We start from the raw sequence: 52,750 nt of genomic DNA, 5'->3' as shown, positions 1-52,750 counted from the left end.
GGGGCGCGACGGCCGTGGACCGGCGGGACTTCGGGATGGGCGAGACCTACCCCGACGAGTCGTCCGTCGGCTTCTCGGTCGCCATCGACGTGGCGCTGACGGCGGTGCGGGCGGAGTAGCTCAGCCCGCCGCCGCGCGGGCGAGGCCCTCGATCTCCGCCCAGTCCCCGGAGGCCATCGCCGCCTTCGGCGCGACCCACGAGCCGCCGACGCAGACGACGTTCGACAGGCCGAGATAGGCATCCTTGTTGGCGGGGCTCACGCCGCCTGTGGGGCACCACGCGACCTGCGGGATGGGGGCGCCGATGCCCTTGAGGGCGGGGGCGCCGCCGGACGCCTCGGCGGGGAAGAACTTGAGCATGTCCCACCCCTTCTCGAGCAGCGCCATCGCCTCGGTCGCGGTGGCCGCGCCGGGGAGGAGCGGGAGGTCCTCGTCCACGCAGGCCTGCAGCAGCGTGTCGGTGGCGCCGGGGGAGACGCCGAACTTGGCGCCCGCCGCCTTGGCGGCCTTGACGTCCGACGGCGTCAGCAGGGTGCCCGCGCCGACGATCCCGCCCTCCACCTGCGCCATGGCGCGGATGCAGTCGAGCGCGGCGGGGGTGCGGAGCGTCACCTCCAGCGCGGGGAGGCCGCCGGCGACCAGCGCCTCGGCCAAGGGGCGCGCATGTGCCACGTCGTCGAGGACGAGGACGGGGATGACGGGCGCGCGTCCGGCGAGGTCGCGGGCGGCGGCGGACTGGTCTTGGGGGGTCATGGGGTGCTGCCTCGGGATGGGTCGGGCTTGGATGTTCGGTATTCGAGGCGGGGGCGCCTCGTCCAGCGCGGCCCCCGCGCGAGGCGGGGGCGTGGTGGGCTAGACCACCACCGCCGCGCCGTCCGCCGCGGAGCCCGCGTTGGCGCGGAAGACCGCGAAAAGCTCGCGGCCCAGCCCCGTGGCATTGGCGGCGGGGTCGAAGGGCGCGGGGTCGCGGGCCTCGACGCCCTCGGCCAGCACCTCCAGCCGCCCGGCTGCGGCGTCGACGCGGATCAGGTCGCCGTCGCGCAGCTTGCCGATCAGTCCGCCCGCCGCCGCCTCGGGGGCGACGTGGATGGCGGCGGGCACCTTGCCGGACGCGCCGGACATGCGCCCGTCGGTCACGAGGGCCACGCGGTGGCCGCGCTGGAGCAGGACCGACAGCGTGGGCGTGAGCGAGTGCAGTTCGGGCATCCCGTTGGCGCGGGGACCTTGGTGGCGGACGACGACGACCACGTCGCGGTCCAGCTCGCCCGCCTTGAAGGCCTCCTTCACGGCGTCCTGGCTCTCGAACACGGCCGCCGGGGCCTCGACCACGTGGAGGTCGGGGGCCACGGCGGAGACCTTCATGACGCCGATGCCCAAGGGGCCGCGCAGTTCCTTCAGGCCGCCGGTCGCGGCGAAGGGGTCGGCGGGGGTCTTGAGGATCTTGTCGTTGAGGCTCTCGCGCGGACCGGGGTGCCAGTGGAGGGTCCCGTCCTCGAGCTTGGGCTCCTCGGCGTAGCGGGACAGGCCATGGCCCGCGGCGGTGGCCACGTCCTCGTGGAGCAGCCCCGCCTCCAGCAGGCGCCCGATCATGAAGGGCAGGCCGCCGGCCGCGTGGAAGTGGTTCACGTCCGCCAGCCCGTTGGGATAGACGCGCGCCATGAGCGGCGTGGCCTCGGACACGGCGTCGAAATCCTCGCAGGACAGGATCACGCCCGCCGCGCGGGCCATCGCGATGAGGTGGATCACGAGGTTGGTGGACCCGCCCGTGGCCATCAGGCCCACGAGGCCGTTCACCCACGCGCGCTCGTCCAGCACGTCGCAGACGGGGGTGTATTCGTTGCCCAAGCCGGTGATCGCGGCGGCGCGGTGGGCGGCGGCGTCGGTCAGCGCGTCGCGGAGCGGCGTGCCCGGGTTGACGAAGGAGGCGCCGGGCAGGTGCAGGCCCATGAACTCCATCAGCATCTGGTTGGAATTGGCGGTGCCGTAGAAGGTGCAGGTGCCGGGGCCGTGGTAGGAGGCCATCTCGGCCTGCATCAGGCGGTCGCGCCCGACCTTGCCCTCGGCGAAGTCGCGGCGGACCTGCGCCTTCTCCTCGTTGGGCAGGCCGGAGACCATCGGCCCGGCGGGGACGAAGATGCCCGGCAGGTAGCCGTAGGTCGCGGCGGCGATCACGAGGCCGGGGACGATCTTGTCGCAGATGCCGAGGTAGAGGGCCGCGTCGAACGTGTCGTGCGACAGCGCCACGCCCGCGGCCAGCGCGATCACGTCGCGGGAGAAGAGCGACAGCTCCATCCCGGTCTGGCCTTGGGTCACGCCGTCGCACATGGCCGGGACGCCGCCCGCCACTTGGCAGGTCGCGCCGGTGGCGGCGGCGGCGGCCTTCAGCCGCTCGGGGTAGCGGTAGTAGGGAGCGTGGGCCGACAGCATGTCGTTGTAGGCGGTGACGATGCCGAGGTTGGGCTGGCGCTCGGCCACGAGGTCGCCCTTCTGCGCCTCCATCGCGGCGTAGGCGTGGGCTTGGTTGCCGCATTGCAGGTGGGCGCGGCGCGGTCCCTTGGCGGCCTGCGCGCGCATCCGGTCGAGATAGGGCTCGCGGGTCGGGCGGGAGCGTTCGCGGATGCGGTCGGTGATGCGGTCGATGCGGGCGTCGAGGGGCATGATGGTCCTCCGGGCTTCCGGGGGCCTATGCGATGTTAGCGATAACAGTTCAACCCCGTTTCACGTAATCGGCTCGCTGAGGACCACCTCCGCCCCGTCGCGGTCCGCCGTGTAGAAGCACGACCGCCGTCCCGTGTGGCAGGCGGGGCCGGTCTGCTCCACGCGGGCGAGCAGGCAGTCGCGGTCGCAGTCCACGCGCATCTCGACGAGGCGCTGCACGTGCCCCGACGTGGCGCCCTTTGGCCAGAGCTCGGAGCGCGAGCGCGACCAGTAGGTGACGATCCCGGTCTCGGCGGTGGCGGCGAGGGAGTCGGCGTTCATCCACGCCATCATCAGCACCTCGCCGGTGGCGTGGTCTTGGGCCACGCAGGGGATCAGGCCGTTCGCGTCGAGACGGAGGGTCGCAGGGTCGAACATCGCGCGTACCTTTCCTCGCTGGGGCGCGGGGCCTACCTAGGGGCGAGCACGCGGAGGCACCATGTCCGACGACCTCATCAAGCTGTATTCCGGCCGCATCCTCGAGCTGGCGGCCTCGCTGCCCGCGCCCGCGCCGCTGGACGCGCCGGACGGGACGGCGAAGGTGCGCTCGCCGCTCTGCGGCTCGACGGTGACCGTGGAGGTCGGGCTCGACGCCGTGGGGCGGATCGCGCGCTACTCGCAGGACGTGAAGGCTTGCGCGCTCGGCCAAGCGAGCGCGGCGGTGTCCGGGGCCGCGATGATCGGCCGGACGCGGGACGAGGTGGCCAGCGCGCGGGACGAGCTGCGCGCGATGCTCAAGTCGGGCGGGCCGGTGCCCGCGGCGCCGTTCGACGGGCTGGAGGTGCTGCGGCCCGCGGTGGACTTCCGCAACCGGCACGCGTCGATCCTGCTGGCGCTGGACGCCACCGTGCAGGCGATGGACGCGGCGATGGCCGACGCCTAGCGGGCCGCGTCGACGGCGGCGCGGATCGCGGCCTCCGTCAGGATCTCGGGCAGCAGCACGCCCTCCGGCGCGCCAGGGCCGTGGACGGCGTTGAACGGGATGCCGTGCCTGCCTTGGGCGGCGAGGTAGCTGGAGATGGCCGGGTCCGGCCGGGTCCAGTCCGCCCGCATTGTCCCGACGCCCTCCAAGGGGAGGAGCGGGTCGAGGACGAGGCGCTTGTTGGCTTGGCAGGTCAGGCACCAGTCGGCGGTGACGTCGACGAGGACGGTCTCGCCCCGCGCGACGGCCTCGGCGAGGGCGTCCTCGGAGAACACGGCCCAGTCGTCGGACGGCGCCGCGCGGGGCGCGGACGGTCCGAGGGCGGCGGTCGCGACCAGCGCCGCGAGGCCCGCCACGGCGACGGGCAGCGCGCGGCGGCGGAGCGCGAGGGCGGCGAGCAGGACCACGGCCGCGCCCCCGGTGAGCGCGGCGGTGGCGGGCGTGGTGGAGCCCGCGAGGACCACGAGGAACCATGCGCCCGCGAGCAGCATCAGCCCGCCCAGCACGCGGCGGAGCGTGACCATCCACGCGCCCGGTCGCGGCAGGAGGCGGATCGTGCCGGGGGCCGCGGCGACGAGGAAGTAGGGCGCGGCGAGGCCCAGCCCCATCGCCCCGAAGACGGCGATCGTGGCCGCGGGGCCTGCGGTGAGGGCGTAGGTGACGGCGCCGCCGAGGAAGGGGGCCGAGCAGGGCGTGGCCATCAGGGCGGCGAAGGCGCCGGTGGCGACGTCGCCCGGTGCCCCGCCGCCGCCTGCGGCGCGCGACATCGCGGTCGTGGGCCCCTGCCCCAGCCCCATCTCGAACCAGCCGAAGAGGTTGGCGGCGAACAGGGTCACGAGGCCGATCACGAGGCCGAGGAAGGCGGGGGACTGGAACTGGATGCCCCAGCCCACGGCCACGCCCGCTGCCCGGGCCGCGACGGCGGCGAGGGCGAGGAGGAGGAAGAAGCCGAGGATGCCCGCGGAAGTGAGCAGGAAGCCGGAGCGGACGCGCGCGGGCGCGGCGTCGCGGAGGGCGAGCGCGGAGGCGAGCTTGATCGACAGGACCGGCAGGACGCAGGGCATGAGGTTGAGGATCAGCCCGCCGAGCGCGGCGAGCGCGAGCGCGAGCCATAGCCCCTGCCCCGCGGCGGGCGGCGCGGGCGGCAGCGGCGCGGGCTCGGCGCGCAGCGTGGCCGCGCGGTCCCCGTCCACGAGCGTCAGGTCGAGCGGCCCCTCCCCCGGCGCGAGCACGTCGAGCCGCGCCCAGACGCGCCGCCCGTCCGGCGACAGCCGGACGTCCGGCGGGCCGAACGCGCCGCCCCCGTGCTCGGGGAAGACGGCGGGCGCGGCGACGCCCGCGGGCGCGGTGGCCGTCAGCGTGAGCGCGTCCGCGTCGAGATGGACCCGCTCCAACGCCCAGCCCGACGCGGTTCCGTCGTCGGGGACGCGCGCGACCCATTCGGCGAGATGAGCCGCCGTCCCGCCGTCCACGCCTCCGCCGAGGGGCAGGTCGAGGGACAGCTCCACCCGGTCGGGCACGCAAATCTCGGCGCAGACGAGGAGGTCGGCGGCCAAGTCGAGGCGCGCGGGTGCGCCCGGCCGCTCCAGGACCACCGTGAGCGGGTAGGTCACGGCCCCGGCATAGCCGTAGTTCTCGATGTCGAAGGCGGTGAAGCGGGTGGGCGCCGGATAGGCGATCTGGACGTCGGCCACGTTCGCGCTGCCCGACCAGTCCAGCGCGGGCGGCAGGCCGACCTCGCCCGGCGAGCGCCAGTAGGTCTTCCACCCCGGCTGCATCTCCAGCGCGAGGCCCGCGGACAGGCGCGCGACGCCTTCGCCCACGCCGTCCTCCGCGGTCATCAGGCGTGCGGTCACGGCATGGCCCGCGACCGGCGCGGTCACGGCGGCGGGGGCCGCGAGGGGCAGCCAGAGGAACAGCAGGGCGAGGAGCGCGCGCATGGGGAGGGGATAGGCCCCCCCGCCGCGCTCCGACAGGGGGGCGGCCCCGCGCCGCACGGCAACGTGACCGCGCGCGCCCGGCCGCGGGCGCGGCGGATCGCCCATCGCGGCCCCCGCCCCGTTGCGCCCCCCGCCCGCCGCTGCCATCACCGGGGCCGACCTTTCCGGGAGACACAGATGCGCCGCCTCGTTGCCGCCCCCCTCGCCGCCCTGCTCCTCGCCGCGCCCGCCGCCGCGCAGGACTTCTCGGAGGAGGAGATCAAGCAGCTCGCGCTGCAGGCGATCCTCGAGAACCCCGAGATCGTGATGGAGGCCGTCGCCATCCTGCAGGCCCGCGACGAGGCCGAAGCGGCCGCCGCGGCGCAGGCGAGCCTGTCGGACAACCGCGACCTGCTGGAGCGCGACCCCAACGCGCCGGTGGGCGGCAACCCGGACGGATCGGTGACGGTGGTCGAGTTCTTCGACTACAACTGCCCCTACTGCCGCCGCGCGGGCGACGAGGTGACGGCCCTGCTGGACCGCGACGACGACGTGCGGATCGTCTACCGCGAGTGGCCAATCCTCGGCGAAGGCTCCGTCGTCGCCGCGCAGGCCGCGCTCGCCGCGCGCGAGCAGGGCCTCTACCAAGAGATGCACGACGCGCTCATGGGCCAGAGCGGGCGCGTCGACGAGGCGTCGGTGATGCGCGTCGCGGGCGAGGTCGGGCTCGACCTCGACCGGCTGCGCGCGGACATGGCGGCGCCGGAGGTGCAGGCGCATATCGACGGGTCGATGGCGCTGGCCCGCCAGCTCGGCTTCTCCGGGACGCCCTCCTTCGTGATCGGCGACCGGACGGCCCCCGGCCTCGTGGACGCGGACGCGATGGCCGAGATGGTGGAGGCGGCGCGGCAGGACGGCTAGGGTCCGCGCGACGTCCCGCCGCCGGAGCGCACGATGCAGGTCATCCTCCATGTCGGGATGGGCAAGAACGGCTCGACCGCGATCCAGGACGCGCTCGCGCGCTCGACGGACGCCTTGGCCGCGCACGGCGCGGTCTACGCCGGGATGCGCCCCGTCGCGCCGGGCGAGGCGCCGACCACGCCGGTGGGCTACCTGCGGTCCGACGCCGCCACGTGGACCGCGCGGGCCGACCACCTCCTGGGCCTCGACGCGGCCAAGGTCGTCGTCTCGAACGAGTCGCTCTCGGCGGCCCCCGACGCGATCGACCCCTTCGTCGCCCGGCTGCGCGCGCGCGCCGACCTTCGGGTGGTCATCTACGCCCGCGATCCGCGCGACTGGCTGGCCTCGGCCCATGTCCAGTGGGCCGTGCGCCACAAGACACGCAAGGGCCCCGTCCCTGCCTTCCCCGAGAGCGCGCGGCGCCTGGTGGTCGCCTACAACGGCCCGATCCGGTGGCGCGCGCGGGTGGGGGCGGCCTGCGAGGTGGCGTCCTACGAGGCGGCGGGCGACGTGGTCGCCGACTTCGCCGCGCGCATCGGCGTGCCGCTGGAGCCGCGGACGGCCCCCGTCTACGCGAGCCCCGGCCGGGCGGAGACCGTGCTGCGCGCGCTGTTCGCGGACCGCCACGCGGGCCCGGTGCTGCCCGAGGCGTTCGACCGCGCGGTGCGCGCCGACCTCCGCGACGACGGCCCGCGCGACGTGGCCGAGATGGCGGCGCGCGCGCTGGACACGCGCGCGGCGCAGGCGGTGGTGGACGAGAGCGCGGACCTGTTCGACCGCTTCGCCGAGGCGACGGGGCTGGAGGTGCGCGGCGGCGGGGCCGGGACCGGCCGGTCCGTCGCGCCCGAGGCGGTCCGGGCCGAGGTGCTGGATCACCTCGCGGATCTCGCGCTCGGGCAGGCCCTGCGGCTGGAGCGGCTGGAGGCGGAGGTGGCGGCGCTGCGCGCGGCGCGCGACGCGGACCCGCGCCCTCCCGCGCCCGAGGCGCCGCGCGCGCGGGCGCCCCGCCGTCCGTGGTGGCGCCGCTAGGGCCGCACCGGCACCATGGTGCCGAGCGCGGTGGCCACGTGCACCGTGCCGTCCGCCCCGCCCCACACGTCCGCCGCCACCGCGACGAGCCGTCGGCCGGGCCGGACCACCCGGCCCGTCGCCCGCAGGACCGGACCGGCCCCGGGGGCGAGCAGCGAGATGCGGAACTCGGAGGTGACGACCTCGGAGCCCTCGGGCATCGTGGTGAGCGCCGCGTAGCCGGCCGCCGAGTCGGCGAGCGCGAAGGTCAGCCCGGCATGGGCGACGCCATGCTGCTGCGTGACGTGCCCCGCCACGGGGGCGGACAGCGCGACCTCGCCGGATGCCACCGTCTCCATCGCGGCCCCGAGCGTCGTCATCATCGCCTGCCGCGCGAAGGAGGCGCGGATCGCGGCCTCCGCCATGCGGGGGCTCATCCCTGCATGATCAGGCATGTCGTCGATCCCGTCGCGTAGAGCGTCCCGTCGTCCCGGCCCCGGAGCTCGCCGGACGCGACGCCGGTGGTCCGGCCCGCGTGGGACACGGCCCCCTCGCAGCGGATCGGCGTGCCGACGGGCAGGTTGCGCGTCACGTTCACCTTGTACTCGAGCGTGGTGTAGAAGCTGCCCCGCGGCACCTTGGTCATCACCGCGCAGGCCATCGCGCTGTCGAGCAGCGTGCCGTACCAGCCCCCGTGCACCGTCCCCATCGGGTTGGTGTGGTCGAAGCCGGGCGTCCCCTCGAACACCACGCGCCCGTCCTCCACCTCCGTCAGCCGGTAGCCCAGGACGCGGGCGATGGGCGGCTGCGGCAGGGTGCCGTCGCGCGTGGCCTGCATGAAGGCGAGGCCGGACATCGACAGGAGCCGGTCGCGCGTGGCGAGGTCGGCGGGCGACTCGGCGAAGAAGGTCATGGGGCGGAGGCTAGACCCCCACCCGGCCTCACGCCACCGCCGCGAGCGATCGGCCCACGCCGAGGGCGCGGCAGACGGCCCGGACGGGCTCGGCGCGGTTCAACGTGTAGAAGTGGAGCCGCCCAACGCCCTCGCGGACGAGCGCGTCGGCCATCTCGCAGGTCGTGGCCAGCGCGAAGTCGTCGGCGCGGCCGTGGCGGTGGGCGCGATCGAACGCCTCGGCGAGATCCGGAGGGATGGCGGCCCCGCAGGACGCGGCGAAGCGCTGCGCCTTGGGCCAGTCGCGGACCGGGAGCAGGCCGGGGACGATGACGCCGCCGATCCCCGCCGCGGCGGCGCGGTCCCGGAAGCGCAGGAACGTGGCCGGGTCGAAGAAGAACTGGCCGATCGCCTCGGTCGCGCCCGCGTCGACCTTGCGCCGCAGCCAGTCGAGGCAGGCGTCGGGCGAGCGCGCGTCGGGATGCGCCTCCGGGTAGCAGGCCACCCGGAGGGTGAAGCCGGGCAGCGCGGCCATCATCTCGGGCACGTCGCGGAAGCCGTCCGGGTGCGGCGCGAACGCGGCGCCCTCCTCCGCAGGGTCGCCGCGCAGGCAGAGCAGGTCGCGGACCCCCGCCGCGCGCAGCGCCTCGGCGGCCTCCAGCACCTCGTCGCGGGACTGGCCGCCCAAGGTGAGGTGGGCCATCACGCGCGCGCCGGTGCGGGCCCTGATCCGGCGGGCCGCGTCCGCGGTGCCGTCGCGGGTCGAGCCGCCCGCGCCGTAGGTGACGCTCATCCACGCGGGCCCGAGCGGCGCCAGCGCGTCGACGCCGCGGTCCATCCGGTCGCGGGCGGCGTCCGAGCGGGGCGGGAAGAACTCGAAGGAGACGGACGGGGTCGGCATCGGGGCACCTCTCGGGACTGCAACGCCGTTGTGCCGGGGGGACGTTCCGTGAGACAGGCTCATAACGCTCACCCCGATGTTGAGGCGCGCCGCATGAAGCTGCATCTCGAGTTCCGCCACCTCCGCACCATCCGCGCCATCCACGAGGCGGGCAGCTTCGCCCGCGCCGCCGAGCGGATGGCGGTGACGCAGTCGGCGCTCAGCCATCAGGTGAAGAACCTAGAGGGGCTGGTGGGGATGGAGCTGTTCGTGCGCCGCACCAAGCCGATGCGCCTGTCCCCGGCGGGCGAGCGGCTGCTGCGTCTGGCCGAGCAGGTGCTGCCGCAGGTCGAGGCGGTGGAGGAGGAGTTCGCGGGCCTCCACGCGGGCCGGGCGGGCCGCCTGCACATCGCGATCGAGTGCCACGCCTGCTACGAGTGGCTGTTCCCGGTGCTGGAGCGGTTCCGCCGCGCGTGGCCGGACGTGGACGTCGACATCCGCCCCGGCCTGCAGTTCAAGGCCCTGCCCGCCTTGCAGCGCGAGGAGGTGGACCTCGTGGTGTCGTCCGACCCCGAGGATCTGCCCGGCGTGACCTTCCGCCCGCTCTTCGACTACGAGCCGGTCTTCGTCGCCGCGGCGTCCCATCCGCTCGCGGCGAGGCCCCACGTCGAGGCCGAGGACTTCCGCGGCGAGACGCTGATCACCTACCCCGTGGACCGGCCCCGGCTGGACGTGTTCTCGCAACTGCTGATCCCCGCCGGGGTGGAGCCCGCGGCGGTCCGGCAGGTGGAGCTGACGGCCGTGATCCTGCTTCTCGTGGCGTCGCAGCGCGGGGTGGCGGTGCTGCCCGACTGGGTGCTGCGGGAGGTGCGGGGGTCGTCGGACTACGTGACCCGCCCGCTGACGGCGCGGGGCGTGACCCGGCGGCTCTACGCGGCGGTGCGCGAGGCGGACGCGGCGCGGCCCTACATGGCGCACGTGCTGGGCCTGATGCGGACGGAGCCGATCAAGATGCGGGGGATGGCGGACGCTTCGTAAGCGTCCGTAAGCGAAGTCTTCGAAAGACTTCGCCTACCGTCCGGCGGCGTAGGCCTGCCCCAGCCGAGGCGTCGCCGCCGCGCGCATCACCCCGTCGGGGCGGCGCGAGACGGCCGTGAGCCGCCCGACCGACCACGGCTCGGCCACCTCCACCTCGTGGCCGCGCGCCCGCAGGTCCGCGATGGCGGCCTCGCCCGCATGCGGCTCGATCATCAGGTGCCGGAGCCGCAGGCCGCGCGGGTGGAACGACGCCGTCAGTTGGGCGGTGTGGAAGAGCGGGGCCTCGATGGCCGCCTGCATCCCCTGCCCCCGGTGGATCATCCCCAGCAGGAACGCCGCCTGCCACTGGTCCTGCTGGTCGCCGCCGGGCGTGCCGAAGGCCATCCGGGTGCCGTCCGGCGCCTGCGCCATCGACGGGGAGAGGGTCGTGCGCGGGCGCCGCCCCGGCGCGAGGGTCGTCGGGCGCCCCTCCTCCAGCCAGAACATCTGGGCGCGGGAGTTCAGGGGCACGCCGAGGCCGGGGACGACCGGGTTCGACTTCAGCCAGCCGCCCGAGGGGGTGGCCGAGACCATGTTGCCCCAGCGGTCCACCACGTCGACGTGGACGGTGTCGCCCCGGGCGTTGGCGAGATGCGCCATCGTCGGCTCGCCCCCGCCGAGGCCCGCCGCGCCGGGCGTCATGCGGGCGCGGCGCGTGGCGGCGGCGGCCCACGCCTCCCGCCCGGGGATCGGGCCGGGCGCGACCTCCCCGGCGGCGGCGTCGCCGATGGTGGCGCGGCGCGCGGCGGCGAAGTCACGGGACAGGAGCGTGCCCGTCGGGATGTCCGAATGGTCCGGGTCGCCGTAGTAGGCCTCCCGGTCCGCGAAGGCGCGCTTGAGCGCCTCGACGGCGAGATGGGTCGAGTCGGGTGCCGAGAGGTCGTCGCCCTCCAGCATGAGCAGCGTCTGGAGCAGGACGGGGCCTTGGGTCCACGGCCCGCATTTCCACACGGTCCAGCCGTGGTGGTCGACGGCGAGGGCCGGCTCGACCGTCGCCCGCCACCCCGCCATGTCCCCCGCCGACAGGGCGCCCGCCCGCCGCGCGCCCGTGCCGTCCATGACCGGCCCGGCGTCGATCTGGGCCTGCACCGCCTCCGCGACGAAGCCCTCGGCGTGGACCGTGCGGGCGCGCTCGATCTGCACCGCGCGGCCCTCGGCGGCCTCCGCCTCCGCCAGCAGGCGCTCCCAGAAGGCGGCGAGGGCGGGATTGGCGAAGACCTCGCCCGGCGCGGGGACGGCGCCGCCGGGCAGCCACGTCGCGGCGGAGGAGGGCCACTCGGCGCGGAACAGGTCGGCCATTTCGGCGATGCCCGCCGCCGCGCGCGGCAGCAGGGGGTGGCCGTGGGCGGCGGCGATCGCGGGCTCCATCACCGTCCGCAGGGGCAGCGACCCGCCCCGCAGGAGCATCAGCATCCACGCGTCCCACGCGCCGGGGATCACGGTGGCGAGCAGGCCCGCGCCGGGTATGAGGTCGAGCCCCTCGGCGACGTAGTGGTCGCGGGTCGCCCCGGCGGGCGCGGGGCCCTGCCCGCAGATCACGTGGGGGACGTCGTCGCCCGCAGGCCAGACGAGGGCGGGCATGTCGCCCAAGGGTCCGCAGAGATGCGGCTCGACCACGCCCAGCGTGATCCCGGCGGCGGCGGCGGCGTCGGCGGCGGTGCCGCCCAGCTCCAGCATCCGCATCCCGGCGGCGGAGGCGAGCCAGTGGGTGGTGGCGACCATGCCGAAGGTGCCGGCGAGTTCGGGGCGCTGGAGGTGCATGAAGTCTTCTACGATGGTGCTCCACACGAACACTAGCGCATCGCAGGGCCGTGGCGCGGCGACCCGCCCCCTCCGCGAAGCGCTTTATCCCTCACCCCCGCACGCCGCCCGACCGTCGCGCCGGCGGCGCAGGATCGCAGGGCCGTGGGACGGCCCGGTGATGCGCGGCTCGCCTGCCCTCGCGTTCCGCGCGGATGCCCCGCTCACTTCGTCCCCCGCCCCGCGAAGAGCGGCGCGCAGGTGATCACGACCGCCAGCCGCACGAGGTGGTGCACCACGACGAAGCCCAGATCCGCCCCGACGAGGATCGCGATGATCGTCATCTCCGCCTGCCCGCCGGGGGCGAAGGCGAGGAACGCCTCGAGATGCGGTGCGCCGGTCAGCCAGACGACCGCCTCGGCGAAGGCCACCGTGAGAACGGCCAGCACGAGGACGAAGCCGACCCCGGCGGCCACGTCGCGGCGGACCTCGGCCGGGGTCACGCCGAGATAGCCGACGCCGATGCCGATCCCGATGAGGAACTGCGCGGCGAGGATCGCCTCGGCGGGCGGTCGGTGCTCCAGCACGCCCGCCAGCGATAGCGCCCCCGCGGCGATCAGCGGCCCGAGGATCGAGGCCCCGAACAGGCCGACCTTCGCCGCGATCCACCACCCCACGGCCCCGGCGGCGGCCATCAGCGCCATCTGCGCCACCGGCAGCGCGGCGGCGGGCGCGCCGATGGGCGCGTCGAGCGAGGCCCCGAAGCCCACGGACAGGATCAGCGGCGCCAGCGTGACGATCAGCAGCACGCGCGTCGCTTGGATCAGCGAGAGCGCGCGGGGGTCGCCGCCCGCCTCGGAGCCGAAGATCACCATGTCCTGCAGCCCGCCGGGCATCGCGGCGTAGTAGGACGTCACGGGGTCGAACCGCAGGCGGCGGAAGAACCACGTCCCCACGGCGGCGATGACCGCCACGTAGAGCGGCACCAGCAGCAGCGACAGCGCCATCGTCGGCAGCACGGCGACCACGGCGGGGGTGAGGGACGCGCCGACGGCGATGCCGAGCACGGTGCGCGCGGCGATCGACACCTTTCCCAGCCCCGCCAGCGGCAGGCGCAGCAGCGCGGCGGCGAGGCAGGCGAACATCGGGCCGAAGAGGAACGGCAGCGGCAGGTCCAGCGCCCAGAACGCGAGCGTCCCCAGCGCGGCGACGGCGAGGGTGCCGAGCCGCGGCGCGAGGCCGGTCAGAGCCCCCCCGCCTCGCGCAGCCACGCGACGACCTCCTCCACCCCGGTGCCGTGGCGCAGCGCCGCCATCACGTAGGGCCGCGCGCCCCGTGCCGCGTCGAGGTCGCGCCGCGCCTCGCCGAGGTCGACCCCCACGTGCGGGGCGAGGTCCGTCTTGTTGAGGACCAGCAGGTCAGAGCGCGTCACCCCCGGCCCCTTCTTGCGTGGGATGTCCTGCCCGGCCGCCGTGTCGATCACGTAGATCGAGAGGTCCGCCAGCTCCGGCGAGAAGGTCGCGGCGAGGTTGTCGCCCCCGCTCTCGATGAGGACGAGGTCGAGGTCGGGGATGGCCGCCCGCAGGTCCGCGATGGCGGCGAGGTTGATGCTCGCGTCCTCGCGGATCGCCGTGTGGGGGCAGCCCCCGGTCTCCACGCCGCGGATGCGCTCCGACGGCAGGGCTTGGGCGCGGGTCAGGTACTCGGCGTCCTCGCGGGTGTAGATGTCGTTGGTGACGACCGCGAGGGAGAGGTCGGGCGACAGCGCGCGGGCCAGCCGCTCGGTCAGCGTCGTCTTGCCCGCGCCGACGGGTCCGCCGATTCCGACGCGGAGGGGGCCGTGTTCGCTCTTGGGAGGAGAGGTCATGTGCGGAAGATCCTCGGTTGCAGCCCCTCGTGCGCCAGCGCGTCCATCTCGGCCAGCCACGCGCCCTGCCCGGGCGGCTCGTCGTGGCGACGGGCGGCCTCGGCGGCGATGGCGTCGTGGAGCGCGGCGAGGATCGCCTGCGCCTCGGACTGGCCCAAAGGCAGGAAGCGGGCGGCGGCCTGCACGATCTGGGCGGCGAGCGACTGGAGGTGGAGGGCCACGACCGTCTCCGGGTCCATCCCGCGCGCCGCGAGGCCGAGGGCCACGGGCAGCGGGTGGGCCTCGGCGCCGAGCGTGGCGGCGAAGGCCGTGCCCATGTCGCGCGCCTCGGCCCAGCGCTCCGGCGCGCCCGCGCGGGCCTGCAGGAACGCGCCCGTCGTGCTGGGGTCGGCCCCTCCCATCACCCCGCGGATCGCCCACGCGTCGAGCGGCCCCGTCCCGCGGGTCAACACGTCGCGCGTCCATGCCTCGACCCCGGCAGCGTCGGTGACGCGCCCCTCGGCCATCGCCGTCTCAAGCCCGTGGGAGTAGGCGTAGGCCGAGGTCGGGAAGCCCGCCCCCGTCCACTGCGCGAGGCGCAGGAGGTCAGTCGTCGTGGTCATGCGGGTGGTCGTGCGAATGCCCCATCGTGCGCCCGTGGCCATAGGCGCCGCCCTCTGGCTCGAAGGGGCGGGCGTCGTCGGTGACCTCGGCGCCGAGCTTCACAAGCATGTCGCGCAGCACGGGATCGTGCCGGATCACGAGGTGGTCCCCCCCGATCTGGCAGGGCGCGTGCCGGTTGCCGACATGCCATGCGAGGCGCGGCAGGTCCCCCCGGACGACGAGCACCGGCTCCTCGGCGGCCACCACCGCGACCTCGGTCCCGTCCTCCAGCCGCAGCCCGGCGTGGCGTCCGAGGTCCGTGAGGCGCGGCAGGTCGAGCATCACGGCCCGCCCGCCTTCGGTCACGAGGCGCTTCCGGCGGACGAGGCGCGCGTCGTAGTCGAGGACGATCCGGTCGGCGGGGGCATGGAGATGGTCGAGGAAGGTGGTCATGGGGTCCGCTCCGAGGGCGGCGGGCATCTGGACGATCGCGCGACGTGCGGAGGGCAGCGGCCGTCCGCGGGCTGTCGCGAAGCGACCGCCCGGGGGGGCGGACGGTCGCTGCCCGGCGGTGCCCGCCGGGCGGACGGCCTCCACGGCGCTACGCATTTCGGCAGACGCCGCCTCACCCCCGCCCCGCGATCTGCGTCAGGAACAGCCCCGCCGCCATCAGCGACAGGCCCGCGCCGCGCACCCACGTCATCTCGACCACGCGCGCGCCGAAGAGCCCGAACTGGTCGATCAGCGCCGCCGAGGCCAGCTGCCCCATCAGCACGAAGAACACCGCGTTGCCGATCCCGAAGCGCGGCGCGATCCATGTGATCGACAGCACGTAGAAGGCGATCAGCGCGCCGGCGAGGAACAGGTGCGGCGGTGCGCCCGCGGCGGCGCGCAGGTCGAGGCCGGTGGCGGCGGCGACGAGGAGCGAGGAGGCCAAGGCCACGGCGAACAGGATCACGGCGGCGGATGCGGGCGCGCCCATCACCCCGCCGAGGCGGGCGTTCAGCGCCGCGAGCACCGGGATGCCGATCCCGGCGAGCAGCATGATCGCGGCGGAGGCGGGGGCGGTCATTCGACGGGTTCGAAGGCAGTGTAGCCGAAGGGCTCCGGCGCGCCGGGATTACCGCTCGAAAGAGGGATCACGAGGTCCAGCTCGCGCAGGTGGACCAAGCGTATCTCCACGGCGTCGTCCGGCCCCCAGTCCAGACGGAACGTCCCCGTCAGGCCGGTGTAGGAACAGCCGGCGACGTCCACCTCGCCCACCGTCTCGCTCCACGCGAGCTTGGCGCGGATGCGCTCTTCCCCGCCGCCGCCCGCGCCTTCCGTCCCCGTGGAGGAAAGGCCCAGCCCGGGCATCGGGCGCGCGGTGGCGATGCGCGGCTCGTCGAAGCGCCGGAACGTGACCTCGTCGGCGGCGAGGAAGGGGGCGTCCCCCTTCCAGTAGGCGATCACGACGCCGCCCGGGCCCAGCAGGTCGGACCAAGTGTCGCCCCCCTCGGTCCAGACGTTCAGCACCCGCCCGTCGGGGAGGCGGCGGAAGGTCTCGGTACCGATCGAATGGGTGGCGGCCACGCCCGCGCCGTCCACGTCCGACCGGGTCGGGCAGGCCCCGGCGGGCGGTGCGGCGGCGAGGAAGGCGCAGGGGATCAGGACGGCGCAGCGCATCAGAACAGGAAGTACCGCTGCGCCATCGGCAGCACCTCGGCCGGCTCGCAGGTCAGCAGCTCGCCGTCCGCGCGGACCTCGTAGGTCTCGGGGTCCACCTCCACCTCGGGGGTCAGGTCGTTCATCACCATGTCCGCCTTGCCGATCCCGCGCGTGCCCTCCACCGCCACGCAGTCCTTGGCGAGGCCCAGCCCCTCCACCTCCGCGTCCCGCGACACGAACAGCACCGCCGCCCGCTCCACCGCCCGGCCCATCGTCCCCCACATGGGCCGCGAATGCACGGGCTGGGGCGTCGGGATGGAGGCGTTGGGGTCGCCCATCTGCGCCACCGCGATGGACCCGCCGACCAGCACCATCTCGGGCTTCACGCCGAAGAACGCTGGGGACCAGAGGCAGAGGTCGGCGCGCTTGCCGGTCTCCACCGACCCGATCTCGCGCGACATGCCATGCGCCACCGCGGGGTTGATCGTATACTTCGCCACGTAGCGGCGGACGCGGCGGTTGTCGTTCTCGCCCGTCTCCTCGGGCAGGCGCCCGCGCTGCTTCTTCATCTTGTCGGCGGTCTGCCACGTGCGGATGACGACCTCGCCCACCCGGCCCATCGCCTGTGAGTCGGACGCGATGATCGAGAAGGCCCCCATGTCGTGCAGGATGTCCTCGGCCGCGATGGTCTCGCGGCGGATGCGGCTCTCGGCGAAGGCCACGTCCTCGGGGATCGCGCGGTCGAGGTGGTGGCACACCATGAGCATGTCGAGATGCTCCTCCAGCGTGTTCACCGTGTAGGGCCGCGTCGGGTTCGTGCTCGACGGGATGACGTGCGGCAGGCCGCAGACCTTGATGATGTCGGGCGCGTGGCCGCCCCCCGCCCCCTCGGTGTGGAAGGCGTGGATGGTGCGCCCGGCGATGGCCGCGACCGTGTCCTCGACGAAGCCGGATTCGTTGAGCGTGTCGGTGTGGATCATCACCTGAACGTCCATCCGGTCCGCGACCGACAGGCAGGTGTCGATCGCCTGCGGCGTCGTCCCCCAGTCCTCGTGCAGCTTCAGCGCGCAGGCGCCCGCGCGCACCATCTCCTCGATCGGCGCCGGGTCCGAGGCATTGCCCTTCCCCGCCACGGCGAGGTTCACGGGGCAGCCGTCCATCGCCTGCAGCATCCGCCCGATATGCCACGGGCCGGGCGTGCAGGTGGTGGCGAGCGTCCCGTGCGCGGGGCCGGTGCCGCCGCCCAGCATCGTCGTCAGGCCAGAATGCAGCGCGTCGTCGATCTGCTGCGGGCAGATGAAGTGGATGTGGGCGTCGAACCCGCCCGCCGTCAGGATGCGCCCCTCGCCCGCGATGATCTCCGTCGCGGGGCCGATCACGAGGTCCACGCCCGGCTGCACGTCCGGGTTGCCCGCCTTGCCGATGCCGGCGATGCGCCCGTCGCGCAGGCCGACGTCGGCCTTCACGATCCCCCAATGGTCCACGATCACCGCGTTGGTGATGACCGTGTCCATCGTGCCCTCGGCGCGCGTCCGCTGCGACTGGCCCATGCCGTCGCGGATGACCTTGCCGCCGCCGAACTTCACCTCCTCGCCATAGGTGGTGCGGTCCTCCTCGACCTCGATCCAGAGGTCCGTGTCGGCGAGGCGCACGCGGTCGCCCACGGTGGGGCCGTACATGTCCGCATAGGCGCGGCGGGGGATGGGGGCCATGCGGGTGCCTCTAGGGAACTGTTGCTACGGGGGCGGGACGGAAGCGTATCGCAGGGCCGTGGCGCGGCGACGCGACCGCGCCGCGAGGCGATTTATCCCTCACCCCCGCACGACGCCTCGACGTCGCGCCGATGGCGACGGATCGCCGTGCCGTGGGGACGGCCCGGCGATGCGCGGCTCGCTGGCGCTCGCGTACCGCGCAAGGCATTACAGCTCCCCCATCACGTCGCCCCGGAACCCGACGACGCGCCGGTCCCCGCCGAACGGCACCAGTCGCACGGTGCGCGTCTGCCCCGGCTCGAACCGCACGGCGGTCCCCGCCGCCACGTCCAGCCGCCTCCCCCGCGCGGCGGCGCGGTCGAACGCCAGCGCGGGGTTCGTCTCGGCGAAGTGGTAGTGGCTGCCGACCTGCACCGGCCGGTCGCCCGTGTTGCTCACGTCCAGCGCGACCACGTCGGCGCTCGCGTTGAGCTCGATCTCGCCATCGGCGCAGACCACCTCGCCGGGGATCACGACGCGCCCCGGATCGGATGGTGGACCGTGACCAGCTTGGTCCCGTCGGGGAAGGTCGCCTCGACCTGCACGTCGTGGATCATCTCGGGCACGCCTTCCATGCATTGCTCGGCGGTGACCACGTGCGCGCCCGCCCGCATGAGGTCGCTGACCGAGCGCCCGTCGCGCGCCCCCTCGACCACGAAGTCGGTGATCAGCGCGATGGCCTCCGGGTGGTTCAGCTTGACCCCCCGGTCCAGCCGCCCGCGCGCGACCATCGCCGCCACGCTGACCAAGAGCTTGTCCTTCTCGCGGGGCGTGAGGTTCATGCGTCGTCCTGCCAGACGCGCGGCACCGGTCGTCCGCGCAGCGTCACGATGGCCGACACCAAGGCACGGCGCAACGGCTGGGCGGCGGAGGCCGCGAGGCGGAGGACGAGACGTCCGTCCCACGCCCCGCACGCCGCCCGGACCGCCTGCGAATCGAGCAGACGGCGGAGCGGGCCGACCGCGTCGGCGGCGTTCGGCGCGGCGAGGACCAGCGAGGCGAGCGCCGCCGAATCCCCCAGCGCCGCCGGATCGGCCAGCGTGGCGGCATCGAGCGCCAGGTGGTCGTCGTGCAGCGGCGGCCCGCCCCGCGCGACGCGGCGGCGGTCGTCCAGACGGGCGCGCGCCACCGCCTCGCCCATCGCGGCGCGGCCCAGCACGACCGACTCGACCATCAGCAGGTCCGCGTCCGCCGCGAGGTCCACCTCCGTCCGCCGCCGCAGGTCGGCGCCCTCGAAGAGGATCGTCTCCTGCGGCAGCCAGTCGAGCCGTGCCCCTGCCCCGACCGACAGCCTCACGTCCAGCCGCCCCGGTCCATCCGTCGCGCGATACCCCCGCTCCGCCGTCTGGGTCGCGGCCACCACCTCCGCCCCCGCGCCGACCTCGAGGGCGTAGGACAGCCGGTCCCCGCTGGTGATGCCCCCGGCGGTGTTCAGGAACACCACCTCCGGCACCCCGTGGGTCCGGGGCAGCATCGCCTTGGCCGAGCCGCTCTGCGACAGGTCGCGCAGGCCGCCCGCGCCGAGCACGACCGACGCCGCGCCCCGGGCGCGTTGCATCGCCCCCGACGGCGCCCCGTTAGGCATCGGTCACCACCAACTCGTCGTAGCCGGACAGCGGGCACGGCGCGCGGGCGAAGCGGACGTCGTCCAGCGCCGCGAGGACGACCTCCGCCGTCGTCCGCACGGGCGCGTCCGGCATCAGGTGCCCGCCCCGGACGCGCCCGTCCGCGTCCGAGACCACGCAGTGCAGGTGATGCCGCTCCGGATCGAGCGTGCCCACCAGCCCGACGATCTCCAGCGGGCCGCCGTGCCGCGTCGCCTCCTCCGCCCCCGCATGGCGCAGGTGGACGCGGGACAGGCTCCCCACGCAGGTGACGACGACCGCGGGCGCGCCGAGCCCGTCGCGCATCGCGCGCAGCCCTTCGATCAGGTCTTCGCCGGGGCGCAGGCGGTGGACGGCATGGCGGGCGGCGGAGACGTGCATCGCCCCCTCCTAGCGCCCCCCGCGCGTCCATGCGAGCCGCCGAAGGGTTAAGAAGGCATCAACGCGCGTATGAACGTACGTATGCACGATGTATGTACGGGATATGCACGGGGGGTGTACGGGGGATGCACGCCCTTTCGCGCGGTCCGGCCGGGTACGCGGTGCCGACGGAGGGACTCGAACCCCCGACCCCCTGATTACAAATCAGACGCTCTACCAGCTGAGCTACGTCGGCCCGGCCCAGCCCCTAGCGCGCTGGGCGCCACCCGTCCATCCTGCCCCATCCGCGCCCCAAAGCGGCCCCGACGCGGCCCCTTCGCGCGACGATACCGGCCCGCGACCGACAACCGTCCCCCCGGAGAGACCCCGCATGGAGATCGCGATCCATCTCGGCGCGCATTGCACCGACGGCGACCGCCTTCTGCGGACCTTGGGCGACAACCGCCCCGCGCTGCTCGAACGCGGGGTGGCCGTCCCCCTGCCCGGCCGCGCGCGCCCGGCGATCCGCAAGGGCATCCAGGCGATGGAGGGCGGCGACCTCGAGGCGGTGCAGGCGGACCTGTTCGACACGTTGCTCGGCGACGCGGACGCGGACCGCATCGTGCTGTCCTACGAGGGCTTCCTCGGGGCCTACGCCCGGGTGCTCCACGGCGGGCGCCTCTATGCCGAGGCCGGGATGCGGGCGGGCCTGCTGCAGCGGCTCTTCGCAGGCCACGAGGTGACGTTCCACATGGGCATCCGCAACCCGGCGACATGGGTCCCAGCGGTCTACGAGGCCTCCACGATGGAGGACTTCGCCGCCTTCGCCGCCGAGGCCGCGCCCGACGCGATGCGCTGGATCCCGCCGCTCTCGGACATCGCGGCCACCGGCGCGCCGCTCACCGTGTGGTGCAACGAGGACCTGCCCCTCGTCTGGCCCGAGGTGCTGCACGGCGTGGCGGGCAGCGAGGCGGCCCTGCGCGGCGAGGACGCCATCCTGCGCGAGATCATGGACGCGGCCGGCTTCGCCCGGCTGCAGGGATACATGCGCGACAACCCGCCCCCGTCGGCGGCGCACTGGCGGCGCGTGGCGACGGCCTTCCTCGCGAAGTACGCCCGCGAGGAGGAGACGATCGAGGAGATCGACCAGCCCGGCTGGACCGAGGAGATCGTGGCGCGCCTCACGGCCGCCTACGAGGCGGAACTGCCCGAGGTCGAGGCGATCCAAGGGGTGCGGTTCCTGCAGCCCTGACGCGCGCCCTCCCCGGCCGGCGGCGGGGGGCCCGTCCCCCTCAGGCGAGCGGCGCGTCGTCCCACGTGGTGATCCGCTCGACGACCGCGCCGGTGGCGTCGTGGATCAGCACGCGCTCGGCCCAGTCGCGCTCGTCGGCGTGGTCGATCCGCACCGTCCGCGCGAGGAGGCCGTCCTCGTAGAACCGCTGCACCTCGTAGCCGCTGTCGGTCACGCGCGACGTCTCGACCAAGCGGTCCGCCGCGTCGCGCAGCGTCACCACCTCCGCGAAGGCGAACTCGTCCGCGGCGTCGGTCCGCGCGACCCGCTCGAGGACGCGACCGCCCGCGTCGACCTCGCGCGACCGCTCCTCCACGATCCCGTTGTCGCGCACGATCCGGCGCAGGACCTCCTCACCATCGGCGTAGTCGATCTCGATCCGGTCCCACGAGCGGATGTCGTCGCCGTCATGGACCAGCCGCTGGGTCAGCCCGCCCTCGTCGTGGATCCAGGTCCTCTCGATCCCGTCGTCGCCCTCGCGCGCGCGTATCCGGAGCGAGCCGTCGCCCGCACGCTCGACGTAGACGCTCGCCCACGGCATCAGGTCGCCGTAGTCGTTAGTGAACTCGGCGAACGCCCCGTCCGACCTCGTCTGCCGCCCGGTGTAGAAGAGATCGTCCGAGAGCTCGTAGCGGAGCCGCTCGGACCCGTCCGCCCCGTATTCCACGCTGCGCTCGATCCAGTCCTCGGCTCCGGTGACGTCGGCCTCGCGGTACGTGCCGAGGACGCCGTTCCAATCGTAGCCCTCGACGTACACCCGGCCGTCGTCGGCATGGACCTCGACGCGGTGGAGGGTCCCGTCGGCGAGGAAGTGCTCGATCCGACGATCCCAGTCCTCCGTCCCCGCGGCATCGAGGACCTCTACGCTCGACGCGACGGGGTCGAGCGGCGTCCGGGTGACGGTCGTCCCGTCGGGCCAAGCGGTGAGCGTCGACAGTTCGATCCCGGTCGTCCCGTCGTAGGTCGTCGTAGACGTGCCCTCGAGCCAGCTCGGACCGTCCGCCGTCCCGGCACCCAGCCCGACCTGCGTCGTCGATGCGGGGACGAGGAAGGTGCTCGTCCGTTCGACGACGATGCCGCCCTCCAGCGTCAGCAGCGTGGTGAATTTCCCCGTCCGCCACGTGATCTCGATCCGCTCCATTTCCGCTCCGCCTTCCAAGCCCGGACGGGACCGTCGCCGCGGATCGGGGCGCGAATGCGGCGGGCGCGGCGAAACGGTCCGTCCACGACGCATGTCATGTCGCGTCCGCGCGCGACCGCGCGGACGCGGCCCCTACGCTCTCGGGGACGTTGCGGAGGGGAGGACGCGATGAAGGACCTGCACCCGCTGGCCGGGGTTCGCCGACCGCTGGGCGAGGCGACGGGCCTGCCCAACGCCCACTACGTCGATCCCGAGGTCCACGCCGACGAGGCGCGCGCCGTGCTCCTCGGGACGTGGGCGGGCCTCGCCGTCGCCGCGCAGGTGCCCGAGCCGGGCGACGCCGTGCCGGTGACGCTCGCCGGCGTCCCGCTGCTGCTCCTGCGCGACCGCGACGGGCAGGTCCGCGTCTTCCAGAACGTCTGCCGCCACCGGGGCATGATCCTCGTGGCCGCCCCGCGCCGCATCGAGGGCGCGATCCGCTGCCCCTACCACTCGTGGTGCTACTCGACGAAGGGCCGCCTCGTGGCCACGCCCCACGTGGGCGGTCCGGGCCGCAACGTGGACGAGCGCCTCGACCGCTCGGACCTGAACCTCGCCGAGGTCCGGTCCCACGTCTGGCGCGACGTGGTCTTCGTCAACGTCGACGGCACCGCCCCCCCGTTCGCGCAGGCGCAGGCCGCCCTGATCGAGCGGTGGGCCGAGTTCGAGGAGGACCGCGCGGGCGCGCTGCACCACGACGGACGCAGCTTCACGCTGGAGGTGGCGGGCAACTGGAAGCTCGCGGTCGAGAACTACTGCGAATCCTATCACCTGCCTTGGGTCCATCCGGGGCTCAACAGCTACTCCCGGCTCGAGGACCACTACCACATCGAGCATGGCGACCATTCGGGCCAAGGCACGCGCGTCTACCGGCAGCTGGAGGTGGACGGCGCGCGCTTCCCCGACTTCGCGGGCCTATCGGACAAGTGGGACACCGCCGCCGAGTACGTGGCCGTCTATCCCAACGTCCTGATGGGGGTGCACCGCGACCACGCCTACGCGATCCTGCTGATGCCGGACGGGCACGACCGCACCCTGGAGCACGTGCACGTCTACTACCCCGCCCCCGTCGCCGACGCCACCCTCGCAGACCGCAACGCCGCGCTGTGGAAGGGCGTGTTCGAGGAGGACGTGTTCGTGGTCGAGGGCATGCAGGCGGGGCGTCACGCGCCGGGCTTCGACGGGGGCCGGTTCTCGCCCGCGATGGACGGGCCGACCCATGCCTTCCACGACTGGATCGCGCGCCGGATGGGGGCGTGAGCCTCCACGACGACCTGCGCGCCGCCCACGCGGCGGGGCGCGGGCTGGTGCCGCTCTATCTGCGCGCCGCCGAGCGGGCCGACGGCGACGCGGCGGCGTTCTTCCTCACCCATGCATGGGTGCATGCGCTGGAGGCGGGGGACGCGGCGGCCCCGGCCTTGGAGGCGCGGTTGCGCGCGCTGGGCCGGGCCTAGCCGCCCGCGCCCGAACGCCGCGCGGGCCGGATCACCGGCGCGCCGCGGCGGGGCCGCGCTTGCCGCGCCCGTCGAGGCTCGCGCGGTTGAGCGCGTGCAGGTCCGCCTCCCCCGCGAGCGCCGCCTCTCCCGCCGCGATGGCCGCCCGCAGGACGCCATCGGGCGCGTGGCGGTAGGCGGGGCGCCGCGGGATCGCGTCGTACCACGGGCCGCCAGTCGCATGGTCCAGCAGGATGCGCTGGAAGCAGTGGTCGAAGCGGACGGGCCAGCCGCGCGCGCCCGCCGCGGCGGGCATCTCGCGGCGGGTCAGGTCCAGCCAGCGGGCCTCGAGGTCGGCGCGGTCCATGCCGCGCCACCTAGGCGGTCAGTGCCCGGCGACCATGGCCGTGAGCGCGTCCTTCTCCATCGACACCTCCGACAGCCGCGCCTTGACCATGTCCCCCAGCGACACGAGGCCCACCAGCGCGCCGCCCTCGACCACGGGCATGTGCCGGAACCGCCCTTCCGTCATGCGGCCCAGCACGCTCTCGGCGGTGTCGTCGCAGGCGGTCACCTCCACCTTCGCGGTCATCAGGTCGCCGACCCGGCTGGCCAGCGCGCCCGGCCCCTCGGCCCCCAAGGCGCGCACCACGTCGCGCTCCGACAGGATGCCCGCGACGGACCGCCCGTCGGGGCTGGCCACCAGCGCGCCGATCCCCCGCGCCGCGAGTTCCGCGACCGCGTCGGATACGGACGCCTCCGGCGAGATGGTGAGCACGCCCTGCACGGGCTTGGAGTTAAGGATATCGCGTACGAACATGGGGCCTCCGCTTCCGTTGTCGCCCGCCCTCCCCGGCAGTCGACGCCTTCCGGGACCTCCAAGTCAACCTCCGCGCGCCGGAACCCGCTTTCCCCCTGTCCGCGCCTCGGCTAGCCGGTGGGCAAAGGGAGGACACGCCATGGACCGCATCGGACACCACATCGACGGGGCCGCCACCGCCGGATCGGGGCGCGAGGCGGACGTCTTCAACCCCGCCACGGGCGAGGTGCAGGCCACGGTCGCGCTGGCCTCCAAGGCGGAGGTGGACCGCGCGGTGGAGATCGCCGCCGCCGCCCAGCCCGCATGGGCCGCCACCAACCCCCAGCGCCGCGCCCGCGTCCTGATGCGGTTCGTGGACCTCCTGAACCGCGACATGGACAAGCTGGCCGAGGCGCTGTCGCGCGAGCACGGCAAGACCCTGCCCGACGCGGCGGGCGACGTGCAGCGGGGCCTCGAGGTGGTCGAGTTCTGCATCGGCGCGCCCCACCACCTGAAGGGCGAGTTCACCGACAGCGCGGGTCCGGGAATCGACATGTACTCCATGCGCCAGCCCCTCGGCGTGACCTGCGGGATCACCCCGTTCAACTTCCCCGCGATGATCCCGATGTGGATGTTCGCCCCCGCCGTCGCCTGCGGCAACGCCTTCATCCTCAAGCCCTCCGAGCGCGACCCCTCGGTCCCGATGATGCTCGCCGCGCTGATGGAGGAGGCCGGGCTGCCCAAGGGCATCCTGCAGGTCGTCAACGGCGACAAGGAGGCGGTGGACGCGCTGCTCGACAACCCGACCGTGCAGTCCGTGGGCTTCGTCGGCTCGACCCCGATCGCGGCCTACATCTACGAGCGGGCGGCGGCGACGGGCAAGCGGGCGCAATGCTTCGGCGGCGCCAAGAACCACATGATCGTGATGCCCGACGCCGACATGGACCAAGCCGCCGACGCGCTGGTGGGCGCGGGCTACGGCGCCGCCGGCGAGCGGTGCATGGCGATCTCGGTCGCGGTGCCGGTGGGCGACGAGACGGCGGACCGGCTGATCGCGAAGCTGGCGCCGCGCGTCGAGGCGCTGAAGGTCGGTCCCTACTCGTCGGGCGACGACGTGGACTTCGGCCCCGTCGTGACGAAGGCGGCGAAGGAGAACATCCTCGCGCTGATCCAGTCCGGCAAGGACGCGGGCGCGGAGGCCGTCGTGGACGGATCGCGGATGTCCGTGCAGGGCTACGAGGACGGCTTCTTCGTCGGCCCCGTCCTGTTCGACCGGGTGACGCCGGACATGGACATCTACCGCAAGGAGATCTTCGGCCCCGTGCTCTCGACGGTGCGGGCGCAGTCCTACGAGGAGGCGCTCGCGCTGGCCACGGACCACGAGTACGGCAACGGCACCGCGATCTTCACCCGCGACGGGGACGCGGCGCGCGACTTCGCCAAGCGCGTGGACGTGGGCATGGTGGGGGTGAACGTGCCGATTCCGGTGCCGCTCGCCTACCACACGTTCGGCGGCTGGAAGAAGTCGATGTTCGGCGACCTCAACCAGCACGGGCCCGACGCCTTCCGCTTCTACACGCGCACCAAGACCGTCACGGCGCGCTGGCCCTCGGGCATCAAGGAGGGCGGCGAGTTCTCCATCCCCGTGATGGAGTGACCTAGGCCCGCGACATGCGGGCGTGGCGGAGGGCCCTGAGATCCTCCGCCGACGGTCCCGTGCGCGGGGCGAGGCCAGGCGACGGCGCCTCGGCGGTCCGCGCGCGCGCGTCGGCGGACGGCGGGCGCGCGCTCGGGAGCATGCAGATGACGGCGAGGGCCATGGAGCCGACGAGCGGCGGGAAGAACCAGAGCGCGATCCACCCACGGCTGAACCCCGCGTCGCTCAGCCGCCGGAACGTCGCCATGAAGGCCGCCAGCGTGACCCAGCCGAAGCCGAGGAACGCCCCGGCCACCGCCGCGTCCTCCGGGCCGTAGGGCGCCGCCACCTCCCCCAGCTTCACGACGGACGCCAAGGCCACGCAGGCGGCGATCCAGTGATGGAGGACGAGCCACCAGAACTCCGACCGGGTCGCCGTGCCCTCCATCGTCAAGGAGTGGCGCAAGCCCTGCGTAAGGGCGCGGATCGGTCCGGCCATCGGTCCCTCCATGGTGTTCTCGCGGGCCACCCCACCTGGTGATTGCGACCTGCAAGGGGTTCCGCGGGGGCAAATTCCCGGCAGCGGGGCGGCGCGGATACGCCGATGTGATCGGCGGCCCCCTCCCCCTCGGCGAACGGCTTTGCTACGCGTCGCCCGTCGTAGCGAAGAGCAGGTCCATGACGAAGATCAACCGACGCACCCTCACCACCGGCCTCGCCGTCGCGCTGGCCGCGCCCGCCGTGGCCCGCGCGCAGACCACCGAGGGCGTGCCCCCGGCGGGCTACGTGCCCCAAGGCGGCGAGACGCGGCGCAACACCTCCTCGTTCCAGACGATGGACTGGCGCGACCACTTCTCGACGCTGGGCGTGGCGACCATCGTCGCGGACACGACCTCGCGCGCGCTGCACTTCTGGTCCGGGGACGGCGCGACCTACCGTCTCTACCCGACCTCCGTTCCCATGACGGACGAACTGACGCGCCGCGGCTACTCCGAGATCGTCCGCAAGGCCGTCGCCCCCTCGTGGACGCCGACGGCCTCCATGCGCGAGCGCGACCCCTCGCTGCCGCAGCGCGTCGAGGGCGGCGATCCCGGCAACCCGCTGGGCACGCACGCCATGTATCTCGACTGGCCCGCCTACCTGATCCACGGCACGCACGACACGCGCAAGATCGGGCGGCGCTCGTCCTCGGGCTGCATCGGCCTCTACAACGAGAAGATCGCGGAGCTCTTCGCCCTGACCCCCGTGGGGACGCAGGTCCGGCTCATCTGAGCGGGCCGAACAGGAGCGCGGCGGCCCGCCGCTCCAGCGCGGGCAGCGTCGTGCCGCGCCCGACCCTCAGCCGCGGGAGGCGCAGCGCCGCCGTCTCGGCGGCGATCCTGTCCGTGAAGAGCGCGTCGCGCGCCAAGAGGCCGCGCAGCGCGCGCACCGGATCGGAGGTGCGGGCCGGGATGTCCCACGTGGTCCCGCGCGCGTCGAACGCCCGGCGCCGCGCCGCCGGGGTCGGCAGCAGCCACACCTCGCGCCCGCCCGCCCCGAGCAGGGGCGCCACGCGGTCCGGCAGCAGGCGGAAGCCCTCGGCCACGATCGGGCGGTCCCGCGGCATCGCGCGCAGGTCCTCGACGATCAGGTCGAAGCCCTCGCCGACGAACCAGTGGAACGTGGCGGCCATCTCCTCCGGCGTCGATCCGAGCCACCGCGCGTCCATGTCCGCGCGCCGGAAGGCCGCGAGGCGCGGGCAGCGGTCGGTCGGACACCGCCTCGCGTGGTCCGCCATCGCGGCGTCCGTGTCGTAGAGGCGGGCGCCGAACCGCTCGGCCAGCCGCCGCGCCACAGTCGTCTTGCCCGCGCCGCTGCCCCCGCCGATCCAGCGGACGTGCGACAGGAGGGCGGCGTCGGTCATGCCCGACCGTGCCCCCGCCCGCCGCGGCGGTCCATGCCCCGCGGTTCGCGACCGCTGGACAGCGGTCCGCCGCGCACGGATAACCGCGCCGGGAGGAGCCGCCGATGGACTTCGCGCTGTTCGAGGAGAGCCAAGCCGTGTTCGACATGGCCCATGCCGTGGGCCAAGCCGAGATCGCGCCCCACGCCCGGACGTGGGAGGCGGAGGGGACCATCCCCCGCGATCTCTGGCCCAAGCTGGCCGAGCTGGGCTTCGCCGGCCTCTACGTCTCGGAGGAGAGCGGCGGCACGGGGCTCACGCGGCTCGACGCGACGCTGGTGTTTGAGGCGCTGTCGATGGCCTGCCCCTCGGTCGCGGCCTTCCTGTCGATCCACAACATGGTCGCGCGGATGATCGACGCCTACGGCTCGGACGAGCTGAAGGACCGCCTGCTGCCCGGCGCGATGACGATGGAGACGGTGCTCGCCTACTGCCTGACCGAGCCGGGGTCGGGCTCGGACGCGGCCGCGCTGAAGACGAGGGCCGAGCGGACGAACGAGGGCTGGAGCCTCACGGGGACCAAGGCGTTCATCTCCGGCGGCGGCTATGCGGACGCCTACGTCGTGATGTGCCGCACCGGGGACGCGGGGCCGAAGGGCATCAGCGCGATCGTGCTGGAGGACGGGACCGAGGGCCTGTCCTACGGGGGGCTGGAGGACAAGATGGGCTGGCGCTCGCAGCCGACGCGGCAGGTCCAGATGGACGCCGCCCGCGCCCCCGCCGCCAACCTGCTGGGCGAGGAGGGCCGCGGCTTCGCCTACGCGATGGCGGGGCTCGACGGCGGGCGCCTCAACATCGCGGCCTGCTCCTTGGGCGGCGCGCAGGCCGCGCTCGACGCGACGCTGGCCTACGTCCGCGAGCGGCAGGCCTTCGGCAAGCCCTTGGCCGACTTCCAGAACACCCAGTTCCGCCTCGCCGAATGCGAGATGAAGCTCCAGTCCGCCCGCACCTTCCTGCGGCAGGCGGCATGGAAGCTGGACCACGGCGCGCCCGACGCGGGCCGCTTCTGCGCGATGGCCAAGGCCGTCGTGACCGAGGCCGGGGGCGAGGTCGTGGACCAGTGCCTGCAGCTCCACGGCGGCTACGGCTACCTCGCCGACTACGGCATCGAGAAGCTGAGCCGCGACCTGCGCGTCCACCGCATCCTCGAGGGGACGAACGAGATCATGCGGATGATCGTGGCGCGGGGGCTGCTCGGGTGATCCCGCCGTTCGAGCCGCCGCTCGCGCTTCGGAAGATAGCCTTGCGTCAGGAGGTGGCCGCCTTGCGCCCGCCGAACGGGATGACCTCGATTGGTAGGACATCGAGGCTTCTCATGATCTTTCTCCTACCCGCGGTTGGTTTGGTCCTTGGCGTGATCCTTACATCCCTCCTCGTCTCCCCGACGTCCGGGACGATCTTGGGAGTGGCACTCGCCGCACCAGTTGGATGGTACTGGATCATCGTATCGGGGTGGCTGCGAGAAACGATGAATGCCAACGACGCCATCACGCAGTATGCTCTACTGGAGCGCCGCGAGGCGGAGCTTTCGTCCTACGATGCCTGACATCCACATCCGCACCGAGGGCCGCGCCGGGCGCATCACGCTGGACCGCCCGGACACGCTCAACGCGCTGACGTGGGAGATGTGCCTCGCCGTCGAGCGTGCGCTCGACGCATGGCGCGACGACGACGCGGTGGCGCTAGTCCTCGTCGACGGGGCGCCGGGCCGGGCGTTCTGCGCGGGGGGCGACATCGTCGACATGCATGCTGCGGCGCAGCGAGGCGACTGGGAGTACGGCGCGCGGTTCTGGGCGGACGAGTACCGCATGAACGCCAAGATGTTCCGCTTCCCCAAGCCCGTCGTCACCTTCCTCCACGGCTTCACGATGGGCGGGGGCGTCGGCGTGGGCTGCCACGCCTCGCACCGGATCGTGCGCGACGACAGCCGCGTGGCGATGCCGGAATGCGCGATCGGGCTGGTGCCGGACGTGGGCGGGTCGCTGATCCTCGCGCGGGCGCCGGGGCGGCTGGGGGAGTTCCTCGGGACGACGGGCCACCGCATGGGGCCGGGCGACGCGATCCATGCCGGGTTCGCGGACTACTACGTGCCGGAGGGGTGGGACGACCTGACCGCGCGCCTCTGCGAGACGGGGGATCCCGGCGAGGTGGACCGGGTGGCGAGCGCGCCCCCCGGCGGCGACCTGGCGGGCTGGCAGGACGAGATCGACGCGCTCTTCGGGGGCGAGACCTTGGGCGACATCGCCCGGCTCCTGAAGGACGCGGACGGCCCGGCGGCGGAGGCGGCCAAGGCCGCGTTCGCTCGCAACGCGCCGCTCAGCATGGCCTGCGCGGTGGAGATCCTCCACCGATTGGGCGACGACCCGACGATCGAGGCCGCGCTCGGATACGAGGCGCGGTTCACCTTCCGGGCGCTGGAGCACTCGGACTTCGTGGAGGGCATCCGCGCGCAGGTGATCGACAAGGACCGCTCGCCGAACTGGCGGCATCCGGGGGCGGACGCCGTGCCGATGGCGGACGTCGCGCGGATGCTGCAGCCGCTCGGGGCGCAGGCCCCCAAACTGGAGGAGATGGTATGAAGGTCGGGTTCGTCGGGACGGGCAACATGGGCGGGCCGATGGCGCGCAACCTCGCGCGGGCGGGGCACGAGGTGACCGCCTTCGACACGGCGGCGGCGATGCCCGAGGGCGTGGCGGGGGCGGCGTCGGTCGCGGAGGCGGTCGCGGGGGCGGAGGTGGTCGTCACCATGCTGCCCGACGGCGCGATCCTGCGCGCCGTGGCGGCGGAGGCGATCCCCGCGATGGCGGCGGGCGCGGTGCTGCTCGACTGCTCGACGGTGGACGTGGAGAGCGCGCGCGCCGTGGCGGCGGATGCGCGGGCGGCAGGCCTCGGCGCCGTCGACGCGCCCGTGTCCGGCGGCATCGGCGGGGCGGACGCCGGCACGCTGACCTTCATGGCGGGCGGGTCGGAGGCGGACCTCGCGCGGGTCGCGCCGCTGCTGGACGTGATGGGCGGGCGCACCGTGCACTGCGGCGGGAGCGGCGCCGGGCAGGCGGCCAAGATCTGCAACAACATGGTGCTGGGCGCGACGATGGCCGTGACCTGCGAGGCCTTCGCGCTGGCCGACCGTCTGGGGCTGTCGCGGCAGGCGCTCTTCGACGTGATGTCCACCTCGTCCGGCCAGTCGTGGTCGGTGACGACCTACTGCCCCGCCCCGGGCGTGGGACCGACGGCCCCGTCGGACAACGGCTTCGCGCCGGGATTCGCCGCGGAACTGATGGCCAAGGACCTCGGCCTCGCCAAGCAGGCGGCGGAGGCGGTGGGCGCGCTGACGCCGCTGGGGCTGGCCGCGCTGGCCGAATACGAGGCCTTCGTCGCGGGCGGCGGGCGCGGGCGCGACTTCTCGGCCCTGCTGCCGCGGCTGGCGGGCGAGGACTAGCCGCCGTCCTCCATCTTGGCCTTGAGCGCGGCGAGGCCCGCGAAGGGCTTGACCGCCTCGTCGTCGAGCGGCGCGGCCCCCGGCGGGGCGGCGCGCATCTCGACGGCGTCGGCGCCCGCGGCGCGCGGGAAGGCCGGGACGGCCAGCGCCAGCGCCTCCTCCAGCACGGCCCCGAGGTCGATCACGTCCGCCAGCGGCTCGATGTCCTCCTCGGGCACCTCGACCCCCTCCTCGCCCTCGCCCTCCCCGCGGGACTCCTCGGGCAGGTCGCGGAGGTAGCGGATGGCCACGGGCTCCTCGACGCGGGTCGTCACGGGCTCCAAGGTCACGCCGCAGGGCTGCACCACGGTGGCGCCGAGCCGCGCCGAGAGGGTCCACCCCCCCTCGGACGGCCCCAAGCGCCCCTCCAGCCGGACCTTGCGCAGCGCGTCCACCCCGAGGCGGTCGGCCAAGGCGGCGGCCTGCGGGGCGTCGAGGATCAGCGACACGTCGGTCGCGTCGCCGCGAAGGTCTGCGAGGCGGATCGGATGGCGCAGGGCGTCGGGCATGGCGGGGCTCCGGTGTCGGCGGGTCACAGGCGAACGCGCGGGCCTGCGGCCCGGTTGCCGGGCGGACGGCGCGGCGCTAGTCCATAGGCGGTCCGCGCGCCGGGCCGCAAGACGGCGACCACGCCGCCACGGGAGAGGGACGACATGGGGATCACGACCGGACGCGCGGCCAAGGCGCTCCTCATCGTCGCGGCGCTCGCGGTGGCGGGCTGCGCGGCGCAGTTCCGCAACCACGGCTACATCCCCGAGGAAACGGACCTCCAAGCCCTGATCGTCGGCGTGGACACGCGCGACACGGTCGAGGCGACCGTGGGCAAGCCGACCACGGGCGGGGTGCTGGGCGACGAGTCGTGGTACTACGTCCGGTCCCGCGTCAGGGACTTCGCGTGGCGCGCCCCCGAGACGATCGAGCGGCAGGTGCTCGCCATCTCCTTCTCGGAGGACGGGACCGTCCGGAACATCGAGCGGTTCGGCCTTGAGGAGGGCCGGGTCGTCGCGCTGTCGCGCCGGGTGACGGAGACCTCCATCCGCGACGCGGGCCTCCTCGCGCAGCTGCTGCGGAACTTCGGGCGCATCAACGTCGGCGACGCGCTGGCGGGCGGGGACGGCTGAGCCCCGCGCCTCGCGCCGGATCGAGTCTCGTCACGGGGGCGTGACAACGGCGTCCCGGACGTTGCGCGGGTTTCCGCGCGCTCCCACTAGGGAAGGGAAAGGACGCATCATGCCCACCGAGCGCTTCACCTTCCCCGGCCATGGCGGCCACGACCTCGCCGCCCGGCTCGACCTCCCGACGGGGGAGCGGCGCGCGACCGCGCTGTTCGCGCACTGCTTCACCTGCGGCAAGGACATCGCCGCCGCGCGCCGCATCTCGGCCCGGCTGGCCTCTGAGGGGATCGCGGTGCTGCGCTTCGACTTCACGGGGCTGGGCCACTCCGGGGGCGAGTTCGCGAACACGACCTTCTCGTCCAACGTCGACGACCTCGTGGCCGCCGCGGAACATCTCGCCGCGTCGGGCCATGCCCCGACGCTCCTGATCGGGCACTCGCTCGGAGGCGCCGCCGTGCTGCGGGCGCGGGCGCGGATCCCCTCCGTGAAGGCGGTGGCCACCATCGGGGCCCCGTTCGATCCCGGACACGTCACCCACAACTTCGGCGACGCGCTGGAGGCGATCCGCCGCGACGGGGCGGGCGACGTGATGCTGGGCGGGCGCAAGCTGAAGATCGGGCGCGGCTTCGTGGAGGACGTGGCCGAGTCGAAGCTGGAGGCCGCGATCCGCGACCTCGACGCCGCCCTCCTCGTCCTGCACGCCCCGCGCGACGAGACGGTGGGGCTGGAGAACGCGACGAACATCTTCCTCGCCGCCAAGCACCCGAAATCCTTCGTCACGCTCGACTCGGCGGACCACCTCGTCAGCCGGGCGGACGACGCGGACTACGCGGCGGAGGTGATCGGCGCGTGGGCGGGCCGCTACCTCGACCTTAAGCGCCCCGCGCCCCCGATCGGCGCGCCCGAGGGGGTGACCCGGGTGGCGGAGGCCGATGCCACCGGCTTCGCGCAGGACGTGACCACGGGGGCCAAGCACCATCTCAAGGCCGACGAGCCGGCCGCCTATGGCGGGACGGACACGGGACCGTCGCCCTACCAGCTCCTCGCCGCGGGCCTCGGCGCTTGCACGTCGATGACGATCCGCATGTACGCGCGCCGCAAGAAATGGCCGCTGGAGCATGTCTCCGTCGACGTCACCCACGACCGGATGCACGCGCAGGACGCCGAGAGCGCGTCCGAGCGGATCGACCGCTTCCGCCGTGAGGTGACGCTGGAGGGGCCCTTGGACGAGGCACAGCTCGCGCGGCTGATGGAGATCGCGGACCGCTGCCCGGTGCACCGGACCCTCGAGTCGGGCGCGGTGGTGGAGACGGTGCTCCGCGAGCGCGCGGCCGTCGCGGCGGCGTGAGCTAGAGCCGCAGGTGGCGCGTGAGCGCCGCGTAGTCCTTGCGCGGCCCCGTCACCCGCCAGCGCATCGCGAAGCGGTCCGCGCCCCACTCGTAGGCGATGCGGTAGAGGTCGGGGGGGCAGTCGTGGCGCGCCCAGCCCTCCGCCACCGCATGGAACGGGCGCCCGTCGGCGAAGCGCACGGTCAGCGTCCCGTCCTCGACGGCCCAGACGGTCTCGCGCCGCGCGGGCATCCGCGCCCCGCCCAGCACCATCGTCCCGTCCTCGACGCAGCGGAGCCCCCGGCCCTCCGGCGCCCAGGTCGCGTGCCCCTCGAACCGCGCCCGTGTCCCGTCCGCGTGGCGCACCGCGCGCAGGACGCGCCACCGCCCCGACAGCCACGCGAGACGCGCCGCGGGCGTCACTCGCGGAAGGTCCCCTCGGTGAACCCGCCGCGGTCGTCGACGAAGCGGACGCGGTCCTCCTCGATCTCGACGCGGTAGCAGACCCATCCGTCGGCGGGCGGCCATTCGGAGCAGTACGCGCCGCCCCGCGCGGCCCAGCGGCCCCATGACGGCGCGCCCGCGTGGTAGAGGGTCGCGCCGGACGGGTCGAACCGCTGCCATGCGCCCGCGTCGTAGTCGACCGTCCGGCCGGCCAGCGCCGCCTCGACCTCCGCCACGGGCGTCCACGCGGCGGCGGGCGCGGCGAGCAGGAGGAGGAGGAGCGCGCGCATCGGGGCTTCCTTGCGGATCGGGGACCCCCAGCCTAGGGGGTCCCCGCGCTCCGCGCCAGACGGGGCACCAGACGGAGCCGACCCGCATGATCCCCCGCTACTCCCGCCCCGAGATGGCCGCCCTTTGGACGCCCGAGGCCAAGTTCCGAATCTGGTTCGAGATCGAGGCCCACGCGGGCGACGCGATGGCCGACCTCGGCACGATCCCGCGCGAGAACGCGGACGCCGTGTGGAAGGCGAAGGACGTCGAGTTCGACGTGGCGCGCATCGACGCCATCGAGCGCGAGACCAAGCACGACGTGATCGCCTTCCTGACCCACCTTGCCGAGATCGTGGGCCACGACGAGGCGCGGTTCGTCCACCAGGGGATGACCTCGTCGGACGTGCTCGACACGACGCTCGCGGTGCAGCTGACGCGGGCGGCGGACATCCTGATCGCGGACGTGGAGGCGCTGCTGGAGGCGCTGGAGCGGCGCGCGCGCGAGCACAAGACGACGCCGCGGATCGGCCGCTCCCACGGCATCCACGCCGAGCCGGTGACGATGGGCCTGACCTTCGCGCGCTTCCACGCCGAGTTCCAGCGCGCCCGCCGCCGCCTGACGACCGCCAAGGCCGAGATCGCCACGGGCGCCATCTCCGGCGCGGTCGGCACGTTCGCCAACGTCGATCCGCGCGTCGAGGCGCATGTCTGCGAGAAGATGGGCCTGATGCCCGAGCCGGTCTCGACGCAGGTGATCCCGCGCGACCGCCACGCGGCGTTCTTCGCCGCGCTGGGCCTCGTGGCCAGCAGCATCGAGAACGTCGCCACCGAGATCCGCCACATGCAGCGGACCGAGGTGCTGGAGGCCGAGGAGGCGTTCGGCAAGGGGCAGAAAGGCTCCTCGGCCATGCCCCACAAGCGCAACCCGGTGCTGACCGAGAACCTCACGGGCCTCGCCCGGCTCGTCCGGATGACGGTGATCCCGGCGATGGAGAACGTGGCGCTCTGGCACGAGCGCGACATCTCGCACTCCTCGGTCGAGCGGGCCATCGGGCCGGACGCGACGATCACGCTCGACTTCGCGCTGGCCCGGCTGACCGGCGTGATCGAGGGGCTGGTGATCCACGAGCAGGGGCTGGAGGCGAACCTGAACCGCCTCGGCGGGCTGACCATGTCGCAGCGCGTGCTGCTCGCGCTGACGCAGGCGGGCGTGACGCGCGAGGACGCCTACCGCCTCGTGCAGCGCAACGCGATGAAGGTCTGGGACCACGGCGCCGACTTCCAAGCCGAGCTGAAGGCCGACCCGGAGGTGCGCTCCGCGCTCTCGGAGGAGGAGATCTCGGAGAAGTTCGACCTTGGCTACCACCTCAAGCACGTGGACACGATCTTCGAGCGGGTATTCGGCGCCGCATGATGCGGGGCCTGCTGCGGCTGCTCGGCTGGGGATCTGCGGCGCTGCTGCTGCTGGGATTCGTCGGCCGTTGGTCGCCGGCCGCCGATAGCCTTTCCATCCTGCGCCCCTATGCGGCGCTCGGCTGTGCCGCAGCGTCCGTCCTGATGGCGGGCCGGTCCCGGATCGTGCTGGCGGCCCTCGCGGCGGCGGGCGCGGCGACGATCGTTCTGCCCTTCCTCGGACAGGCCCCCGTGCCGGGACCGACGCTGTACTCCAAGAACCTGCTCGCCGGGAACACGGCGATGGAGGGCGTGGCCGCCGACATCCTCGCCGCCGATCCCGACTTCGTCCTCCTGCAGGAGGTGGGCGACGCGAACCTGCAGATCATCGACCTGCTCGCCGAGCGCTGGTCTCACGCGCATCTCTGCCGCAACTCGGCTTGGTCGGGCGTGGCGGTGCTCTCCAAAGCCCCCTTCGCAGGCGAGACGGCCTGCACCGAGCGGCGCGCCGTCGCCGCCGCCCCGGTGTCGTGGAAGGGGGAGACCGTGTGGATCGCCGCGCTGCATATCCCGTGGCCGTGGCCCAACGATTACGGCGTCCGGACCGAGCCGGAGGCCATAGCCTTCCTCGCCGCCCTGCCCGGCCCCGTGATCGCCGCGGGGGACGTCAACCAGATGCCTTGGTCGCATCGCGCCCGCGCCCTCGCTCGCGCGGCGGACGGCCGCGTCCGCACGACATGGCGCCCGACCTTCTGGCTGAAGCGCACCGTGCCCCTGCCCATCGACATGGTGATGGCCCCGCACGGGGCGGAAGTCCTGCGGCGTCCCAAGCTCGGCTCCGACCATCATGGGCTGCTGGCCCGCGTGGCGTGGCCCGGCTGACACCACCCGCGTCGCGGACGGGATGGACGCGCCCATCGTCGCGGTCCACCCCTGCCCCATGCGCCTCCTGATCTCCTTCGCCGCGCTCTTCGCCTCGGTCGCGCTGCTGCAGCTGGGATCCGGCGGCCTCGGCCCGTTCGACGCGCTCTCGGGCGTGGTGCTGGGGTTCACCACGACCGAGATCGGCCTGCTCGGATCGGCGCACTTCCTCGGGTTCTTCCTCGGCTGCTGGGCCGCGCCGCGCCTCTTGGGGGCCATCGGCCACTCGCGCGCCTTCGCCGTGTTCACCGCCGCCGGGACCATCAGCCTGATTGCCCACATGGTCGTGCCGCACCCGTGGGCATGGGCCGGGATGCGCGTCGCGTCGGGCCTGTGCGTGGCGGGCTGCTACACGGTGATCGAGGCGTGGCTGCAGGCGAAGGTCACCAACGAGACGCGGGGCCGCGCGATGGGCACCTACCGCGTCGTGGATCAAGGCGCGTCGCTCCTCGCGCAGCTGGCCGTCTCGGTGCTCGAGCCCGCGACCTACGCGGGCTACAACCTGCTCGCCATCCTCGCCTGCGCCGCGCTGCTGCCGCTCGCGCTCACCCGCGCGGGCCAGCCCGAGGTGCCGTCCGCCCCCCGCCTGCGCCCGATGCTGGCCGTCGCCAAGTCGCCGCTCGCCGCCGCCGCGGTGGTGGTGGCGGGGCTGACCTCCTCGGCCTTCCGCACCGTTGGCCCCCTGCACGGCACCGAGGTCGGTCTCCGGCCCGACCAGATCGGCCCCTACCTCGCCGCCTTCGTCGCGGGCGGCGCGCTGGCGCAGCTTCCGGCCGGGTGGATCGCGGACCGGATGGACCGGCGGAGGCTGCTGATCTGGCTTTCCGCGCTCGCGGTCGCCTCCTGCGCGGCCTCGGCCACGCTCGCGGGGGCGTCGGTGGCGTGGGCCTACGCCACGGCAGCGCTGTTCGGGCTGATCACCTTCCCGATCTACTCGGTCGCCGCCGCCCACGCCCACGACCAAGCCACGAGCGCCGAGCGGGTCGAGCTGTCGGCGGCGCTGATGTTCCTGTTCGCCCTCGGCGCCATCGGATCGCCGCTCGCGGCCTCCACGCTGATCGAGGCGTTCGGCCCGCAGGCGATGTTCTGGCTGATCGGCGGCGGGCACCTGCTCCTCGCGCTCGTGGCCGTCGCGCGCGCGATGCTGCGGCCCCGCGTCGAGGCGCGCACGCCCTATGTCTGGACCCCGCGCACCACCTTCGTCAGCGGCCGCCTCTTCGGGCGCCTGCGGGAGCGGGACGATCCGCCGCGGGAGGAGTGATTTGGCGGATCGGGCCGGGCGCGCTACCGTCGAGGGCGTCAACTCACGAGGAGACGACCATGACCACGCTCAAGACCCTGCTCGTCGCGGGCCTGTTGCTGGCTCCCGGCATGGCCGCCGCTCAAGGCTGCAACTACGAGAAGACGACCACGGCGCAATCCTGCGCCCCGGGCAACGTGTTGGACGCCGAGACCGGCACCTGTGTCCCCGAGGCGACCGGCTGACCGTCCCTGAACCCGACGACCCGAAGCCCCGGCCCCCGCGTCGGGGCTTCGTCTTTGACGGCACCCGCCCCGCCCGCTAGGTCCGCGCCGTCACCAACGAAAGGACGGGACCATGACGCGGGTCTTCATCGACGGCGAGGCGGGAACCACGGGGCTGCGCATCCGCGAGCGCCTCGACCGCCGCGACGACGTGGAGGTCGTGTCCGTGGACCACGCCCTGCGGAAGGACCCCGACGCCCGGCGCGACGCCTTCGCGCGGGCCGACGTGGGCATCCTCTGCTTGCCCGACGACGCGGCCCGCGAGGCGGTGACGCTGGCGGGCGACTGCCGCCTGATAGATGCCTCCACCGCGCATCGGACGAACCCCGACTGGACCTACGGGATGCCCGAGCTGCCGGGCCAGCGGGAGCGCATCCGGACCGCGAAGAAAGTGGCGAACGTCGGCTGCTACGCGACCGGGGCCATCTCCATCCTGCGGCCCCTGACCGACGCGGGCATCCTGCCGCCCGACCATCCCGCCGTGCTGACGGGGGTGTCGGGCTACACCGGCGGCGGCAACGCCCTGATCACTGCGTTCGAGTCCGGGGAGGCGCCCGCGTTCTATGCCTACGCGCCGGGCCAGACGCACAAGCACCTGCCGGAGATGATGACGTATGGCGGCCTCACGCGGAAGCCGTGCTTCCAGCCGATGCTGTCGGCCTACGCGCAGGGGATGCTGGTGCAGCTCCACCTGCACGCCGACCTGCTGCCGGGCGAGATCGCGGGACAGGCGCGGATCGAGGCATGCCTGCGCGACTTCTACGCGGGCGACCCGTTCGTCTCCGTGGTGCTCCCCAGCGACAAGATCGACCCGCAGCGCCTGAACGGGACCAACCGGATGGAGCTGTCGGTGCAGGGCGACGGCGAGGGGCGCGTCACGGTGGTCGCGGTGCTCGACAACCTCGGCAAGGGCGCGTCGGGCACGGCGGTGCAGTGCCTGAACCTGATGACCGGGGCCGAGGAGACGGCCGGCCTCTGACACGGGCGTGATGCGCCGCGATGTCGCGTCCGCCGCCGGGGGCTTGTCCCGCGCGGCGGGCGACGCATCGTCCCGGTCGACGCCCATCTCCGGAGACGACCATGCGCATCCTGCTCGCCGCCCTCTGCCTCGCCCCCGCAGCCGCCTTCGCGGCCGGCACCTCCTCGACGCCGCCGACGCAGACCGAGACCACGGTCACCTGCCCCGAAGGCAGCGTCTGGGACGCCACCCGGGGGGCGTGCATCGTCGGCCAGTCCGGGGCGCTGGACGACCGGCAGCTCTACGAGGGCGCGCGCGAGCTGGCCTATTTCGACCGCCCGGCCGAGGCTCTGGCGCTGCTCGATCTCGTGGCCGAGGTGGATGCCGACGTCCTCACCCTGCGCGGCTTCGCCACGCGCAAGGCGGGCGACTGGGAAGGCGGCGCGGCCCTCTACCGGGCGGCGCTGGCGCTCGATCCCGACCACTGGCAGGCGCTGTCCTACTACGGGCAGGGCCTCGTCGAGCGCGGCGACCTCGTCGGGGCCGAGGAGAAGCTCGAACTGATCCGCGCCACCGGCGGGCGCGGGACGTGGGCCGAGACGGCGCTGGCCGAGGCCGTCGAGACGGGGACGACCCACGCCTACTGAATCGCGGGGGTGGGGGAACGATCCCCCCGCCCCTATCTTCTCCCCTCATGGTGCTCGAATTCCGCGACGAGGGGCTCTACTGCCCGGCCGGCGACTTCTGGGTCGATCCGTGGCGTCCCGTCGACCGGGCGCTCGTCACCCACGGCCATGCCGACCACTCCTACGCGGGCCATAGGTCCTACATGGCGACGCATGCCGCGCTGCCGGTCATGCGCCACCGCTTGGGCGACATCCGCACCGACGGCGTCGCGTTCGGCGAAACGCGGGTCATCGGCGGCGCCACGGTCAGCTTCCACCCCGCGGGCCACGTGCCCGGCAGCGCGCAGATCCGCATCGAGGTGGGCGGCGAGGTCTGGGTCGTCTCGGGCGACTACAAGACCGGGCCGGACAAGCTGTCCGAGCCGTGGGAGCCGGTTCGCTGCCACGCCTTCATCACCGAATGCACCTTCGGCCTGCCGGTCTTCGCGTGGGAGAGCGAGGCCGAACTGGAGCGGCAGGTGAACGAATGGTGGGCCTCCTGCGCCGCCGACGGGCGCTTCGCCGTGGTCGGCGCCTACAGCTTGGGCAAGGCGCAGCGGCTGATGACGATGGTGGACCCCTCCATCGGCCCGATCCTGACCCACGGCGCGGTCGAGAACACCAACGCCGTGCTGCGGGCGCAGGGCGTGGCGCTGCCCGATACGGTGCGGGTGACGCGGGAGACGGACCTGAAGGCCAACGCGGGCGGCCTCGTGATCGCGCCGCCCTCGGCGCTGGCGGGCGGCTGGATCAAGAAGTTCGGCAACTGCTCGACGGGCATCGCGTCGGGCTGGATGGCCTTGCGCGGCGTGCGGCGGCGGCGTGCGGCGGACCGGGGCTTCGTGATCTCGGACCACGCGGACTGGCTGGGCCTGAACGACGCCATCGCGGCGACGGGGGCCGAACGCATCTTCGCCACGCACGGCTACACCTCCACCTTCCACCGCTGGCTGCGCGACAAGGGCTACGACGCCCACGTCGTCAGCACCGAGTACGGCGACGACCAGCTCGAGACCGAGGACGCCGAGGCCGAGGATGCCTGAGATTGCCCTCACGTGGCGCGACCGCATGGTCGCCGGGCTGGCCGACCGCGTGGCCGAGCCGCTGCTGCGGCGGCCCCTCCCCGTCGCCGCGATGCGCGCGGCCTTCGCGCTGGCCACGCCCCTGCGCGCGCCGAAGGGCGCGGCCGTCGAATGGCAAGATGTCGGCGGCGTCCAAGCCCGCGTGCTGACGCCGCCCGACGCGCGGGGCGACCTGCTCTGGTGCCACGGCGGCGCCTTCGTGGCCGGATCGCCGCGCTCCCACGCGCGCCTGACCGACCTGGTCGCGATGGCCTCCGGCCTGCGCGTGACGACGCCCGCCTACCGCCTCGCGCCCGAGCATCCGTTCCCCGCCGCCTACGAGGACTGCCTCGCCGCCGCCCACGCGATGGCCGCGCGGGGGCCGTTCGCCCTCGCCGGGGACAGCGCGGGCGCGACGCTCGCCGCCTCGGTCTGCGCCCAGCTCTGCGCAGACGGCACGCCGCCCGCGCGCATGGCCCTGATCTGCCCCGCCGGCCGGCTCGACGCCGCCCGCCCCGACCCGGCGGATGCCGACCCGATGTTCCTGAGCCGCCCGCTCCTCGAGCGGCTGCTCGCGCTCTACGCGCCGGGCGCGGACCCGACCGACCCGCGCCTGTCGCCCGTCCATGCCGACTTCCCCGGCGCGCCGCCCACCCTGATCCACGTGGCCGACGGGGAGCTGCTGGAGGAGGACTCCGACGCCCTCGCGGCCCAGCTGCGCGCGGGCGGCGCGGACGTCCGGATCCGGCGCGTGCGCGGACTGCCCCACGCGTGGCACCTCGCCGCTGGCATCGCCCCCGCCGCGGACCGGGCGCTCGACGGCATCGCCGCCTTCCTGAGGGGCGCCGCATGAGGCGGAGCCTGCGCGACCGGACCCTCGCGATGGGGGTGCGCCTGACGGTGCGCCCGCTCCTGTCCCTTCCCCTGCCGTGGACCGCCCACCGGAGGCTGATGCAGGTCGGCGCGCTGTTCCGCCCCCGCGTGCCGGGCCTGCACGTCACCCGCGAGGCCATCGGCGGCGTCCCCTGCCGCGTGTCCGAGCCGAAGGAGGGCGCGGCGGGCGAGCTGATCTGGTTCCACGGCGGCGGCTTCGTAATGGGCAGCCCCGACACGTATCACCGCCTCCTCGACGAGCTCGCGCGGCGCTCCGGCCGCCGGGTCATCGCGCCCGACTACCGCCTCGCCCCGGAGCACCCCTTCCCGGCCGCGCACGACGACTGCCTCGCCGTAGCCCGGGCCCGGCCCGGCGCCGCGCTCGGCGGCGACAGCGCGGGCGGATGCCTCGCGCTCGGGGTCGCGGCCCGGCTCTGCCGCGAGGCCCCGCCCGAGCGGCTGGTCCTCGCCTCGCCCGCCGCCGACCTCGACCCCACCCGCCCGGCACCGGAGGGGCACGACGAGATCGTCCTCGCGGTGCCCATGCTTAAGCGCGCCGTGACGGACTACGTAGGCGACGCCGACCCGCGGGACCCCCGCGTCTCCCCGATCCACGCCGACTGGCCCTGCCCCATCCCCGCGCTGATCTTCGTCGCCGAGGGCGAGATCCTGCAGCGCGACGCCGAGGCCGTGGCCGAACGGCTCCGCGGGGCGGGCGCGGAGGTGCGCCTGCGGATCTTCCGCGACGTGTTCCATGCATGGCTCCTCGCCGTCGGCTCCGGCGCGCCGGGGGCGGAGCGGGCGGTGGACGAGGCGGCGGAGTTTCTGCGGGTGCATCCATGAAGCACTTCGCCGAACTCTTCACCGCGCTCGACCGTACGACCAAGACGAACGCCAAGACGGCGGCCCTGGCCGCCTACTTCCGCGAGGCGGCGGAGGACGACCGCCTTTGGACGATCGCGCTGCTGTCGGGCCGGCGCCCGAAGCGCACCGTCACCGCGACGCGGATGGCGGAATGGGCGGCCGAGCGGGCGGGCCTGCCGATGTGGCTCTTCAAGGAGAGCTACCACGTGGTCGGCGACCTCGCCGAGACCATCGCGCTGATCCTGCCGGAGCCGACGCGGACGTCCGAGCGCAGCCTGTCGGAGTGGATCGCCGACATCCGCGCCCTGCAGACCGCCGAGGAGCCGGAGAAGCGGCGGCTGGTCGAGGCGGGGTGGGACGCGCTCGGGGGCGCGGAGCGGTTCGTTTTCAACAAGCTCATCACCGGCGGCTTCCGCGTGGGCGTGAGCCAGAAGCTGATGACCCGGGCCTTGGCGCAGGCCACCGAGATCGACGAGGCGGAGCTGGCGCACCGGCTGATGGGCGACTGGTCGCCCGAGACCACCTCCTACCGCGCGCTGATCGTCGAGCACGACCCGACGGCGGACCTGTCGCGCCCCTACCCGTTCTGCCTCGCCCATCAAGTCGAGCCGGGGCCGGAGGTGCTGGGCGCGCCGGACGAATGGCTGGCGGAGTGGAAGTGGGACGGCATCCGGGGTCAGCTGATCCTGCGGGAAGGGACGCACCACCTGTGGTCGCGCGGCGAGGAGCTGATGACCGACCGCTTCCCCGAGTTCGCGCGGGCGTCGGACTTCCTGCCGGACGGCACGGTCCTCGACGGCGAGATCCTCGCGTGGGACCACGCCGCGAACCAGCCGATGCGGTTCAACGCGCTGCAGAAGCGGATCGGGCGCAAGACGGTGCCCAAGAAGCTGCTGCAGGAGGCGCCCGCGATCCTCTACGCCTACGACCTATTGGAGCATGGCGGCGAGGACGTCCGCGCCCTGCCCCTGTCCGAGCGCCGGGAGCGCCTGGACGCCCTGCTGCGCGACCTGCCGCCCGAGGCGCCGGTGATACGGTCGGAGGGGATCGCCTTCGACACGTGGGACGGGCTGCGCGACCTGCGCGAGGGATCGCGCGCGCGGATGGCCGAAGGGATGATGCTCAAGCGCCTGACCTCGCCCTACCACGTGGGCCGCAAGCGCGGGGACTGGTGGAAGTGGAAGATCGACCCGCTGACCATCGACGCGGTCATGGTCTACGCGCAGGCCGGCCACGGGCGGCGGGCGAACCTCTTCACGGACTTCACCTTCGCGGTGTGGAAGGGCAACGAGCTGGTCCCCTTCACCAAGGCCTATTCGGGCCTGACGGACGCCGAGTTCCGCAAGATCACCGCGTGGGTGCGGCGCAACACGCTCGCCAAGTTCGGCCCCGTTCGCCAAGTCCCCGCCGAGCAGGTCTTCGAGATCGGCTTCGAGGGGATACAGGAGAGCCCGCGCCACAAGTCGGGGGTCGCCCTGCGCTTTCCCCGGATGCTGCGCTGGCGCGACGACAAGCCGGTGCAGGAGGCGAACACCCATGCGGACCTCTTGGAGATGCTGCGCCTCTACGGCTAGCGTCGCCCGATGATCCCCGCCGCCGATCCGCCGCTCGACACCGGCCCCGTGACACGCCGCGCCCCCGACGGGGCCTGCGACGCCCATGTCCACATGCTCGCCGCGCCCGAGGAGGCCCCGCTCTGGGACGGGCGGGTCGAGGATCCGGCCCCCGGCTGGACCTTCGACCGCTACCTCGCGGCCTACCGCGCGCAATGCGAGGCGCTGAACGTCTCGCGCACGGTCGTCGTCCATTCGATCCTCTACGGCACGGACAACGCGGTGACCGCGCGGGCGGTGGCCGCGCTCGGACGGGACCGCGCGCGGGGGATCGGCCTCGTGCGCGACGACGCGACCGACGCGGACCTCGACGTGCTGGTCGGTGCGGGCATCGTCGGGGTGCGCCTCAACTACGTCCACGGCGGCGTGCTGTCATGGGACGGCGTGGAGGCGATGGCCCCGCGCCTCGCCGAGCGCGGGCTGCACGTCCAGATGCTCGCGCGCGCCGACCACTTGCCGGATCTCGCGCCCCGCATCCGCGCGATGCCGGTGGACGTCGTGCTGGACCACATGGCGTGGCCGGCCGTCGCGGCCGGACCCGCGGCGCCGGGGTTCCGCGCGCTGCGCGACCTCGTGGCCGACCGGGCCGCGTGGGTGAAGCTCTCCGCCCCCTACAGGGTCTGCGCGGACCCCTACGACGATGCCCTCCCGCTCGTGCGGTCCCTGCTGGACGCGGCGCCCGAGCGATGCGTGTGGGGGTCGGACTGGCCGCACATCATGTTGGGCGACGCCGCGCGGCCCCGGTCCGGCGCGCTCTTGGATGTGCTCGCGCGGGCCACGGACGAGGCGGAGTGGCGCACCGTGCTCGTGGACGCGCCCGCGGCCCTCTACGGGTTATCCGACAACTGACCGAGCATCCGGCGCAGGTCCGCCAAGCGCGCGAGCACGTCGGGCGCGATCCGCGCCGCCTCGTCGGGGCCGTCCGCCGTCAGCAGGGCGCGCGCGCGGGACTGGACGGGCAGCGCCCCGACCACCCCGGCCAGCGACAGCAGTGCATGCGCCTCGGCCGCCAAGGCATCGGGATCCTCGGCCTCGACGGCGCGCGACATGCGCGCCTCGACCGCCGCAAAGTCCGCCTTCAGGCCGGCGAGGAACGCCGCGCGGTCCGCCTCGTCCGTCGCGGCCAGCAGTTCCGCCAGCAGGGCGGCGCTCACCGGCGGCGCGGCCTCCGGGCTCCAGTGCGAGGGCGTGCGCGCCGCGAGATGCCGCGCGAGGATCGCGCCCACCTCCTCGACGGTGCCCAGCGGCTTGGGGAGGATGTCCTCCGCCCCGGCCTCGATGATGGCGTCCCGGTCGTCGTGGAGGACGTAGGCGGTCATCGCGAGGATCGGCGTGGGCGGGGCGATCCCGCGCGCTTGGCGGAGCCGCTCGGAGCGGATCACCTCGATCCCGCCCAAGGACGGCATCTCGAGATCGACCACCGCGAGGTCGAACCGCTCCCGCGCGAGCCAGTTGAGCGCCTCGATCCCGTCGGCGGCGGTCTCGCACTCCGCCCCCATGCGCGAGAGCATCGCGCGCAGCAGCGCCTGCGTCGTGGCGCTGTCGTCGGCCACGAGCACCCGGAGGCCCGACAGGTCCGGCAGCCCCTCCGGCGCGTCGCGGCGCCACGCCTCCTCGGGCAGCCGGAGCGTGACCGCCGCGCCGCCGCCGGGACGGTTCCTCGCGGTCAGCCGACCGCCCAGGCGCTCGGCATGGGCCCGCGCGATGTGGAGGCCCATTCCCGTGCTGCCCGCGCCCGACACGGCGGGGGCGAAGGCCGCCTCCGGCCCTGCGTCCCCGAAGCCCGGCCCGTCGTCGCGCGCCTCGATCACGAGGTCCGCGTCCTCCAGCCGCGCCGCGAGGTCGACGGCGCCGCCCGGCGCGTGGCGCAGGGCGTTGGCCATCAGGTTCGCGACCACCCGGCGCAGGTGGAGCTGATCGAGGCGGACGACCTCGGGGAGGCCGTCCCCGCGGTCGAGCGCCACGCGGGTCCCGTCGGGGGCGGCATGGCCGCGCCAGCGCCGCAGCTCGTCGGCGAGGAAGCGCGGCAGGTTCAGGTTGCCCGTCGGGGCCGGCGCGTCCGGGTCGGCGGCGAGGGGGCCGGCCAAGACTTCCTCCACCAGCCGGGCGAGCAGCTCCGAGGCCGCATGGACGCGCTCGACCTGCGCGCGGACGTCGTCGGGAAGCACGTCGCGGTCGATCAGGCGCAGACCGCCGATCACGTCCGAGACCGCCGCGCGGATGTCGTGCCCGAGCAGCGCGAGCGGGCCGGGCGCCTCGGGCGGGTCGCCGGTCACCGCCCGCTCACCCGTCGGCGGGGTAGCCCAAGCCCCGCAGCGCGTCGGCCACCTCGTCGAGGATGGCCGGATCGTCGATGGTCGCGGGCATCTTCCAGTCCCGCCCGTCCGCGATGGCGGCCATTGTGCCGCGCAGGATCTTGCCCGAACGGGTCTTGGGCAGGCGGTCGACCACCACGGCCAGCTTGAAGGCCGCGACGGGGCCGATGGTCTCCCGCACGAGGGCCACCGCCTCCTTGGCGATCTCGTCGGGGGACTGCGCGGCGCCCGCGTTGGCGATCATCAGGCCCACCGGAAGCTGACCCTTCAGCGGGTCCGCGACCCCGATTACCGCGCATTCGGCGACCGACGGATGGGAGGCGATCACCTCCTCCATCTGGCCCGTGGACAGGCGGTGGCCCGCGACGTTGATGACGTCGTCCGTGCGCGCCATGATCCAGAGGTAGCCGTCCTCGTCCAGCATGCCCGCGTCGCCCGTCTCGTAGTGGCCGGGGAAGGCGTCGAGGTAGCTCTTCCGGAACCGCGCGTCGGCGTTCCAGAGCGTCGGGAGCGTGCCCGGCGGCAGCGGCAGGCGCACCGCGATCGCCCCGAGGGTGCCGCGCGGCACCTCGTGGCCGGCCTCGTCCAGCACCACGACGTCGTAGCCGGGCATCGGCACCGAGGGGCTGCCCGACTTCACCGGCAGCGCCTCCAGCCCCACCGGGTTGGCGGCGATGGCCCAGCCGGTCTCGGTCTGCCACCAGTGGTCGATCACCGGCTTGCCCGTCGTGCGCTCGATCCACGCCACGGTGTCGGGGTCGGCGCGCTCGCCAGCGAGGAAGATCGTGCGCAGCCGCGAGAGGTCGAACCGCCCCGCGACCTTCCCCTCCGGATCCTCGCGCTTGACCGCGCGGAACGCCGTGGGCGCGGTGAAGAAGGCGGCGACCGCGTGGTCCTGCATCACGCGCCAGAAGGCGGTCGCGTCGGGGGTGCCGACTGGCTTCCCCTCGTAGACGACCGTGGTGCAGCCGTGGATCAGCGGCGCGTAGGCGATGTAGCTGTGCCCCACGACCCACCCCACGTCGGAGGCGGCCCAGAACGTCTCGCCCGGACGGACGCCGTAGATGTTGGGCATCGACCACGCGAGCGCGACGAGGTGCCCCGCCGTGGGGCGCACCACGCCCTTCGGCGCGCCGGTCGTGCCGGAGGTGTAGAGGATGTAGGCCGGGTGGTCGCCCGGCACGGGGACGCAGGCGGCGGGCTCCGCGCCGGCGACGAAGTCGCGCCAATCGACGTCGCGCTCGCCCATGTCCGCCACGGCCTGCTCTCGCTGGAGGACGACGGTGAAGTCGGGTGCGTGGTCCGCCTGCGCCAGCGCCCCGTCGATCAGCGGCTTGTACTCGACCACGCGGCCGGGCTCGATCCCGCAGGACGCGGCGAGGATCGCCTTGGGCTTGGCGTCGTCGATCCGCACCGCAAGCTCCGCGGCGGCGAAGCCCCCGAACACGACCGAATGGATCGCCCCGATCCGCGCGCAGGCCAGCATCGCGACCAGCGCCTCGGGCACCATCGGCATGTAGACGACGACGCGGTCGCCCATCCCGACCCCGCGCCCCGCCAGCGCGCCGGCGAGGCGGGCCACGTCGTCCTGGAGCTGCGCGTAGGTGATCCGCCGGACCGCGCCCGTGACCGGGCTGTCGTAGGCGATGGCGACGCGGTCGCCGTGGCCCGCCTCGACGTGGCGGTCGACCGCGTTCCAGCAGCCGTTCACGCGCCCGTCCACGAACCATTCCGGCACCACCCCGCCCCGGTCGTGCAGCGCCTTGGAGGGGGCCACGTCCCAGTCGACGGCGCGGGCCGCGTCCATCCAGAACCCCTCCGGGTCGTCCTTGGCCCGCTGCCATTCCGTCCGGTAGCCCATGCACGTCCCTCCCCTGCGCGGGGCGCACCCTGCCGGGGGCCGGGCGCGCCTGCAAGCGGCGGAACCGCGCCGCGGGCGCTGCGTTCGTCCCGGCACACCTCCAACGGGACCCCATCGATGCCCGTCGACGCCATCCGCCGCACCTGCCTCCGGGGCTGGGCGCGCTGGAACCACATCGTCGCCTCCACCGCCGCGCCGCGCCTGCTGCTGGTCGGCTACGTGAGCTACGCGCTGATCGGATGGGCGCTCCTGTCCCTGCCGTGGGCGCAGGCGGTCCCGCTCGACCCCGTCGACACGCTGTTCATCGCGGTCTCGGCGGTCTCGACCACCGGGCTGGTGACGATCGACCCCGGCACCTCCTTCACCTTCTTCGGCGAACTCGTGGTGATCTCGCTGATCCAGATGGGCGGCTTGGGCTACATGACCATCGGGTCGTTCATCGTCCTCGCCCTCGCCTCGAGGCTGGACCGCGTCCACAGCCACGGGACGCGCGCGGCCTTCAACCTGCCCGAGACCGTCGACCCGGCGCAGTTCGTCAAGGCGGTCGTCGCCTTCACCCTCGTCTGCGAGGCGGCGGGCGCGGCGGCCCTCTGGCCGATGTTCGCGGCGGCCGGGGTGGAGGATCCGCTCTGGTCCGCGATCTTCCATTCGATCAGCGCGTTCTGCACGGCCGGCTTCTCGCTCAACCCCGACTCGTTCGAGGGCTTCGCGGACCACGCGGGGGTCGTCTCGGTGATCTCCGCCCTGTCCCTCGCGGGCGCGATGGGCTTCCTCATCGTCATCGACTTCTGGCGCACGCTGACGGGCCGCGCCCGGGCGCTCGGCTTCACCTCCAAGGTGATCTGGCGGACCACCCTCGCCTTCCTGATCGTCGGCACGACGATCCTCTTCGTGGCCGAGCCGACCTATCAGGCGATGGCCCCGGAGGACCGGCTGATGGCCTCGTTCTTCCAGGTGATGACGGCGTCCACGACCGTGGGCTTCAACACCACGCCGATCGGGGCGCTGGCCCCGGCCATCATCGTGGCGATGTTCTTCCTGATGGTGATCGGCGCCTCGCCCGCGGGGACGGGGGGCGGCCTCAAGACCACGTCCTTCGCCGCGCTGGTGGGCCTCGTGCGCTCGACGCTGAAGGGCCGCGACCGCATCCGCTACTTCAAGCGCGAGATCCCGCTCTCCCGCCTGCAGACCGCCGCCGCCGGGCTGACCTTCTACGCGATGCTGCTGCTCGGCGCGACCTTCGTCCTGCTGCTCGCGCAGCCGACGCTGCCGTTCGACGCCGTGATGTTCGAGGCGATCTCGGCCATGGGCACCGTCGGCCTGTCGATGGGGATCACCGGCGACCTCAGCGGCCTCGGCAAGCTCGTGGTGATCGTCCTGATGACCGCCGGGCGGGTCGGCATCCTCACCTTCGGCATCGCGCTCGCCTCGCACGACGAGAGCCGCGCCGAGGAGGAGGACAACGACCTCGTGCTCTGATCCCTTCCCCTCCCCCGCCCGGCGGTGCATCGTGCCGCCATGGACCTCCGACCGCTCGACGAGATCACCTCCGTCGCCCCCATGATCGACCCCGCCGACGTGGCCGCCTTGGCCGAGGGCGGGATCACGACGCTGATCTGCAACCGCCCCGACGCCGAGGTGCCGCCCTCGCACCAGGCCGAGGCGATGCGCCAAGCCGCCGAGGCGGCGGGCTTGGAGTTCGTGTACAACCCGCTCGCCATGCCGAACCTGACGATGGCCGCCATCGACGAGCAGGCCGATGCCATCGACGGGGCCGAGGGGCGCGTGCTGGCCTACTGCGCGTCGGGCACCCGGTCGTCGGTGCTCTGGGCGCTGGCGATGGCCGGACGTCTGCGGACGGACGAGATCATGGAGGCGCTGGAGGGCGCGGGCTACCACCTGCCGCAGCTGCGCGGGCAGGTCGACATGCTCGCGAAGGAGCGGGAGGGATGAGCGAAGCCGGAACGACGGGCCGTCGTTGGCACGACATGGGCGGGGACGCCGCGGGCCCCGTGCCCGGCGACGAGCACGACTTCGCGCTGTGGGAGAAGCGGGTCGACGCGCTGATGATCCTCGCCTCCGGGGCGGGCCACTTCACCGTCGACGGCCTGCGCCGGGCCTTGGAGGACATGGGCGAGGCCGCGTTCGAGGAGATGTCCTACTACGAGCGCTGGATCGCCGCCGTGAACCAGAATCTCCTGGAGGGCGGCGTCTACTCGATCGAGGAGCTCGGTCGGAAGATGGCCGAGGTGCAGGCGCGGGGCGACAGCTACGGGACCGTGCAGGATGGTTGACCTCGCCCCCGGCGCCACGGTCCGGGTGGCCGCCATGATGCCGCCCGGCCACGTCCGGACGCCCGCCTACCTGCGCGGCAAGGTGGGCGAGGTTGAGCGGATTCTCGGACCCTTCGGCAACCCCGAGCGGCTCGCCTACGGGCTGGAGGCCGAGCGCCTTCCCCTCGCCCGCGTGCGCTTCACCATGCGCGAGGTGTGGGGCGCGGGCGCGGAGCGGCCCGACGACACGCTAGACGCCGAGATCTACGCGCACTGGCTGGAGCCCGCCTGATGCCCCACGACCATCACCATCACGAGGGGACGTCCCCCTCCGGCCATCCCTACCGCGCCGATCAGGACGGCCCGCTCACTTACTGGCAGGCGATGGAGGTCGCGGTCCGCGAACTGCTCGTCGAGAAGGGCGTCGTGACCGCCGACCAGGTGCAGCGCCAGATCGAGGCGATGGACGCGCGCTCGCCCGCCGACGGCGCGGCCTTCGTCGCCCGGACGTGGACGGACCCCGACTTCGCGGCCCTCGCCCGGCGCGACGCGACCGCCGCCTGCCGCGAGATGGGGTTCGACCCGGGCACGATGCGCCTGATCGCCGTCGAGAACGACGAGGGCACCCACAACGTCGTCGTCTGCACGCTCTGCTCGTGCTACCCGCGCAACCTGCTGGGCCTGCCGCCCGACTGGTACAAGAGCCGGGAATACCGATCGCGTACCGTGCGGGAGCCCCGCGCCGTGCTGCGCGAGTTCGGGCTCGACCTGCCCGAGGGCACGACCGTTCGGGTCCACGACAGCACCGCCGACATGCGGTACGTCGTGATCCCGCGCCGCCCCGACGGGACCGACGGGTGGGAGGCCGACCTGCTCGCCGCGCTGGTGACGCGGGATTCGATGATCGGGACGGGTGTTGCACGGGTGCCATCGTGATCGACACGGGCGCCGCGATTCCGCCCCGGTCCTCCGTAGGATAGGCGGGCGACCTTGACTCTCTCCGGGCGGGATCGAAATCCGCCCCTATGGCGAAGGACGGACGTATGGCGGGCGAACTCGACGGGATGCGCGTCCTCGTGGTGGAGGACGAGATCCTCGTCCTCATGGACCTCGAAGCCATCTTCGCCGGCGCGGGCGCGGCGGTGACCACCGCAGCCAGCCTCAAGGACGGCCTCGCGCGGGTCGACGAGGCCTTCGACGTGGCCCTGCTCGACGTCCGGCTCGGCGACGGGGAGGTGTTCCCCCTCGCCCGCGAGCTCGACCGGCGCGGCGTGCGCGTCGTGTTCCACTCGGGCCATGCGCGGGTCAACGACCTGCTCTCCGACTTCCCGAGCGCGCGCGCCCTGCCCAAGCCCGCCTTGGAGAACCAGCTGATCCGCGCGGTCGCGGATGCCCGCGCCTGACTTCGCGCGGGCGGCGGAGGCCTATCGGCGCGACGGCGCGGTCGTCCTGCGCGGGCTCCTGAGGGATCACGTCGAGCCCCTCCGCGCCGCCGTCGCCGACAACATGGCGGCGCCCGGCCCCTACGGCGCCGAGAACGTGGGCAAAGGGGACACGGGGCGGTTCTTCGACGACTACTGCAATTGGACCCGTTTCCCCGCCTTCGAG

63 protein-coding genes and 1 tRNA gene (2 of these 64 cut by a window edge) are annotated in these 52,750 nt (G+C 73.9%); 34 read left to right on the top strand and 30 right to left on the bottom strand.

Going from position 1 to position 52,750, the window contains the following annotated elements; all coding sequences use genetic code 11:
* Positions 1–119 carry the 3' end of a cytochrome b/b6 domain-containing protein gene (locus JQC91_RS15660; RefSeq protein ID WP_203288240.1) on the top strand. The gene continues 1,105 nt to the left of window position 1, outside the view, so only the last 119 of its 1,224 coding nucleotides appear in the window; its start codon lies beyond the left edge, outside the window; the stop codon is at positions 117–119.
* A 1-nt stretch (position 120) separates the two neighbouring features.
* Here the strand turns inward: JQC91_RS15660 and eda are convergent, their stop codons facing one another.
* The 3 genes from eda to hisI form a co-directional block, all read right to left on the bottom strand.
* Positions 121–753 carry a bifunctional 4-hydroxy-2-oxoglutarate aldolase/2-dehydro-3-deoxy-phosphogluconate aldolase gene (gene eda, locus JQC91_RS15655; protein WP_203288237.1) on the bottom strand — a complete coding sequence of 211 codons (633 nt, stop codon included), beginning with the start codon at positions 751–753 and terminating at the stop codon, positions 121–123.
* Between the two features lie 99 nt (positions 754–852).
* Positions 853–2,658, bottom strand: a complete 1,806-nt coding sequence (gene edd, locus JQC91_RS15650; protein ID WP_203288235.1) for a phosphogluconate dehydratase — start codon at positions 2,656–2,658, stop codon at positions 853–855.
* A gap of 60 nt (positions 2,659–2,718) precedes the next feature.
* The gene (gene hisI, locus JQC91_RS15645; RefSeq protein ID WP_203288234.1) at positions 2,719–3,075 is read right to left on the bottom strand and encodes a phosphoribosyl-AMP cyclohydrolase; all 357 of its coding nucleotides are present in this window, start codon (positions 3,073–3,075) and stop codon (positions 2,719–2,721) included.
* Positions 3,076–3,136: 61 nt separating this feature from the next.
* Between hisI and JQC91_RS15640 the strand changes: the two genes are divergently transcribed.
* Positions 3,137–3,580, top strand: coding sequence for an iron-sulfur cluster assembly scaffold protein (locus tag JQC91_RS15640; protein ID WP_203288233.1), 444 nt, complete (start codon positions 3,137–3,139; stop codon positions 3,578–3,580).
* Here JQC91_RS15640 and JQC91_RS15635 read toward each other — a convergent pair.
* A complete protein-coding gene (locus tag JQC91_RS15635) occupies positions 3,577–5,559 on the bottom strand; it encodes a protein-disulfide reductase DsbD domain-containing protein (protein ID WP_203288232.1) in 1,983 nt (660 codons plus the stop codon). The two genes, JQC91_RS15640 and JQC91_RS15635, sit on opposite strands and share 4 nt — an antisense overlap.
* A gap of 177 nt (positions 5,560–5,736) precedes the next feature.
* Between JQC91_RS15635 and JQC91_RS15630 the strand changes: the two genes are divergently transcribed.
* Both JQC91_RS15630 and JQC91_RS15625 read left to right on the top strand, forming a co-directional pair.
* Positions 5,737–6,459, top strand: coding sequence for a DsbA family protein (locus JQC91_RS15630; RefSeq protein ID WP_203288231.1), 723 nt, complete (start codon positions 5,737–5,739; stop codon positions 6,457–6,459).
* A gap of 33 nt (positions 6,460–6,492) precedes the next feature.
* Positions 6,493–7,527 (top strand): hypothetical protein, encoded by a 1,035-nt coding sequence (locus JQC91_RS15625; RefSeq protein ID WP_203288230.1) that lies wholly within the window; start codon positions 6,493–6,495, stop codon positions 7,525–7,527.
* On the opposite strand, the gene JQC91_RS15620 is transcribed toward JQC91_RS15625, so the two are convergent.
* Genes JQC91_RS15620 through JQC91_RS15610 form a run of 3 tightly spaced genes read right to left on the bottom strand, consistent with a single transcriptional unit; the run spans position 7,524 to position 9,299 of the window.
* A complete protein-coding gene (locus JQC91_RS15620; RefSeq protein WP_238941580.1) occupies positions 7,524–7,943 on the bottom strand; it encodes a PaaI family thioesterase in 420 nt (139 codons plus the stop codon). The two genes, JQC91_RS15625 and JQC91_RS15620, sit on opposite strands and share 4 nt — an antisense overlap.
* The gene (locus tag JQC91_RS15615) at positions 7,940–8,419 is read right to left on the bottom strand and encodes a PaaI family thioesterase (RefSeq protein ID WP_203288229.1); all 480 of its coding nucleotides are present in this window, start codon (positions 8,417–8,419) and stop codon (positions 7,940–7,942) included. The genes JQC91_RS15620 and JQC91_RS15615 overlap by 4 nt, the downstream gene beginning before the upstream one ends.
* Positions 8,420–8,447: 28 nt before the next feature.
* Positions 8,448–9,299 (bottom strand): methylenetetrahydrofolate reductase, encoded by an 852-nt coding sequence (locus JQC91_RS15610; protein WP_203288228.1) that lies wholly within the window; start codon positions 9,297–9,299, stop codon positions 8,448–8,450.
* A gap of 99 nt (positions 9,300–9,398) precedes the next feature.
* On the opposite strand from JQC91_RS15610, the gene JQC91_RS15605 reads away from it, so the two are divergent.
* Positions 9,399–10,316 (top strand): LysR family transcriptional regulator, encoded by a 918-nt coding sequence (locus JQC91_RS15605; RefSeq protein WP_203288667.1) that lies wholly within the window; start codon positions 9,399–9,401, stop codon positions 10,314–10,316.
* Between the two features lie 33 nt (positions 10,317–10,349).
* Here the strand turns inward: JQC91_RS15605 and JQC91_RS15600 are convergent, their stop codons facing one another.
* The 13 genes from JQC91_RS15600 to JQC91_RS15540 all read right to left on the bottom strand — a co-directional run bounded on the left by JQC91_RS15600 (position 10,350) and on the right by JQC91_RS15540 (position 20,162).
* Positions 10,350–12,143: a gamma-glutamyltransferase gene (locus JQC91_RS15600; RefSeq protein WP_343069995.1), complete on the bottom strand. Its 1,794-nt coding sequence runs from the start codon at positions 12,141–12,143 to the stop codon at positions 10,350–10,352.
* A gap of 176 nt (positions 12,144–12,319) precedes the next feature.
* A complete protein-coding gene (locus JQC91_RS15595) occupies positions 12,320–13,366 on the bottom strand; it encodes an AbrB family transcriptional regulator (protein ID WP_343069994.1) in 1,047 nt (348 codons plus the stop codon).
* Entirely contained in the window at positions 13,339–13,962 is a 624-nt protein-coding gene (gene ureG / locus JQC91_RS15590; protein ID WP_203288227.1) for an urease accessory protein UreG, read from the bottom strand. The genes JQC91_RS15595 and ureG overlap by 28 nt, the downstream gene beginning before the upstream one ends.
* Complete coding sequence (locus JQC91_RS15585; protein WP_203288225.1) at positions 13,959–14,564, bottom strand: urease accessory UreF family protein; 606 nt, start codon at positions 14,562–14,564, stop codon at positions 13,959–13,961. The genes ureG and JQC91_RS15585 overlap by 4 nt, the downstream gene beginning before the upstream one ends.
* Positions 14,548–14,997, bottom strand: a complete 450-nt coding sequence (locus tag JQC91_RS15580) for an urease accessory protein UreE (RefSeq protein ID WP_203288223.1) — start codon at positions 14,995–14,997, stop codon at positions 14,548–14,550. Before JQC91_RS15580 ends, JQC91_RS15585 begins: the two co-directional genes overlap by 17 nt.
* A gap of 172 nt (positions 14,998–15,169) precedes the next feature.
* A complete protein-coding gene (locus JQC91_RS15575) occupies positions 15,170–15,616 on the bottom strand; it encodes a DMT family transporter (RefSeq protein ID WP_238941579.1) in 447 nt (148 codons plus the stop codon).
* Complete coding sequence (locus tag JQC91_RS15570) at positions 15,613–16,209, bottom strand: hypothetical protein (protein WP_203288221.1); 597 nt, start codon at positions 16,207–16,209, stop codon at positions 15,613–15,615. Before JQC91_RS15570 ends, JQC91_RS15575 begins: the two co-directional genes overlap by 4 nt.
* On the bottom strand, positions 16,209–17,903 hold the full coding sequence (ureC, locus tag JQC91_RS15565) for an urease subunit alpha (RefSeq protein WP_203288220.1): 1,695 nt from the start codon (positions 17,901–17,903) through the stop codon (positions 16,209–16,211). Before ureC ends, JQC91_RS15570 begins: the two co-directional genes overlap by 1 nt.
* Before the next feature lie 207 nt (positions 17,904–18,110).
* Positions 18,111–18,416, bottom strand: coding sequence for an urease subunit beta (locus JQC91_RS15560; protein WP_203288218.1), 306 nt, complete (start codon positions 18,414–18,416; stop codon positions 18,111–18,113).
* Positions 18,413–18,724: an urease subunit gamma gene (locus tag JQC91_RS15555; RefSeq protein WP_203288216.1), complete on the bottom strand. Its 312-nt coding sequence runs from the start codon at positions 18,722–18,724 to the stop codon at positions 18,413–18,415. The genes JQC91_RS15560 and JQC91_RS15555 overlap by 4 nt, the downstream gene beginning before the upstream one ends.
* Positions 18,721–19,500: an urease accessory protein UreD gene (locus JQC91_RS15550; protein ID WP_238941578.1), complete on the bottom strand. Its 780-nt coding sequence runs from the start codon at positions 19,498–19,500 to the stop codon at positions 18,721–18,723. Before JQC91_RS15550 ends, JQC91_RS15555 begins: the two co-directional genes overlap by 4 nt.
* A gap of 19 nt (positions 19,501–19,519) precedes the next feature.
* The gene (locus tag JQC91_RS15545) at positions 19,520–19,927 is read right to left on the bottom strand and encodes a PPC domain-containing DNA-binding protein (protein WP_203288214.1); all 408 of its coding nucleotides are present in this window, start codon (positions 19,925–19,927) and stop codon (positions 19,520–19,522) included.
* A 162-nt stretch (positions 19,928–20,089) separates the two neighbouring features.
* Positions 20,090–20,162, bottom strand: a tRNA-Thr gene (locus tag JQC91_RS15540).
* 135 nt (positions 20,163–20,297) lie between these two features.
* On the opposite strand from JQC91_RS15540, the gene JQC91_RS15535 reads away from it, so the two are divergent.
* On the top strand, positions 20,298–21,158 hold the full coding sequence (locus JQC91_RS15535; RefSeq protein WP_203288213.1) for a hypothetical protein: 861 nt from the start codon (positions 20,298–20,300) through the stop codon (positions 21,156–21,158).
* 40 nt (positions 21,159–21,198) lie between these two features.
* On the opposite strand, the gene JQC91_RS15530 is transcribed toward JQC91_RS15535, so the two are convergent.
* Positions 21,199–22,338 (bottom strand): hypothetical protein, encoded by a 1,140-nt coding sequence (locus JQC91_RS15530; protein WP_203288212.1) that lies wholly within the window; start codon positions 22,336–22,338, stop codon positions 21,199–21,201.
* 168 nt (positions 22,339–22,506) lie between these two features.
* Here JQC91_RS15530 and JQC91_RS15525 point away from each other — a divergent pair, with 168 nt between their 5' ends.
* Both JQC91_RS15525 and JQC91_RS15520 read left to right on the top strand, forming a co-directional pair.
* Positions 22,507–23,637 (top strand): aromatic ring-hydroxylating dioxygenase subunit alpha, encoded by a 1,131-nt coding sequence (locus tag JQC91_RS15525; RefSeq protein ID WP_203288211.1) that lies wholly within the window; start codon positions 22,507–22,509, stop codon positions 23,635–23,637.
* Positions 23,634–23,831 carry a hypothetical protein gene (locus JQC91_RS15520; protein WP_203288210.1) on the top strand — a complete coding sequence of 66 codons (198 nt, stop codon included), beginning with the start codon at positions 23,634–23,636 and terminating at the stop codon, positions 23,829–23,831. Before JQC91_RS15525 ends, JQC91_RS15520 begins: the two co-directional genes overlap by 4 nt.
* Before the next feature lie 31 nt (positions 23,832–23,862).
* Here the strand turns inward: JQC91_RS15520 and JQC91_RS15515 are convergent, their stop codons facing one another.
* Both JQC91_RS15515 and JQC91_RS15510 read right to left on the bottom strand, forming a co-directional pair.
* Positions 23,863–24,177 carry a GCN5-related N-acetyltransferase gene (locus JQC91_RS15515; RefSeq protein ID WP_203288209.1) on the bottom strand — a complete coding sequence of 105 codons (315 nt, stop codon included), beginning with the start codon at positions 24,175–24,177 and terminating at the stop codon, positions 23,863–23,865.
* Between the two features lie 18 nt (positions 24,178–24,195).
* Positions 24,196–24,630 (bottom strand): CBS domain-containing protein, encoded by a 435-nt coding sequence (locus JQC91_RS15510; protein WP_203288208.1) that lies wholly within the window; start codon positions 24,628–24,630, stop codon positions 24,196–24,198.
* A gap of 139 nt (positions 24,631–24,769) precedes the next feature.
* Between JQC91_RS15510 and JQC91_RS15505 the strand changes: the two genes are divergently transcribed.
* Positions 24,770–26,266: a CoA-acylating methylmalonate-semialdehyde dehydrogenase gene (locus tag JQC91_RS15505; RefSeq protein WP_203288206.1), complete on the top strand. Its 1,497-nt coding sequence runs from the start codon at positions 24,770–24,772 to the stop codon at positions 26,264–26,266.
* A 1-nt stretch (position 26,267) separates the two neighbouring features.
* Here the strand turns inward: JQC91_RS15505 and JQC91_RS15500 are convergent, their stop codons facing one another.
* Entirely contained in the window at positions 26,268–26,744 is a 477-nt protein-coding gene (locus JQC91_RS15500) for a DUF805 domain-containing protein (protein WP_203288204.1), read from the bottom strand.
* A 179-nt stretch (positions 26,745–26,923) separates the two neighbouring features.
* Here JQC91_RS15500 and JQC91_RS15495 point away from each other — a divergent pair, with 179 nt between their 5' ends.
* A complete protein-coding gene (locus JQC91_RS15495) occupies positions 26,924–27,517 on the top strand; it encodes a L,D-transpeptidase (protein ID WP_203288202.1) in 594 nt (197 codons plus the stop codon).
* Here JQC91_RS15495 and JQC91_RS15490 read toward each other — a convergent pair.
* Positions 27,510–28,148 carry a shikimate kinase gene (locus tag JQC91_RS15490; RefSeq protein ID WP_203288200.1) on the bottom strand — a complete coding sequence of 213 codons (639 nt, stop codon included), beginning with the start codon at positions 28,146–28,148 and terminating at the stop codon, positions 27,510–27,512. The two genes, JQC91_RS15495 and JQC91_RS15490, sit on opposite strands and share 8 nt — an antisense overlap.
* A 104-nt stretch (positions 28,149–28,252) precedes the next feature.
* Here JQC91_RS15490 and JQC91_RS15485 point away from each other — a divergent pair, with 104 nt between their 5' ends.
* From JQC91_RS15485 to mmsB, 4 genes are read left to right on the top strand one after another with little or no spacing between them, the layout of a single operon-like run.
* Entirely contained in the window at positions 28,253–29,389 is a 1,137-nt protein-coding gene (locus JQC91_RS15485; protein ID WP_203288198.1) for an acyl-CoA dehydrogenase family protein, read from the top strand.
* Positions 29,386–29,733, top strand: a complete 348-nt coding sequence (locus tag JQC91_RS15480) for a hypothetical protein (protein WP_203288196.1) — start codon at positions 29,386–29,388, stop codon at positions 29,731–29,733. The genes JQC91_RS15485 and JQC91_RS15480 overlap by 4 nt, the downstream gene beginning before the upstream one ends.
* Entirely contained in the window at positions 29,726–30,766 is a 1,041-nt protein-coding gene (locus tag JQC91_RS15475) for an enoyl-CoA hydratase/isomerase family protein (protein WP_203288194.1), read from the top strand. The genes JQC91_RS15480 and JQC91_RS15475 overlap by 8 nt, the downstream gene beginning before the upstream one ends.
* The gene (mmsB, locus tag JQC91_RS15470) at positions 30,763–31,626 is read left to right on the top strand and encodes a 3-hydroxyisobutyrate dehydrogenase (RefSeq protein WP_203288192.1); all 864 of its coding nucleotides are present in this window, start codon (positions 30,763–30,765) and stop codon (positions 31,624–31,626) included. The genes JQC91_RS15475 and mmsB overlap by 4 nt, the downstream gene beginning before the upstream one ends.
* Here the strand turns inward: mmsB and JQC91_RS15465 are convergent.
* A complete protein-coding gene (locus tag JQC91_RS15465) occupies positions 31,623–32,174 on the bottom strand; it encodes a DUF177 domain-containing protein (protein WP_203288190.1) in 552 nt (183 codons plus the stop codon). The genes mmsB and JQC91_RS15465 overlap by 4 nt on opposite strands.
* A gap of 144 nt (positions 32,175–32,318) precedes the next feature.
* Here JQC91_RS15465 and JQC91_RS15460 point away from each other — a divergent pair, with 144 nt between their 5' ends.
* The gene (locus tag JQC91_RS15460) at positions 32,319–32,786 is read left to right on the top strand and encodes an outer membrane protein assembly factor BamE (RefSeq protein WP_203288188.1); all 468 of its coding nucleotides are present in this window, start codon (positions 32,319–32,321) and stop codon (positions 32,784–32,786) included.
* Between the two features lie 109 nt (positions 32,787–32,895).
* Positions 32,896–34,128, top strand: coding sequence for a bifunctional alpha/beta hydrolase/OsmC family protein (locus tag JQC91_RS15455; protein ID WP_203288186.1), 1,233 nt, complete (start codon positions 32,896–32,898; stop codon positions 34,126–34,128).
* Between the two features lies 1 nt (position 34,129).
* On the opposite strand, the gene JQC91_RS15450 is transcribed toward JQC91_RS15455, so the two are convergent.
* Together JQC91_RS15450 and JQC91_RS15445 are read right to left on the bottom strand one after the other, a co-directional pair.
* On the bottom strand, positions 34,130–34,531 hold the full coding sequence (locus JQC91_RS15450) for a DUF6314 family protein (protein WP_203288184.1): 402 nt from the start codon (positions 34,529–34,531) through the stop codon (positions 34,130–34,132).
* Positions 34,528–34,842, bottom strand: a complete 315-nt coding sequence (locus tag JQC91_RS15445) for a hypothetical protein (protein ID WP_203288182.1) — start codon at positions 34,840–34,842, stop codon at positions 34,528–34,530. Before JQC91_RS15445 ends, JQC91_RS15450 begins: the two co-directional genes overlap by 4 nt.
* A gap of 86 nt (positions 34,843–34,928) precedes the next feature.
* Between JQC91_RS15445 and purB the strand changes: the two genes are divergently transcribed.
* From purB to JQC91_RS15390, 11 genes are all read left to right on the top strand, one after another.
* Entirely contained in the window at positions 34,929–36,236 is a 1,308-nt protein-coding gene (gene purB / locus JQC91_RS15440; RefSeq protein ID WP_203288180.1) for an adenylosuccinate lyase, read from the top strand.
* Complete coding sequence (locus tag JQC91_RS15435; RefSeq protein WP_203288178.1) at positions 36,233–37,096, top strand: endonuclease/exonuclease/phosphatase family protein; 864 nt, start codon at positions 36,233–36,235, stop codon at positions 37,094–37,096. Before purB ends, JQC91_RS15435 begins: the two co-directional genes overlap by 4 nt.
* 58 nt (positions 37,097–37,154) lie before the next feature.
* Positions 37,155–38,396, top strand: coding sequence for an MFS transporter (locus JQC91_RS15430; RefSeq protein ID WP_203288176.1), 1,242 nt, complete (start codon positions 37,155–37,157; stop codon positions 38,394–38,396).
* A 59-nt stretch (positions 38,397–38,455) separates the two neighbouring features.
* Positions 38,456–38,620: an adenylosuccinate lyase gene (locus JQC91_RS15425; protein WP_203288174.1), complete on the top strand. Its 165-nt coding sequence runs from the start codon at positions 38,456–38,458 to the stop codon at positions 38,618–38,620.
* A gap of 112 nt (positions 38,621–38,732) precedes the next feature.
* Positions 38,733–39,638 (top strand): N-acetyl-gamma-glutamyl-phosphate reductase, encoded by a 906-nt coding sequence (gene argC / locus JQC91_RS15420; RefSeq protein ID WP_203288172.1) that lies wholly within the window; start codon positions 38,733–38,735, stop codon positions 39,636–39,638.
* 101 nt (positions 39,639–39,739) lie between these two features.
* Positions 39,740–40,264, top strand: coding sequence for a hypothetical protein (locus JQC91_RS15415; RefSeq protein ID WP_203288170.1), 525 nt, complete (start codon positions 39,740–39,742; stop codon positions 40,262–40,264).
* A 47-nt stretch (positions 40,265–40,311) separates the two neighbouring features.
* Complete coding sequence (locus JQC91_RS15410) at positions 40,312–41,325, top strand: ligase-associated DNA damage response exonuclease (RefSeq protein ID WP_203288168.1); 1,014 nt, start codon at positions 40,312–40,314, stop codon at positions 41,323–41,325.
* Positions 41,318–42,196, top strand: coding sequence for an alpha/beta hydrolase (locus JQC91_RS15405; RefSeq protein WP_203288166.1), 879 nt, complete (start codon positions 41,318–41,320; stop codon positions 42,194–42,196). The genes JQC91_RS15410 and JQC91_RS15405 overlap by 8 nt, the downstream gene beginning before the upstream one ends.
* Positions 42,193–43,059 (top strand): alpha/beta hydrolase, encoded by an 867-nt coding sequence (locus JQC91_RS15400; protein ID WP_203288164.1) that lies wholly within the window; start codon positions 42,193–42,195, stop codon positions 43,057–43,059. The genes JQC91_RS15405 and JQC91_RS15400 overlap by 4 nt, the downstream gene beginning before the upstream one ends.
* Positions 43,056–44,654 (top strand): ATP-dependent DNA ligase, encoded by a 1,599-nt coding sequence (locus tag JQC91_RS15395; RefSeq protein WP_203288162.1) that lies wholly within the window; start codon positions 43,056–43,058, stop codon positions 44,652–44,654. Before JQC91_RS15400 ends, JQC91_RS15395 begins: the two co-directional genes overlap by 4 nt.
* 9 nt (positions 44,655–44,663) lie before the next feature.
* Complete coding sequence (locus JQC91_RS15390; RefSeq protein ID WP_203288160.1) at positions 44,664–45,542, top strand: amidohydrolase family protein; 879 nt, start codon at positions 44,664–44,666, stop codon at positions 45,540–45,542.
* Here the strand turns inward: JQC91_RS15390 and JQC91_RS15385 are convergent.
* Both JQC91_RS15385 and JQC91_RS15380 read right to left on the bottom strand, forming a co-directional pair.
* The gene (locus JQC91_RS15385) at positions 45,521–46,969 is read right to left on the bottom strand and encodes a response regulator (protein WP_203288158.1); all 1,449 of its coding nucleotides are present in this window, start codon (positions 46,967–46,969) and stop codon (positions 45,521–45,523) included. The two genes, JQC91_RS15390 and JQC91_RS15385, sit on opposite strands and share 22 nt — an antisense overlap.
* Positions 46,970–46,976: 7 nt before the next feature.
* On the bottom strand, positions 46,977–48,869 hold the full coding sequence (locus tag JQC91_RS15380) for an AMP-binding protein (protein WP_203288156.1): 1,893 nt from the start codon (positions 48,867–48,869) through the stop codon (positions 46,977–46,979).
* Between the two features lie 117 nt (positions 48,870–48,986).
* Here JQC91_RS15380 and JQC91_RS15375 point away from each other — a divergent pair, with 117 nt between their 5' ends.
* From JQC91_RS15375 to JQC91_RS15345, 7 genes are all read left to right on the top strand, one after another.
* A complete protein-coding gene (locus JQC91_RS15375) occupies positions 48,987–50,348 on the top strand; it encodes a potassium transporter TrkG (protein WP_203288154.1) in 1,362 nt (453 codons plus the stop codon).
* A gap of 39 nt (positions 50,349–50,387) precedes the next feature.
* Entirely contained in the window at positions 50,388–50,822 is a 435-nt protein-coding gene (locus JQC91_RS15370) for a TIGR01244 family sulfur transferase (RefSeq protein ID WP_203288152.1), read from the top strand.
* A complete protein-coding gene (locus JQC91_RS18160; RefSeq protein ID WP_275297020.1) occupies positions 50,819–51,163 on the top strand; it encodes an SH3-like domain-containing protein in 345 nt (114 codons plus the stop codon). Before JQC91_RS15370 ends, JQC91_RS18160 begins: the two co-directional genes overlap by 4 nt.
* Positions 51,156–51,434 (top strand): SH3-like domain-containing protein, encoded by a 279-nt coding sequence (locus JQC91_RS18155; protein ID WP_203288150.1) that lies wholly within the window; start codon positions 51,156–51,158, stop codon positions 51,432–51,434. The genes JQC91_RS18160 and JQC91_RS18155 overlap by 8 nt, the downstream gene beginning before the upstream one ends.
* A complete protein-coding gene (locus JQC91_RS15355; protein ID WP_203288148.1) occupies positions 51,434–52,078 on the top strand; it encodes a nitrile hydratase subunit alpha in 645 nt (214 codons plus the stop codon). The genes JQC91_RS18155 and JQC91_RS15355 overlap by 1 nt, the downstream gene beginning before the upstream one ends.
* 89 nt (positions 52,079–52,167) lie before the next feature.
* A complete protein-coding gene (locus JQC91_RS15350) occupies positions 52,168–52,545 on the top strand; it encodes a response regulator (RefSeq protein WP_203288145.1) in 378 nt (125 codons plus the stop codon).
* Positions 52,532–52,750: the start of a phytanoyl-CoA dioxygenase family protein gene (locus JQC91_RS15345; protein WP_203288144.1), read on the top strand. 573 nt of this gene lie beyond the right edge of the window; 219 of the gene's 792 nt are visible here — the first part of the coding sequence; the start codon lies at positions 52,532–52,534; the stop codon falls past the right edge of the window. The genes JQC91_RS15350 and JQC91_RS15345 overlap by 14 nt, the downstream gene beginning before the upstream one ends.

The sequence above is a fragment of the Jannaschia sp. Os4 genome, from assembly GCF_016820245.1.
Classification (GTDB): Bacteria; Pseudomonadota; Alphaproteobacteria; order Rhodobacterales; family Rhodobacteraceae; genus Jannaschia.
Note: the sequence above shows the minus strand (reverse complement) of the source record. Positions and strands in the feature narration are given on the sequence as shown.

Bases quoted from the DNA above. Each gene is read 5' to 3' on its own strand.
- eda (WP_203288237.1), bottom strand. From the start codon at position 753: ATGACCCCCCAAGACCAGTCCGCCGCCGCCCGCGACCTCGCCGGACGC.
- edd (WP_203288235.1), bottom strand. From the start codon at position 2,658: ATGCCCCTCGACGCCCGCATCGACCGCATCACCGACCGCATCCGCGAA.
- hisI (WP_203288234.1), bottom strand. From the start codon at position 3,075: ATGTTCGACCCTGCGACCCTCCGTCTCGACGCGAACGGCCTGATCCCC.
- JQC91_RS15640 (WP_203288233.1), top strand. From the start codon at position 3,137: ATGTCCGACGACCTCATCAAGCTGTATTCCGGCCGCATCCTCGAGCTG.
- JQC91_RS15635 (WP_203288232.1), bottom strand. From the start codon at position 5,559: ATGCGCGCGCTCCTCGCCCTGCTGTTCCTCTGGCTGCCCCTCGCGGCC.
- JQC91_RS15630 (WP_203288231.1), top strand. From the start codon at position 5,737: ATGCGCCGCCTCGTTGCCGCCCCCCTCGCCGCCCTGCTCCTCGCCGCG.
- JQC91_RS15625 (WP_203288230.1), top strand. From the start codon at position 6,493: ATGCAGGTCATCCTCCATGTCGGGATGGGCAAGAACGGCTCGACCGCG.
- JQC91_RS15620 (WP_238941580.1), bottom strand. From the start codon at position 7,943: ATGAGCCCCCGCATGGCGGAGGCCGCGATCCGCGCCTCCTTCGCGCGG.
- JQC91_RS15615 (WP_203288229.1), bottom strand. From the start codon at position 8,419: ATGACCTTCTTCGCCGAGTCGCCCGCCGACCTCGCCACGCGCGACCGG.
- JQC91_RS15610 (WP_203288228.1), bottom strand. From the start codon at position 9,299: ATGCCGACCCCGTCCGTCTCCTTCGAGTTCTTCCCGCCCCGCTCGGAC.
- ureG (WP_203288227.1), bottom strand. From the start codon at position 13,962: ATGACCTCTCCTCCCAAGAGCGAACACGGCCCCCTCCGCGTCGGAATC.
- JQC91_RS15585 (WP_203288225.1), bottom strand. From the start codon at position 14,564: ATGACCACGACGACTGACCTCCTGCGCCTCGCGCAGTGGACGGGGGCG.
- JQC91_RS15580 (WP_203288223.1), bottom strand. From the start codon at position 14,997: ATGACCACCTTCCTCGACCATCTCCATGCCCCCGCCGACCGGATCGTC.
- JQC91_RS15575 (WP_238941579.1), bottom strand. From the start codon at position 15,616: ATGACCGCCCCCGCCTCCGCCGCGATCATGCTGCTCGCCGGGATCGGC.
- JQC91_RS15570 (WP_203288221.1), bottom strand. From the start codon at position 16,209: ATGCGCTGCGCCGTCCTGATCCCCTGCGCCTTCCTCGCCGCCGCACCG.
- ureC (WP_203288220.1), bottom strand. From the start codon at position 17,903: ATGGCCCCCATCCCCCGCCGCGCCTATGCGGACATGTACGGCCCCACC.
- JQC91_RS15555 (WP_203288216.1), bottom strand. From the start codon at position 18,724: ATGAACCTCACGCCCCGCGAGAAGGACAAGCTCTTGGTCAGCGTGGCG.
- JQC91_RS15550 (WP_238941578.1), bottom strand. From the start codon at position 19,500: ATGCAACGCGCCCGGGGCGCGGCGTCGGTCGTGCTCGGCGCGGGCGGC.
- JQC91_RS15545 (WP_203288214.1), bottom strand. From the start codon at position 19,927: ATGCACGTCTCCGCCGCCCGCCATGCCGTCCACCGCCTGCGCCCCGGC.
- JQC91_RS15535 (WP_203288213.1), top strand. From the start codon at position 20,298: ATGGAGATCGCGATCCATCTCGGCGCGCATTGCACCGACGGCGACCGC.
- JQC91_RS15530 (WP_203288212.1), bottom strand. From the start codon at position 22,338: ATGGAGCGGATCGAGATCACGTGGCGGACGGGGAAATTCACCACGCTG.
- JQC91_RS15525 (WP_203288211.1), top strand. From the start codon at position 22,507: ATGAAGGACCTGCACCCGCTGGCCGGGGTTCGCCGACCGCTGGGCGAG.
- JQC91_RS15515 (WP_203288209.1), bottom strand. From the start codon at position 24,177: ATGGACCGCGCCGACCTCGAGGCCCGCTGGCTGGACCTGACCCGCCGC.
- JQC91_RS15510 (WP_203288208.1), bottom strand. From the start codon at position 24,630: ATGTTCGTACGCGATATCCTTAACTCCAAGCCCGTGCAGGGCGTGCTC.
- JQC91_RS15505 (WP_203288206.1), top strand. From the start codon at position 24,770: ATGGACCGCATCGGACACCACATCGACGGGGCCGCCACCGCCGGATCG.
- JQC91_RS15500 (WP_203288204.1), bottom strand. From the start codon at position 26,744: ATGGCCGGACCGATCCGCGCCCTTACGCAGGGCTTGCGCCACTCCTTG.
- JQC91_RS15495 (WP_203288202.1), top strand. From the start codon at position 26,924: ATGACGAAGATCAACCGACGCACCCTCACCACCGGCCTCGCCGTCGCG.
- JQC91_RS15490 (WP_203288200.1), bottom strand. From the start codon at position 28,148: ATGACCGACGCCGCCCTCCTGTCGCACGTCCGCTGGATCGGCGGGGGC.
- JQC91_RS15485 (WP_203288198.1), top strand. From the start codon at position 28,253: ATGGACTTCGCGCTGTTCGAGGAGAGCCAAGCCGTGTTCGACATGGCC.
- JQC91_RS15475 (WP_203288194.1), top strand. From the start codon at position 29,726: ATGCCTGACATCCACATCCGCACCGAGGGCCGCGCCGGGCGCATCACG.
- mmsB (WP_203288192.1), top strand. From the start codon at position 30,763: ATGAAGGTCGGGTTCGTCGGGACGGGCAACATGGGCGGGCCGATGGCG.
- JQC91_RS15465 (WP_203288190.1), bottom strand. From the start codon at position 32,174: ATGCCCGACGCCCTGCGCCATCCGATCCGCCTCGCAGACCTTCGCGGC.
- JQC91_RS15460 (WP_203288188.1), top strand. From the start codon at position 32,319: ATGGGGATCACGACCGGACGCGCGGCCAAGGCGCTCCTCATCGTCGCG.
- JQC91_RS15455 (WP_203288186.1), top strand. From the start codon at position 32,896: ATGCCCACCGAGCGCTTCACCTTCCCCGGCCATGGCGGCCACGACCTC.
- JQC91_RS15445 (WP_203288182.1), bottom strand. From the start codon at position 34,842: ATGCGCGCGCTCCTCCTCCTCCTGCTCGCCGCGCCCGCCGCCGCGTGG.
- purB (WP_203288180.1), top strand. From the start codon at position 34,929: ATGATCCCCCGCTACTCCCGCCCCGAGATGGCCGCCCTTTGGACGCCC.
- JQC91_RS15435 (WP_203288178.1), top strand. From the start codon at position 36,233: ATGATGCGGGGCCTGCTGCGGCTGCTCGGCTGGGGATCTGCGGCGCTG.
- JQC91_RS15430 (WP_203288176.1), top strand. From the start codon at position 37,155: ATGCGCCTCCTGATCTCCTTCGCCGCGCTCTTCGCCTCGGTCGCGCTG.
- JQC91_RS15425 (WP_203288174.1), top strand. From the start codon at position 38,456: ATGACCACGCTCAAGACCCTGCTCGTCGCGGGCCTGTTGCTGGCTCCC.
- argC (WP_203288172.1), top strand. From the start codon at position 38,733: ATGACGCGGGTCTTCATCGACGGCGAGGCGGGAACCACGGGGCTGCGC.
- JQC91_RS15415 (WP_203288170.1), top strand. From the start codon at position 39,740: ATGCGCATCCTGCTCGCCGCCCTCTGCCTCGCCCCCGCAGCCGCCTTC.
- JQC91_RS15410 (WP_203288168.1), top strand. From the start codon at position 40,312: ATGGTGCTCGAATTCCGCGACGAGGGGCTCTACTGCCCGGCCGGCGAC.
- JQC91_RS15405 (WP_203288166.1), top strand. From the start codon at position 41,318: ATGCCTGAGATTGCCCTCACGTGGCGCGACCGCATGGTCGCCGGGCTG.
- JQC91_RS15400 (WP_203288164.1), top strand. From the start codon at position 42,193: ATGAGGCGGAGCCTGCGCGACCGGACCCTCGCGATGGGGGTGCGCCTG.
- JQC91_RS15395 (WP_203288162.1), top strand. From the start codon at position 43,056: ATGAAGCACTTCGCCGAACTCTTCACCGCGCTCGACCGTACGACCAAG.
- JQC91_RS15390 (WP_203288160.1), top strand. From the start codon at position 44,664: ATGATCCCCGCCGCCGATCCGCCGCTCGACACCGGCCCCGTGACACGC.
- JQC91_RS15380 (WP_203288156.1), bottom strand. From the start codon at position 48,869: ATGGGCTACCGGACGGAATGGCAGCGGGCCAAGGACGACCCGGAGGGG.
- JQC91_RS15375 (WP_203288154.1), top strand. From the start codon at position 48,987: ATGCCCGTCGACGCCATCCGCCGCACCTGCCTCCGGGGCTGGGCGCGC.
- JQC91_RS15370 (WP_203288152.1), top strand. From the start codon at position 50,388: ATGGACCTCCGACCGCTCGACGAGATCACCTCCGTCGCCCCCATGATC.
- JQC91_RS18160 (WP_275297020.1), top strand. From the start codon at position 50,819: ATGAGCGAAGCCGGAACGACGGGCCGTCGTTGGCACGACATGGGCGGG.
- JQC91_RS18155 (WP_203288150.1), top strand. From the start codon at position 51,156: ATGGTTGACCTCGCCCCCGGCGCCACGGTCCGGGTGGCCGCCATGATG.
- JQC91_RS15355 (WP_203288148.1), top strand. From the start codon at position 51,434: ATGCCCCACGACCATCACCATCACGAGGGGACGTCCCCCTCCGGCCAT.
- JQC91_RS15350 (WP_203288145.1), top strand. From the start codon at position 52,168: ATGGCGAAGGACGGACGTATGGCGGGCGAACTCGACGGGATGCGCGTC.